Raw genomic sequence first — 56,513 nt, 5'->3', positions numbered from 1 at the left:
CGTCGTAGCCGGTGAAGCCGCCCTCGACGGTGCGCAGCGCGCCGAACTTGACGCTGGTGAGGGCCCGTTCGCGGGCGGTGGCCGGGGCCGTGCGGAGGGCCTCGTTGATCAGCAGCTCGTTGTGGCCCATGCCGTAGAAGTCGCCGGTGTCCAGCAGCGTGACGCCCGCGTCGAGGGCGGCGTGGATGGTGGCGATCGACTCGGTGCGGTCGGCCTGCCCGTAGAGGGCGGACATGCCCATGCAGCCGAGGCCGAGGGCGGACACCTGGGGGCCGGTGGTGCCGAGGGGACGGGTGGGGAGGGTGGCGGCGGAGGTCATGAGGGCTCCTTGGGGAGGGGTGGGGAGGGGGCTGCCCCCCTACGGTGACATGACTGCTGACAGATTTCAATATCTGTCAGCAGTCATCGGTTCGGAAAAGTGGGTGCCGAGCCCTCCGCGGCGGGGTACGGTCACCGCATGGCATTCCTTCCGATCTACGAGTGAGAGTGCGGCGGGCCCGACCACCCGCCCCCCACGCGACGCATGCCGAACCACTTCTCACCACGATGGAGATCCCGTGGCCAAAAGCCGTAACAACCTTCTGGGCGTAGGCGGACAGCGCAAGAAGCTGTCCCGCGCCGATCAGCAGGGCTCCGCCCCCGCCCGCGCCGCCGACCGCCGGGCCGCCGCCGACCAGAAGCAGGAGCTGCTGCGCAAGATGCGCGAGCGCGCGCAGGGCGCGTCGCCGAGTGAGCAGAGCGACCAGGGCGGCGAGCAGCAGAGCTGACCCGACCGTCGGCTACCGGTCTTCCGGACCGCGCACGGCGATATGTCGCACGGCGCACGGCAGGGCCCGGGCACCCTCATCGGGTGCCCGGGCCTTCGCCTTGGCGGCGGCAGCGGGCGGTGGGTGGGGCGGGGCCCCTCCGGGCTCACCTCCTCGAGGCCGGCGGCCTTGGGTCACGGGTCTTGGGAGCCCGTCCTTCGCCGCCGGCCTCTGCGGGGGCGACCCTGCACGGCCCCTCCTGTCCCGATGCCGGGTGCGGGCGCAGGCGCGCGGGGCTCAGTGCGTGGCGGGAGTGGGCTCCGGGTCCGCCAGGCGGCGGGCCGTGCGGTCGGCTGTCGCGCGGGCCCAGGTGCCGCTGGTGGCCGCGCCGACCAGCAGGACGATCAGGCCGCAGCCGGCGATGATCCACCAGGCCGGGCGGCTCGCGGCGACGAAGCCGACCGTGTGGGAGGCGGGCGGGACGCCGGCGGCCAGGACGGCTCCGATGACCGCGACGCCCAGCGTCTGGCCGATCTGCCGGCTCGTGGAGGCGACGGCGGCGGCGACGCCCGCCTGGGCGCGGGGCATGCCGGAGACGGCCGTATTGGTGATGGGCGCGTTCACCATGCCGAACCCGAGGCCGAACAGGACGTACCCGGTGAACAGCAGCGGTGTGGACGTCTCGGCCTCGAAGGCGGCGAACAGCACCCCGCTCGTCGTCATCGTCACGCCCGCGATCAGCAGCGGCAGGCGCGGGCCCCGGCTGCCGACCAGCCGCCCGGACAGGGGCGCGCAGACGAAGGTGAGCGCGGCCATCGGCAGCATGTAGAGCCCGGCGTCCAGGGCGGACAGCCCGCGCACGTCCTGGAGGTACAGGGTGTTGACGAACAGGAAACCGCCCAGGGCCGCGAACGCGCACACCGCGATGACCGTGGCCCCGCTGAACGGGGCGCTGCGGAAGAAGCGCAGGTCGATCAGCGGCTCGGCGCGCCTCGGCTCGTACAGCAGCAGCGCGACGAGGGCGGCCCCGGCCACGGCGGCGAGGACCGGGTCCGTCTCGATGATCGCGTACGTCAGTGACCCCAGGAGCACCATGACGAGGAGCTGGCCGACCGGGTCCACCCGGCGGGGCCTCGGGGCGCGCGACTCGGGGACGTACCGGAAGGTGAGGAACAGCGCGAGGAGCCCGATCGGCAGGTTGAGCCAGAAGATCGAGCGCCAGCCGACCGAATCGGTGAGCACGCCGCCGACCAGTGGGCCCGCCGCCATGGAGATGCCCACGACCCCGCCCCAGACGCCGATGGCGCGGGCACGCGCGCGTGGCTCGGTGAAGGTGTTGGTGATGATCGACATGGCGACCGGGTTGAGCATCGAGCCGCCCACCGCCTGGACCATGCGGAAGGCGACGAGCGCTTCGAGGTTCGGGGCGAGGGAGCAGAGCGCCGAGCCGAGGGTGAAGAGGACCAGCCCGGCCATGAAGACCTTGCGGCGGCCGATCCGGTCGGCGGTGGAGCCGGCGAGCATCAGCAGCGACGCCAGGACGAGCGTGTAGGCGTCGATGGTCCACTGCATCCCCGCGACGTCCGCGTGCAGCTCCCGGCGCATGGAGGGCAGGGCGACGTTCAGGACGGTGTTGTCGAGGCTGACGATCAGCAGGCTCATGCAGCAGATCGCGAGGACCAGCAGCCGCCGGCGTTGAGTGAGCTCGGGCATATATTCAAAGTACGCCTAACTAACGATCTGGTCGGTGTGTGGGTGACAATGGGGGGCATGACCGCGTTCAGTCCTCTTGCCATCGGGCCGCACACCGTGCGGCCGCCGGTGGTGCTCGCGCCGATGGCCGGCATCACCAACGCCCCGTTCCGCACCCTGTGCCGCGAGTTCAGCGGCGGGAAGGGGCTGTTCGTGAGCGAGATGATCACGACGCGGGCGCTGGTCGAGCGCAACGAGAAGACCATGCAGCTCATCCACTTCGACGAGACCGAGACGCCCCGGTCGATCCAGCTCTACGGGGTCGACCCGGTGACCGTCGGAAAGGCGGTCCGGATGATCGTCGACGAGGACCTGGCCGACCACATCGACCTGAACTTCGGCTGCCCGGTGCCCAAGGTGACGCGCAAGGGCGGCGGTTCCGCCCTGCCGTACAAGCGGCCGCTGCTGCGGGCGATCCTCAACGAGGCCGTCTCCAACGCCGGGGACCTGCCGGTCACGATGAAGATGCGCAAGGGCATCGACGACGACCACATCACCTTCCTGGACGCCGGGCGCATCGCGGTCGAGGAGGGCGTGACGGCGATCGCGCTGCACGGGCGCACGGCGGCCCAGCACTACGGCGGCACGGCGGACTGGGACGCCATCGCCCGGCTCAAGGAGCACGTCCCGGAGATCCCGGTGCTCGGCAACGGCGACATCTGGTCGGCGGACGACGCGCTGCGGATGATGCGCGAGACCGGCTGCGACGGCGTCGTCGTCGGGCGCGGCTGCCTGGGCCGGCCGTGGCTCTTCGGCGACCTGGTGGCGGCCTTCGAGGGGTCGGGGAAGGCGGCGACGCCCACCCTGCGGGAGGTCGCGGACGTGATGGTGCGGCACGCGAAACTGCTGGGGGAGTGGATCGGCGACGAGTCGCGGGGCGTCATCGACTTCCGTAAGCACGTGGCCTGGTACCTGAAGGGCTTCGCGGTCGGCTCGGAGATGCGGAAGCGATTGGCGGTGACGTCCTCGCTGGACGAGCTGCGCGCTCAGTTGAGCGAGCTGGACCTGGACCAGGCGTGGCCGGTGGGCGCGGACGGCCCGCGTGGGCGGACGTCCGGAAACAACCGCGTGGTGCTCCCGGACGGGTGGCTGAAGGACCCGTACGACTGCTCCGCGGTCAGCGCTGACGCGGAGCTGGACACGTCCGGCGGCTGACCGGGGGCCCATGGCAAGGGGGCTTTGCCGAGGGACGTCGTGGCTGTCCGGATGCGGTGCGGGAGCCGTCCGGATCGTGGAATTCCGGGCTTCGGCGGGGCGTGATTCTCGCCACCCCTGATAGGGGTTGCGCTCAAATGAGCGCCGAGAGGGCGGCTGCACTTCTCAAAGGGTGGCACTCAGTGCCACCCTTTTTGTGTTCAAGAGTTGAACTCACGTGCCTTCCTGGGCGCTCATATGAGCGATTACCGCCAGCTTTGAGTCAAGCGTCATTCGGAGGCTGAAGGAGCTCGGCGCGAAAACCTACCGCTCAGTCACTTTCGATCTGCTGGCGGACGGGTGGTTAAGGCCGTATGACGGGTAGGCGTACGTACCCAGAAGCCTTCGATCTGGGTATGTTCCTCGCCGTCAGGGCAGCCACCGAGTCCTCGAGGAGTCGAGACCCGTGTCGGAAAACAAAGATCAGAAGTTCGTGTACGACTTCACCGAGGGCAACAAGGACCTCAAGGACCTGCTCGGCGGTAAAGGTGCCAACCTCGCCGAGATGACCAACCTGGGTCTCCCCGTTCCCCCCGGCTTCACCATCACCACCGAGGCCTGCAAGGTCTACCTCGAGAGCGGCGACGAGCCCGTCGAGCTGCGCGACGAGGTCACCGCGCACCTGGACGCCCTCGAGAAGAAGATGGGCAAGAAGCTCGGCCAGGCCGACAACCCGCTCCTGGTCTCCGTCCGTTCCGGCGCCAAGTTCTCGATGCCCGGAATGATGGACACCGTCCTCAACATCGGACTCTCCGACAAGTCCGTCGAGGGCCTGGCCAAGCAGGCCGGGGACGAGCGGTTCGCCTGGGACTCGTACCGGCGCCTGATCCAGATGTTCGGCAAGACGGTCCTCGGCGTGGACGGCGAGCTCTTCGAGGAGGCCCTCGACGAGGCCAAGGCCACCAAGAAGGTCACCGTCGACACCGACCTCGACGCGGGCGACCTGAAGAAGCTCGTCAAGCACTTCAAGAAGATCGTCAAGGCCGAGGCCGGCCGTGACTTCCCGCAGGACCCGCGCGAGCAGATGGACCTGGCCATCAAGGCCGTCTTCGACTCCTGGAACGGCGAGCGCGCCAAGCTGTACCGCCGCCAGGAGCGCATCCCGCACGACCTGGGCACCGCCGTCAACGTCTGCTCCATGGTCTTCGGCAACCTCGGCCCCGACTCCGGCACGGGCGTCGCCTTCACCCGCGACCCGGCCAGCGGCCACCAGGGCGTGTACGGCGACTACCTCCAGAACGCGCAGGGCGAGGACGTCGTCGCCGGCATCCGCAACACCGTGCCGCTGGCCGACCTCGAGTCGATCGACAAGAAGTCGTACGACCAGCTCATGCAGATCATGGAGACGCTGGAGAACCACTACAAGGATCTCTGCGACATCGAGTTCACCATCGAGCGCGGCCAGCTCTGGATGCTCCAGACCCGCGTCGGCAAGCGCACCGCCGGTGCCGCCTTCCGGATCGCGACGCAGCTCGTCGACCAGGGCCTGATCGACGAGGCCGAGGCGCTCCAGCGCGTCAACGGCGCCCAGCTCGCGCAGCTCATGTTCCCGCGCTTCGACGAGAAGGCGGACGTCGAGCAGATCGGGCGCGGCATCGCCGCCTCGCCGGGCGCGGCGGTCGGCAAGGCCGTCTTCGACTCGTACACCGCCGTCAAGTGGTCCCGGTCCGGCGAGAAGGTCATCCTGATCCGCCGTGAGACCAACCCGGACGACCTGGACGGCATGATCGCCGCCGAGGGCATCCTGACCTCGCGCGGCGGCAAGACCTCCCACGCGGCCGTCGTCGCGCGCGGCATGGGCAAGACCTGTGTCTGCGGCGCGGAGGAGCTGGAGGTCGACACCAAGCGCCGCCGGATGACCGTGCCCGGCGGGCACGTTGTCGAGGAGGGCGACGTCGTCTCCATCGACGGCTCCACCGGCAAGGTGTACCTCGGTGAGGTACCCGTCGTACCGTCGCCGGTCGTCGAGTACTTCGAGGGCCGGATGCACGCCGGCGCCGACGACGCCGACGAGCTGGTCCAGGCGGTGCACCGGATCATGGCGTACGCGGACCGGGTTCGCCGGCTGCGCGTGCGGGCCAACGCCGACAACGCCGAGGACGCGCTGCGGGCGCGGCGCTTCGGCGCGCAGGGCATCGGCCTGTGCCGCACCGAGCACATGTTCCTCGGCGACCGCCGCCAGTACGTCGAGCGGCTGATCCTCGCGGACACGGACGCCGAGCGCGACGAGGCCCTCAAGGCGCTGCTGCCGCTCCAGAAGGACGACTTCGTCGAGCTGTTCGAGGCGATGGACGGCCTGCCGGTGACGGTGCGCCTGCTGGACCCGCCGCTGCACGAGTTCCTGCCCGACATCACCGAGCTGTCGGTGCGCGTCGCCCTCGCGGAGGCCCGCAAGGAGCCCCACGAGAACGAGCTGCGGCTCCTCCAGGCCGTGCACCGGCTGCACGAGCAGAACCCGATGCTGGGTCTGCGCGGCGTACGCCTCGGCCTGGTCATCCCCGGACTGTTCACCATGCAGGTCCGCGCCATCGCCGAGGCCGCCGCCCAGCGCATCGAGGCCAAGGGCGACCCGCGCGCCGAGATCATGATCCCGCTCGTGGGCACCGTCCAGGAGCTGGAGCTGGTCCGCGACGAGGCCGAGCAGGTCATCGCCGAGGTCCAGGCGCAGACCGGCGTCGAGCTGCGACTGGCGCTGGGCACGATGATCGAGCTGCCGCGCGCCGCCGTGACCGCCGGTCAGATCGCCGAGTGCGCCGAGTTCTTCTCCTTCGGCACCAACGACCTCACCCAGACGGTGTGGGGCTTCTCCCGCGACGACGTGGAGGCGAGCTTCTTCACCGCGTACCTGGAGAAGGGCATCTTCGGGGTGTCGCCGTTCGAGACGATCGACAAGGACGGTGTCGGCGCGCTCGTGCGGAGCGCCGTCGAGGCCGGCCGGGCCACCCGCCCGGACATCAAGCTCGGCGTGTGCGGCGAGCACGGCGGTGACCCGGAGTCGGTGCACTTCTTCCACGAGGTGGGCCTGGACTACGTCTCCTGCTCGCCGTTCCGGATTCCGGTCGCGCGCCTGGAGGCGGGCCGCGCGGCGGCGCAGTCCAGCGGGAGCGACAGCCGCTGAGCCCGGCCCCGGACCGTCCGTTCGCCCGGACGGTCCGGCGATGAGCCCCGGAGCCGCCGTTGGTCCCCGACCCTCACCGATCGGCGGCGGCTCCGGTACGCAAGAGAGACGGGGCGGACACCTTGTGCGGAGGTGTCCGCCCCGTCGCGCTGCCCGGACACGGGTACGCACACGGTTCGCGGCGGGTTGGCGCCGGCCCGATCGTGGGGCCACCCGGGCGCGGGGCTTGGCCCGGTCAGGGGGGCGTGGGCCGCTCACGGTGGCTTGGCCCGCTCGGGGCGCGTGGGCCGCTCAGGTGGCTTGGCCCGGTCAGGGCGCGTGGGCCGCTCAGGTGGCGTGGGCCGCGGCGGGGGGAAATGTAGGTTCCTGTTGCATTGCGGCCGGTTGAATTCTGGGCTGTTGAAGGCCGGACTTTTACGCCCCGGCTACGTCCGGGCAAATGGCGCCGATTCATCCCGCAAAGAACGGGCGGAGCGCGGCCACCGGATCCCCACCCGCCGACCGCGCCCCATTACCCCTGCCGGGCGGGAGAGCCGCAACCTTTCAGGTCCGCCGCCGGACGTGCGAAGCCCCCCACGGTCTTCACCACGTCACCTCGGTCCTGAAGGTTTCCTGCCCGACGGCGTACAGCTTTTCGGTTCACCCCCGGTCTCCGCGATGCGTTTCAACTGTGGCTGAAATGCCGTGGTGACGTCCTGTGATGGCGTGCATACTCATTGGCGGGGGGTGATTGCGGATGCAACAGGTGGGGGTTCAGTGCTACGTATTCATTTCACCGGGGAGGACCTCGCCGGGGTCCGGATGGCTGCCCGGCCGGATGCGTTGTGGGAAACGATTCTCAGCTTTCACAGGTTGCGGGACCGGCGCGGCGCGATGGTCTACGGAGCATGGCGCTCGGAATCCCGGACGAGGCTGAACGGCGAAACGCGACTGCTCGGCGCCCTCGTCCCGACGCGGGGCTATTTCCCCGATTTCCTCACCCCGCCCCAGGGCCTCGACGGCCTTGACGCGGGCCTCCAGGCCGTACGGGCGACCCCGCCCGCCCGGGTCCACACGGAGCTGGCCCTGCTGGCCTCCTCCCGGCCCGGCGGGGGACCGCTGCCCGGTTGGGCGCGCGACCTCGCCGAGGGGCGGGAGGAGCCGTTCGGCCGGCTCATCGGGGCGCTGCGCGGCTACCACCGGGCGGCCATCGAGCCGTACTGGTCGCACATCGAGGCCCGCGTGGAGGCCGACCGCGCCGTGCGCGGCCGGGCCCTCCTCGACGGCGGGGCCGACGAACTGCTGGCCACCCTGCCGCCGGTGCTGCGCTGGAAGGCGCCCGTGCTGGAGGCCGACTATCCCGTCGACCGCGAACTGCACCTGGACGGGCGGGGCCTGCTCCTCCAGCCCTCGTACTTCTGCCGGGGCACCCCGGTCGTCCTCCGCGACCCGGACCTGCCGCCCGTCCTCGTCTACCCCGTCACGCACACCGACGCCCCGGTGGCGGCCCCGTGCGAGACCGGGACGTCCCCGCTGGGGCGGCTCGTCGGGCACACCCGGTGCGCCGTGCTCAGGGCCATAGGCCACGGCGGTACGACGAGCGAGCTGGCCCGCCGCGCGGGCGTGTCCCTCGCCTCCGCCAGCCAGCACGCGGGCGTGCTGCGGGACGCGGGCCTGGTGTACACGCTCCGCCAGGGCAGCTCCGTGCTGCACACCCTGACGCCGCTGGGCGCCGCCCTCCTGCACGGAGGCGGCGCCCAGCCCAGGCAGCAGCAGCCACGCCCCTACGCGCGGAAGGGGCCCGTCACCTCGTAGGTGATGCCGCCCGACGAACTGCCCGTCGTGCCGCGCTGGCTGGAGAAGTACAGCCGCTTGCCGTCCGGCGAGAAGGCCGGGCCGCAGATCTCGGAGCCCGACTGGCCGTTGATCCGCAGGAAGGGTGCCACCACGTCGTCCGGCGTGATGACGCAGATCTCCATGTTGCCGCCGTCCTCCGCGATGTACAGGTCGCCGGAGGACGAGCCGGTGACGTTGTCCACGCCGGTCAGCGGGGCGGTGCCGGAGGTGACCAGGGAGTCGTCGTAGGCCAGTTCGTAGGTGTTGGACGCGAGGTTCAACTGCCACAGGCGGTTGTCGCCCTTGGTGGTGAACCAGACCGTGTCACTGGCGTAGTGGCAGCCCTCGCCGCCGTTGAACTTCTTCGCGCCGGACACCTGGTAGCGGGTGGCCGTGGGGGAGCCGTCGGGGTCGGGCACGTTCGCCCAGCCGAAGCTGCCGGACGTGGCGGTGCCGGCCGTGAGGACCTGGAGGGTGCCCGAGGACAGGTTGCCCCACGTGCTCGGGACGAAGCGGTAGAGGCAGCCGTCGGACTTGTCCTCGGTCAGGTAGATCACCTTGCGGACCGGGTCCGCGGCCGCGGCCTCGTGGTTGAAGCGGCCCATGGCGGCCCGGCGCACCGCGGCGTTGACGCCCCACGGGTCGGTCTCGTACACGTACCCCGTGTCGACCTCCTCGCAGGACAGCCAGGTGTTCCACGGCGTCTTGCCGCCCGCGCAGTTGCGGTTGGTGTTGGACAGAATCCGGTAGGCGCCGGTGATCGCGCCGGTGGAGGAGAATTTGATCGCGCTCGCGCCGCCGGTGGAGGAGATCTCCGAGTTCGAGACGTAGATCCAGCCGGTGCCGTCGGCGTAACAGGCGCCGCCGTCGGGAGCGCTGTGCCAGACGTACGAAGTCGAGCCCACCCGCTGGCCGGACCGGGCGATCACCCGGCTGGTGAAGCCGCTGGGCAACTGGATGCCGTTGGCGTCAGCCGCGCCCATCGCACCGTACGGGCCCGGGCCCGGCTGGGCGGGCGCCGCGTAGGCCGCGCCGCGCATGAGGGTGAATCCGAAGGCGGCGGCGGAGCCACCGATGACCGCACCACGCAGGAAACTGCGACGTTCCACTTGTCACTCCAGGAGTCGTGACCACACCAGCCGCTCCCGGGCGGGGCGGCGGGGTCGAGCGCTTCGGGAACCTAGAAGCCCTGGATTGACGGTGCATCAACAAGCAGTGAAGCGGAAGCATCGGGGGCCGGTCGGTGTCGGGCCATGGCTCGTTCAGCCCTCCAGCAGCTCCTTCAGTTCCGTGAGGCGCTCCTTCCAGAACACCTTGTACGCCTCGACCGCGTCCGCGTCCGGCAATTTGGTGTGGCCCAGCCCGATCTGGGTCTTCGGTCCACCCTTGGGGGTCAGGTAGAGGGCGATCCGGCCGCCGCCCTCCCAGTCCGCCGTGACGGACTTGCCCGGCCGGTGCGTGCGGAGGGTGAACGCGCCCTCCGGCAGCCAGCGCCGGCGTACGTCCGGGTCGGTGAACGCCTCGGTGACCCGCTCGGGCGGGGCGTTCACCGTCCTGCTCACGGAGACCTGCCAGTCGCCCCCGCTCGACTGGCCCACCTCGCGCAGGCCGCGCTCCTGCTCGTACCCGACCGTGATCGACTGGGCGTGCCAGCCGGGCACGCCGTGCGCCTCGACGAGGTGGCGGGCGATCTCGGTGTGCGTGCGGGTGGCGGCGCCCCACGCGTCGAGCACGGCGAACCACGCCGCCCAGTCCTTGCCGGTGGCGGCGGACAGGGCGTCGCCCGACAGTTTCTCGGTGATCCTCCGGCTCGGGGGGCTCATGGCGCCGAGGCTAGGTCGGCGCCGGGCACCCCGCAACGCAGGCGTGCCGGGTGCCCGCGGTGGCGGGCGGCGCCAAGTGGGGCGAAATTTTTTTTCGGGGGAGCGATGAGTTCCGGCGGCCCCCGTGGTCTACCCCCTCGAAAGCGACACACCCACTTCAGAGAAGAGATGACGACATGCCCCAGATGATCTTCGTGAACCTGCCGGTGAAGGACCTCCAGACGTCGAAGACCTTCTGGAGCAAGCTGGGCTACTCCTTCAACGAGCAGTTCAGCGACGACAAGACCGCCTGCCTGGTCATCAGCGAGACCATCTTCGTGATGCTGCTGACCGAGCCGCGCTTCAAGGACTTCACGAAGAAGGAGATCGCGGACGCGGCGCGGACGACGGAGGCGATCTTCGCGCTGAGCGCCGACAGCCGGGAGCGGGTCGACCAGTTGTGCGACGCCGCTCTGGCGTCCGGCGGTTCGGCCGCCAATGACCCGCAGGACTACGGCACGATGTACGGCCGTTCCTTCCAGGACCCGGACCACCACCTGTGGGAGGTCATGTGGATGGACCCGGCGGTCGTCGAGGGCCAGTCCTGATCAGGCCGCCACGCCGCCGTCCACGATCAGATCGGTCCCGACCGTCGATCCCGCGTCCGGTGAGGCCAGGTACAGCACCGCTGCGGCGACCTCCTCGGCGGAGGTCAGCCGGCCGAGCGGTGTGCTGAACCTGGCCGCGCGCTCCTCGTGGGTCTCGCCCGGCCGCAGCGACATCGGGGCGTCCGAGGCGCCGGGGCTCACCAGGTTGATCCGGATGCCGTCCCGGACGTGGTCCAGGGCGGCGGCGCGGGTCAGCACGGCGACCGCCGCCTTGCCGACCGCGTACCCGCCCATGCCGGGCAGGCGGACGTGCGCGCCCAGGGTCGAGCCGACGTTGACGATCGCCCCGCCGCCGTTCGCCCGCATGTGGGCGATCTCGGCCTGGAGGGCGTAGAGCACTCCGGTGACGTTGATGTCGAGCATGGCCTGCCAGTCCGCCGGGCCGAGGTCGGCGACCGGGCTGCCCGCGCCCCGCAGGACGGCGGCGTTGTTGACCGCCACGTCCAGGCCGCCGAAGCGGGCGACGGTCCGGTCCACCAGGGCGCGCATGTCGTCGGCGCGGCTCACGTCGGCCGTGAACGCGGCGGCCGTGCCGCCCTCCTTCTCGATCAGGGCGACGGTCTCGTCCAGGGTGGCGGCGGTGCGCCCGGCGACGGCCACGGCGGCGCCCTCGGCGGCGAGGGCGAGTGCGATGGCCCGGCCGAGTCCGGATCCGGCGCCGGTGACGAGAGCGGTGGTACCGGTGAAGCGTGCGGACATGTCGTCCCCTTCATTCTTGACTGATCGGTCCAATATCAGGGCCGAGAAGAAGGGTGCCCGTGCTCGGGCACCCCTTTTTCCGTGACCGTGCGGTCAGTCCAGCAGTGTCAGCGCCTGCTCGGCCGCGTCCCGCACCCGTGCGGGCTCGCCGGACGCCTTGCCCACGACCCGGAGCCCCTGCATGAGCACCAGCAGCATCCGCGCGAGTGCCCGTGGGTCGCGGTCCGCGGGCAGCTCGCCCTGGGCCCGCGCCCGCGCCAGCGCGGAGTGCAGCAAGGTCTCGATGTGCTCCCAGCCGATCTCCACCCGGCGGGTCGCGGCCCGGTCGTGCGGGGCCAGTTCGGCCGCCGTGTTGGTGAAGAAGCAGCCGGTCAGTCGCTCCGTGTCGGAGGACGCCTCGGCGGCGAACCGCCGCACCACCGCCCGGACGGCCGGCAGGGCCGGGCCCGGCCGGGACAGCTCGTCCATCAGGCTCGGCTCGCGGGTCTCCGCGTACCGGTCCATGGCCTTCAGGTACAGCTCGTGCTTGCTGCCGAAGGTGGCGTAGATGCTGGCGCGGCCGATGCCGAGGCGGTCCGTGAGGTCCGCCATCGACGTCGCCTCGTAGCCGCGCTCCCAGAACAGCTCAAGAGCTGCCTGGAGCGCGGCGTCCGGATCGAATTCCTTGGTCCTGGCCACGGAGGTGACTCTATGACCATCTGGAACGAACGGTCAAGAAACCGTGGCGAGTTCGCGCGCCCGGACCTCGAAGACCGTCACCGAGAACTCCTCGTCGTCCAGGCACCGCCCCGTCTCCAGGTCGAAGCGCTGCTTCAGCAGCGGCGACGCCACGAACGGCCGCCCGCCCGCCGACCCGATCAGGCCGCGCGACAGCACCTGGGCGCCCGTGAACGGGTCCCGGTTGTCGATCGCGTACCACCGTCCCGCCCGGTCGCGGAAGAGCGCGACCTGCCGCCCGTCCGGCAGCAGCGCCGCCATGCCGCGTCCCGGCGTCAGTACCGAGTCGTCGCAGATCGGCAACCACTCGTCACCGTGGGAGAGTTCGAGCATCATCGGGCGGAAGCTCCTTCCAGGGGTTCCAGCGTCAGGATCGTCAGGTCCGGCTTGATCTGGCCGCGCTCCGGCACGAACTTCACCGACGGGTCCGGTGCGTCCGGGGCGTTCACGAAGGAGACGAACCGGCGCAGCCGCTCCGGGTCGTTCAGCGTCTCGGCCCACTCGTCGCGGTACGTCGCCACGTGCGCGGCCATCAGCGACTCCAGCTCGTCGCACAGCCCGAGCTTGTCGTGCACGATCACGTCGCGCAGGTGGTCCAGGCCGCCCTCCAGCCGCTCCAGCCAGGTCGCGGTGCGCTCCAGCCGGTCGGCGGTGCGGATGTAGAACATCAGGAACCGGTCGATCAGCCGGATCAGCTCCGCGTCCGACAGGTCCTGGGCGAGCAGGTCCGCGTGGCGCGGCGTCGCGCCGCCGTTGCCGCCGACGTACAGGTTCCAGCCGTTGGCCGTGGCGATCACGCCGAAGTCCTTGGACTGGGCCTCCGCGCACTCGCGCGCGCAGCCCGAGACGGCCGACTTGAGCTTGTGCGGGGCGCGCAGGCCCCGGTAGCGCAGCTCCAGGTCGATGGCCATCTTCACCGAGTCCTGCACGCCGTACCGGCACCAGGTCTGGCCCACGCACGACTTCACCGTCCGCAGCGACTTGCCGTACGCGTGCCCCGACTCGAAGCCCGCGTCCACCAGCCGCGCCCAGATCTGCGGCAGTTGGTCCACGCGCGCGCCGAACAGGTCGATCCGCTGACCACCCGTGATCTTGGTGTAGAGGCCGAAGTCCCGGGCCACCTCACCGATCACGATCAGCTTCTCCGGGGTGATCTCCCCGCCGGGGATGCGCGGCACGATCGAGTACGAGCCGTTGCGCTGCATGTTCGCCAGGAAGTGGTCGTTGGTGTCCTGGAGCGCGGCCCGCTCGCCGTCGAGGATGTACTCGTTGGTCAGGCTCGCCAGGATCGACGCCACGGCCGGCTTGCAGATCTCGCAGCCCTCGCCGCCGCGCGCCTCCTCCCGCCCGTGCGAGTCGAGCAGCTCGGCGTACGACGTGAAGCGCATCGTGCGGACGATCTCGTACAGCTCGCTGCGGGTGTACGAGAAGCAGCCGCACATCCCGCTGTCGGCGGGCTTGGGCAGGAGCTGCTGGATCACCTTGACGCAACTGCCGCAGCCGGTGCCCGCCTTGGTGCACTTCTTGACCTCGGGCAGCGACGAACAGGCGCAGATGGCGCCCTTGGTGACGTTGTGGCAGGAGCAGATGATCGCGTCGTCGGGGAGGGCCGAGGGGCCGAGGGCGACCGGCGCGCCCGCACCGGCCGGCAGCACCAGCTGCTCGGGCGCGACGGGCGGCTTGGTGCCGGTCATCGGCCGCAGCATCCCGTACGACTCGGCGTCACCGACGAGAACGCCGCCGAGCAGGACGCCGTCCTCGTCCACGACGAGCTTCTTGTAGACGCCGGCGCGCGAGTCGGAGTAGACGACGTCCAGGCAGTTCTCGGTGGTGCCGTGCGCGTCGCCGAACGACGCCACGTCCACGCCGAGCAGCTTCAGCTTGGTGGAGGTGTCGGCGCCGGTGAAGCCGTCCGCCTCTTGCTCGGCGATCGTCGCGGCCGCCGTCAGCGCCATCTCGTAGCCGGGCGCCACCAGCCCGTACACCCGGCCGTCCGCCGCCAGGGCGCACTCGCCGATCGCGTACACGGCCGGGTCCGACGTACGGCACCGCTCGTCCACCGCGATACCGCCGCGCTCGCCCACCGTCAGGCCGCAGTCCCGCGCGAGCTGGTCCCGGGGCCGTACGCCCGCCGAGAAGACCACCATGTCGGTGGTGACCGTCGAACCGTCCGACAGGGCCATGCCCGTCACCGAGCCGTTCTCGGTGAGCACCTCCTGCGTGCCGGTGCCGGTGTGGACGATGAGGCCCATGTTCTCGATGGTGCGCAGCAGTGCCGCGCCGCCGCCCTCGTCCACCTGCACCGGCATCAGGCGCGGCGCGAACTCCACGATGTGCGTCTCCAGGCCCAGGCCCTTGAGCGCGCCGGCCGCCTCCAGGCCGAGCAGCCCGCCGCCGACCACCGCGCCGGTCTTCGCCGTCTTCGCGTACTCCTCGATGGCGAGCAGGTCCTCGATGGTGCGGTAGACGAAGCAGCCCGTCGCGTCCTTGCCGGGTACGGGAGGGACGAAGGGGTACGAGCCGGTCGCCAGCACGAGGGTGTCGTACGCGATCACGCGGCCGGCGCGCGAGGTGACCGTCTTCGCCTCCCGGTCGATCGTCTCGGCCGGGTCGTCCAGGTGGAGCTCGATGCCGTGCCGCGCCATGAAGCCGTCCTCGACCATGGACAGGTCGTCGGGCGTCCTGCCGTCGAAGTACGAGGTCAGCCGCACGCGGTCGTACGCCGCACGGGGCTCCTCGCAGAGCACGACGATCCGCGCCCGCTCCGTGACGCCCCGGTCGGCGAGGGCCTCCAGGAAGCGCTGGCCGACCATGCCGTGGCCGACGAGGACGATTGTGGGCATGTGGGCCATTTCAGGAGCCTCCGTCATGGGTGAGCAGGTGGAGCAGGGGCGCTTCCGGCAGGGCCTCGTCGCCCTCCCAGGCCCGGGCGAGCGCCCCGACCGCGCCGAGATCGCCGAGCAGTACGCCGCCGACGAGACGGTCGCCACGGACGACGACCTTGCGGTACGCGCCGCTCGTCGCGTCCGCCAGCCGCACGGTGTCGTCACCGGGCAGCGGCGTCGCCTCGCCGAACGCCGCCAGTTCGAGGGCGTCCATGCTGAGCCGGGTCAACGCGCGCGTGCCCCGGTAGGCGCCGGTGCCGTGCAGCAGGACGTCCGCGAGGGCGTCGGCCTGCTCCAGGGCGGCGCCGGCCAGCCCGTAGAGGCGGCCGTCGTGCTCGGCGCAGTCGCCGATGGCGTGGATGTACGGGTCGGAGGTGCGGAGCTGGTCGTCCACGACGATCCCGCGCCGCACGTCCAGGCCCGCCTCCAGGGCGAGGCCCACACGCGGCCGGACCCCGCACGCGATCACGACGACGTCCGCGTCCAGGACGAAGCCGTCGGCGAGTTCCACCGCCTCGACCGTGTCGTCCACGCACCGCAGACCCCGGACGCGGCACTCGGTGTGGACCTCCACGCCCAGGTCCGCCTCCAGGTGGCGGCGCAGCAGTCGCGCCGCCTCGGCGTCGAGCTGGCGCTCCATCAGGTGCTCGCCCTGCTGGGCCAGCACCACCTCCGCGCCCCGGGCCGCCAGCGCGCGGGCCGCCGACACGCCCAGCAGGCCGCCGCCGATCACCACCGCCCGCACCCCGGGCCGGGGGCCCTGCCCGGCCGATCCCGCCGGGCTCGCGTGCCCTGGCACCGCACCTCGCTGCGTTGTCGTCGGTCGGCATGGCTCCGCCATGACTCCCTCCTCCGCCTTGCGATGCACGGCACCGGACCCCGCTCCCTGATCCGGCCTGATCGACCGGGCAGGGCCCACCAGCGCGTCCAGCGCCAGGCAGTCGTCGAGCGTCCGGAACGCGTGCACCCCGGCCGGCAGCCGCCCGCCACCGAGGCCGCGCAGCGGTGGCAGCACCGGGTTCGAGCCGGTGGCCAGAACCAGCCGGTCGTATGCGAAGGCCTCGCCGTCCGCGCAGTGCACCACCCGGGCGGCGCGGTCGATGCCGGTCACCCGCACGCCGTGGCGCGTCGTGCCGTTCCGGGGCGTCGGCAGGGCGATGACCTCGGGCGCGTACCGCCCGGCGAGGATGTCCGCGAGCAGCACCCGGTTGTACGGGGCGTGCGGCTCCTCGCCGAGCAGGGTGACGGGCAGCCGCTCGGCGAGGCGTGCGCCCGCCGTGCCTCCGCCTACCACCACGATCCGTGAACTCATGCCCGTCAGCGTGCGTCGGCGGTGTTACCCGGCAGCATCCCGTTTGTTTCGCGCACGGAAAGCTGACCTCAGCGAACGCGGGTGGGGGCGGTGAGGGCTCTCCCGACACGTGCCGGCGCCGGGGCGCGGGGGCGCGGGGTGCGGGGTGCGGGGGGTGCGGGGGGTGCGGGGGCGCGTCAACCGAGGCGGGGCGGTCACCCGTGCGGGGGTGGGGCAAACCGAACCCCGGATCTCCGTGCGGGCACCATGGTCCGCCGCGCGGCCGTTCGGGAGCCTTGAGCCATGGAAGCCGTCACTCTCGTGCTCACCGAGCCGTTCCGCGCGGCCACCTGGAAGCGGGTGGCCTATCTGCTGCTGGCCCTGCCCGCCGGGTTGCTGTGCATACCGCACCTCGCGGCCGCGCGGCTGCTCGGCGTGGACCTCGGCCGCCGCCCGGCCCCGTGGCGCCTCGTCCTCCACGCGCTGCTGGCCACGCCGCTGAACCTGGCCGCCGTGGTCGTCACCGTCTACGGCTGGTCGCTGGTGCCCATGAACCTGGGCTGGCCGCTGCGCGCCGGCGACCCGGCCCAGGCGTGGGGCGGGCCGACCTTCGCCGGGGCGTGGGCGTTCCACGCCGTGGTGGGCGGGGTGGGCTTCCTGCTGCTGATGCCGTGGATAGGCCGGGGGCTCACCGGCCTCCAGGGGCGGCTCGCGGCACGGCTGCTCTAGGTTCGGGCCCATGGTGCGCCCCTTTGTGTACGCGTCCGCGTACGCGCTCGTGTACGCGATCGTCGGCTTCCCGCTCGCGGTGACCGGCTTCGTCCTCGTCCTCGCCGGACTGCTGCTGGGCGGCGTCCTGTCGGTGACCGCGCTCGGCCCGTGGGTCCTCGCCCTGACCGTGCGCGGCGCCCTCGGGCTCGGCGCGGTGCAGCGGCGTCTCGCGCGGGTGCTGCTGGACGTGTGCGTCGAGGCGCCCGCGCGGCGCGCCGGGCCGGAGCCCGGGGCCTTCGGGTGGCGGCGGGCCGTGCTGGGCGACCGGGCCGGGTGGCGGGCCGTCGGCTGCGCCCTGGCCGCGCCGCTGACGGCCGCGCTGCCGCTGGTGGCGGTCCTGGTGGGCTATGTGTACGGGGCGCTGTTCGTGCTGGGCCCGCTCGTCGGCGCGGGCGAGGCGCGGGTGGTGACCGTGCTGGGCGGGCTCGCGCTGCTGGCCCTGGCGCCCTGGCTCGTCCGGCGGTCCCTGGCGCCGCACCGGGCGCTGCTCGCCGCCCTGCTCGCCGAGGACCCGGCGGCCCGGCGCATCCGGGCGCTGGAGGAGACCCGGGCGCAGGCCGTCGAGGACGCGGCGGCCACCCTGCGGCGCATCGAGCGCGACCTGCACGACGGCACCCAGGCGCGGCTGGTGGGCCTCGGTATGCACCTCACGCTGATCCGGGAGCTGATCACCGCGGGCGCCGACGAGGAGCGGCTCCTCCGGGTCGTCGACACCGCGCGGGGCAACGCCACGCAGGCCGTCGCCGAGCTGCGTGCCGTCGTCAAGGGCATCCACCCGCCCGTGCTGGACCAGGGCCTGGACGCGGCGCTGGCCACGCTCGCCGCCGACGCGCCGCTGCCGGTCGCCGTCACGGTGGACCTGGCGCGGCGGCCGTCCCCGGCGCTGGAGTCGCTGGTGTACTTCTGCGCCGCCGAGCTCCTCGCCAACGCGGTCAAGCACAGCGGGGCGAGCGCCGTCACCGTGGACGTACGGGGCACGGGCGGGGAGCTGTCGCTGGCCGTGTCCGACGACGGCCGGGGCGGCGCGGTGCCGGGGGCGGGCAGCGGGCTGACGGGCCTGCTGGGCCGCGTGCGCACCGTCGACGGGGCGCTGACCTGCGACAGCCCGCCGGGAGGCCCTACGGTGGTGACCGTCGCCATCCCGTACTGACCGGATGTTGCTGATCGGACGCTACTGATTGGACGCTCGCGTGCGTGTCGTCATCGCCGAGGACTCCGCCATCCTGCGCGAAGGCATGGTGCAGTTGCTGGAGCTGCGAGGGGTGGAGGTGTGCGCGGCCGTCGGTGACGCCGACGCGCTGCTCGCGGCGGTGGCCGAACACCGGCCGGACGTCGCGGTCGTCGACATCCGGCTGCCGCCGACGCAGACGGACGAGGGGCTGCGCGCCGCTGTCGCCCTGCGCGGCACCGCGCCCGCGCCGGGCGTGCTGATCTTCTCCCAGTACGTGGAGACGAGGTACGCCGCCCAGCTCCTGGGGGGAGGAGGCGCGGGCGTGGGCTACCTGCTGAAGGAACGGGTCGTCGACATCGGCGAGTTCGTCTCGGCCCTGGAGCGGGTCGCGGCCGGGGGCACCGCCCTCGACCCCGAGGTCGTCGCCCAGCTCTTCGGGGCGGCGCGCCGCGCCTCGGCCCTGGACGGGCTGACGCCGCGTGAGCGGGAGGTGCTGGCGCTGATGGCGGAGGGGCGCACCAACCGGTCGATCGCTGAGCGGTTCACGGTCACGGAGCGGGCGGTCGAGAAGCACGTCGCCAACATCTTCACCAAGCTGGACCTGCCGGCGGGGGAGGGCGGCCACCGCCGGGTCCTGGCAGTGCTGCGCTACCTGGACGCACACGCGTGAACGGTCGCCGCATAGGCTCGCCGTCATGCCCGACATATCGCTGACCACCCTGGTCTTCCTCTGTGCGGCCGCTCTGGTGGCGGGCTGGATCGATGCCGTGGTGGGCGGCGGCGGGCTGCTGCTCCTGCCCGCGCTGCTGCTGGGCCTCCCGCACGTCCCGGCCGCCCACATCCTCGGCACCAACAAGGCGGTGGCCATCGTGGGGACGACGGGCGCCGCCGTGACGTACGTACGCAAGGCGCCGGTGCGGGTGAGGACAGCGGTGCGGATCGGGCTCGCGGCGCTGGCCGGGTCCATGGGCGGGGCGTTCTTCGCGGCCGGGATCAGCAGTGACGTGCTGCGGCCGGTCATCATGGTGGTGCTGCTCGGCGTGGCGGCGTTCGTGATGCTGCGGCCGTCCTTCGGCACGGCGGAGGGCAAGGGCCCGGCGACCCGGGCGCGCGTCGTCACGGCGATCGTCCTCGTCGGCGGTGGGATCGGCTTCTACGACGGGCTGTTCGGCCCCGGAACCGGCACGTTCCTCGTTCTGGCGCTGACCGCCGTGCTCCACCTGGACCTGGTGACGGCCTCCGCCACGGCCAAGATCGTGAACGTGTGCACCAACGCGGGGGCGCTCGCGATGTTCGCGTACCAGGGGACGGTGCTGTGGCAGCTCGCGGCGCTGATGGCTGTGTTCAACCTGGCGGGCGGGATGTTCGGGGCGCGGATGGCGCTGCGCAAGGGGGCGGAGTTCGTCCGGGGCGTGCTGCTGGTGGTGGTCTTCTCGCTGGTGGCGAAGCTCGCGTTCGACCAGTGGGCCTGACGGTCCCTTCACCGCACCCCGATGAGGTGGGCGTACGCGACGACGTTGCCCTGGTAGCCGGTCTTCTCGTCGAACGGCCCGCCGCAGGTGATCACCCGTAGCTCGGCGCGGTCGGCGGGCCCGTAGACCTTCCGGTCGGGGAAGTCCTCGTTCTCGTACACCTCGATGGCGTCGATCGTGAAGACGGCGGTGCGGCCGTCGCGGCGGGTGACCTCGATGCGGTGGCCCTTCTTGAGGGCGCCGAGCGCGTAGAAGACGGCGGGGCCGTCCGCGTTGTCGACGTGCCCGGCGATGATGGCGGTGCCCTTGGCGCCGGGCGGGGTGCCGTCCTTGTACCAGCCGGCGATGTTGGGGTTCCCGGCGGGCGGGACGTCCAGGCTGCGGTCCGGGGCGAGGCCCAGGCGCATCACCGGGGCGTCGACGCCGATCTCGGGGATGCGGATGCGCACCGGGGCGGACGCGGGCAGGGGGTCGGCGGCCGCGTCGGTGTGCTGGTGGGGTCCGGCGGCGAACGCCTCGGCCGCGGTGGGGACGGGCGGGGTCAGGTCGCCGGAGCCGTTCTGGATCAGCCAGAGGCCGACGCAGGCGGCGATCGCTATGCCCCAGCCCTTGCCCTTCTCCCTGCCCTTCTCCTTCCCCTCGCCTTCGCCCCTTCTCGTGGTGCCGTCGTCGGTCATGGCTGCCCTCGCGGGGGTATGGGGCTCCCCGCCCGCGCCGCGGCCTCGGGGACACACGCGGCGGGGGCGGGGAGCGGGCGGGGGACGGGGACGGACCCCGTCAACTGCCCTGCGCGCCGCTCGCCCGGCGGCGCAGGAGCCACACCCCGCCGGCGGCGGACGCGGCCAGCACTGCCGCTCCCGCCGCGATCTGGGTGGTGTCGGGGCCGACGCTGCCGCCCACCCCGGTCTTCACATGGCCGCTGGGGACGTGGCCGCCCTGGTCGTGCCTGCCCTGGTCGTGTCCGCCGGAGCTGTGCCCGCCCGAGTCGTGGCCGCCCGAGCTGTGGCCGCCGCCGTGCTTGACGACCAGGTCGCCGGTGGCCGTCTTGCCGTTGTCGCAGGCCACGGAGATGGCGTAGGTACCGGGCTTGGTGTGGGCGGGGACCCGGAACTGCCCCACCACGACCTCCTTGTGGGTGCCCGGCGACAGCTTGAACTCGCCCGCGCCGAGGGACTCCGCGTCACCGATGCCGTGGCCCTTCTTGCCGCAGGCGGTGGTGTTGACCGTGACGGTCTCGCCCGGCTCGGCGGGCGACGGGTACACCTCCAGCTTCCCGAAGTCACCGGCATGGGCGGCGTACGCGGCCGGCGAGGCGAGGGCGCCGAGCGAGACGACCGCCAGCGCGGTACCGGTCAGCAGGCGGGCAGTGGTGTGCATGGGGTCCTCCGGGCCGCCGGGGGCGGCGTGTGACAGGCGGGTGTCCTGTCTCCGAGGTAAGGCTCCGCCCGGCCCGCCCGCCTGCTGATGCACCATCAGATTGCGCCGTCCGGGTCGGCGTGCCGCCCTGGACGTCCTGTATCACCGCAGGTCAGTGCGGGTACGCTCGGCCCGCCCGGCGCGCCGCCCCGAACGGGTGACGCCCCGCCACCGGCGGCACCCGGCGCGGCTGCGTCAGGTCTCGACCAGGCGGCGCGGCCCCGGGCCGTGGGAGGCGAGCTCGTCGCCCGGGTTGGAGAGCGCGCAGCGGCTCAGCGACAGGCAGCCGCAGCCGATGCACTCCGTCAGGCTGTCGCGCAGCCGCTCCAGGGTCCTGATCCGCTTGTCCAGGTCCTCGCGCCAGCACTCGGAGATGCGCGCCCAGTCCTCGGGCGTCGGCGTGCGGTCCTCCGGCAGCAGCCCGAGCACCTCACGGATCGTGGCCAGCGGGATGCCCAGCTTCTGCGAGGTGCGGATGAAGGCGACGCGGCGGAGTGTGTCACGGCTGTAGCGGCGCTGATTGCCGGACGTACGGCGGCTCTTGATCAGCCCCTCGCGTTCGTAGAACCGCAGCGCGGAGGGGGCGACACCGCTGCGTTCGGCCAGCTCACCGATGGTTGCTTCCTTGGCGTTCCAGGCGAGTTGCGTCATGTGCGCAAGAGTAGCTTGACCTCAAGTTTGGTTGAGGTACCAAGGTCTTCCCCATGGAGATCACCAAGAGCTCGCCGCTCTCGCTCGCCGTCATCGTCGGAAGCAACCGCGAAGGCCGCTTCGGCGCCGTCATCGCCGACTGGTTCCTGGCCAACGCCGCCCAGCACACCGACTTCACCGTCGACGTCATCGACCTCGCCGACCCCGCCAACGACCTGCCCACCGCCCTCTCCTACGACCCCGCCCCCGCCGTTCGCGACAAGCTCGCCGGCCTCAGCCCCAGGCTGGCCGCTGCCGACGCCTTCGTCGTCCTCACCCCCGAGTACAACCACTCCTTCCCCGCCCCCATCAAGAACCTCATCGACTGGCACTACACCGAATGGCAGGCCAAGCCCGTCGGCTTCGTCTCCTACGGCGGCATGTCCGGCGGCCTGCGCGCCGTCGAGCAACTGCGCCAGGTCTTCGCCGAGATGCACGCCGTGACCGTCCGCGACACCGTCTCCTTCCACAACGCCCACGGCCACTTCGACGACGAGGGCCGCCACAAGGACCCCACCGCCCCCGACGCCGCCGCCAAGACGATGCTCGACCAGCTCGCCTGGTGGGGCCACGCCCTGCGGAACGCCAAGTCCCTCCACCCGTACGGCGGATGAGCCATGCTGCTGCGCCTGCTCCGCGCCCACCTGCGCCCTTACCGGCGGACGATCGCGCTGATCGTCCTGCTCCAGCTCGTCCAGTCCCTCGCCACCCTCTACCTGCCCACCCTCAACGCCGACATCGTCAACAACGGCGTGCTGCGCGGCGACACCGGCCACATCCTGTCCACCGGCGGCCTGATGCTCGCCGTCACCCTGCTCCAGGTCTTCGCCGCCGCCACCGCCGTGTACTTCAGCGCCCGCGTCGCCATGGGCATCGGCCGTGACCTGCGCGCCGCCGTCTTCCGCCGCGTACAGGACTTCTCCGTACGGGAGATGGGGCGCTTCGGCGCCGCCTCCCTGATCACCCGCACCACCAACGACGTGACCCAGGTGCAGACCCTGGCGGTGCTCGCCCTGACCATGCTGGTCGCCGCGCCGCTGATGTGCCTCGGCGGCATCGTCATGGCCGTCGGGCAGGACGTGCCGCTGGCGCTGCTGATCCTCGTGTTCGTCCCGCTCCTCGCCGGGGCCGTAGGCCTCATCATGCGCCGCCTGCCCCCGCTGTTCCGGGGGATGCAGGAGCGCGTCGACCAGGTCAACCGGATCGTGCGGGAGCAGATCACCGGCATCCGCGTCGTCCGCGCCTTCGTCCGTGACCGCCACGAGCAGTACCGGTTCGCCGGCGCCAACGCCGAGCTGCTGACCGTCGCGCTGCGCTCCGGGCGCCTGATGGCGCTGATGTTCCCGACCGTCCTGCTCGTCTGGGAGGGCGCCACCGTCGCCATCATCTGGTTCGGCGGGCTCCGGCTGGACTCCGGCTCGCTCCAGGCCGGTTCGCTGATCGCGTTCCTCAGCTACCTGATGCAGATCCTGATGGCCGTGATGATGACGATGTTCCTGATGATGCAGACGCCGCGCGCCGAGGTCAGCGCCGAACGCATCCAGGAGGTCCTCGACACCGAACCGTCCGTCGCCCCGCCCACCGCGCCCGTCCACGCCCTGCACGGCCCCGGCCACCTCGACATCCGCGCCGCCGGCTTCCGTTACCCCGGCGCCGAGGAACCCGTCCTCCGCGCCGTCGACCTCACCGCCCGCCCCGGCCGCACCACCGCCGTCATCGGCTCCACCGGCAGCGGCAAGACGACCCTGCTCAACCTGGTGCCCCGGCTGTTCGACGCGACCGGCGGCGAGGTCCGCGTCGGCGGCACCGACGTCCGCGACCTGGACCCCGGCCTGCTGGCCCGCACCGTCGGACTCGTACCGCAGAAGCCGTACCTCTTCTCCGGGACCGTCGCGACGAACCTGCGGTACGGGAACCCCGACGCCACCGACGAGGAGCTGTGGCACGCGCTGGAGGTGGCCCAGGCCGCCGACTTCGTACGCGGACTGGAGGACGGCCTGGACGCCCCGGTCTCCCAGGGCGGCACCAATCTCTCCGGCGGCCAGCGCCAGCGCCTGGCCATCGCCCGCGTCCTCGCCGCCCGGCCGGACATCTACCTGTTCGACGACTCCTTCTCCGCACTCGACTACGCCACGGACGCCCGGCTGCGCGCCGCCCTCGCCGAGGAGACCGCCGGCGCGACCGTCGTCATCGTCGCCCAGCGCGTCTCCACCATCCGCGACGCCGACCGGATCGTCGTCCTCGACCAGGGCCGGGTCGTCGGCACCGGCACCCACGAGGAACTCATGCGGGACAACCACACCTACCGGGAGATCGTCCTCTCCCAGCTCACCGAGGAGGAAGCCGCATGAGCACGCCGAGCACGCCGCAGGGCCGACGCACCCCCGAGCGCCGTGGACCCGCCGTCCAGCAAAGAGGCCCCGGCCTGGCCACCCCGTCCCTCGAACGTTCCCTGGACTTCCGCCGCTCCGCCCTCCGGCTCCTCGGCACCCTGGCCCCCGACCGCCACCGGGTCCTCGGCGTCCTCGCCGCCGCCACCGCTTCCGTCGCCCTGGCCGTCACCTCGCCCTGGATCCTCGGCCACGCCACCGACCTCGTCGTCACCGGGGCGGCGAGCCCCGCCGGCGTCGACTTCCGGGCCGTCGCCCAGGCACTCGCCCTCGCCCTCGGCGTGGTCGCGGTTGCCGCCGCCCTCACCTGGGTGCAACTGCGGCTCGCGATGACCGTCGTCCAGCGCGCCGGGCACCGGCTGCGCGAGCGGGCCCAGGCGAAACTGGCGAGGCTGCCGCTCGCGTACTTCGACAAGCAGCCGCGCGGCGAGATCCTCAGCCGCGCCACGAACGACATCGACAACATCACCCAGACCATGCAGCAGGCCTTCGGCCAGATGGTGCGGGCGCTGCTCACCATCGTGGGCGTCCTGGCGATGATGTTCTGGATATCGCCGCTGCTCGCGCTGATCGCCCTGGCGACCATCCCCGTCTCGGTGGTCGTCGCCACCCTCATCGGCAAGCGCGCCCAGCCGCAGTTCGTCGAGCAGTGGTCCGTGACCGGCAAGCTCAACGCCCACGTCGAAGAGATGTACAGCGGCCACGCCGAGGTCCTCGTCTTCGGCCGCAAGCAGCAGGCGATCGACGCCTTCGACGAGCTGGGCGAGCGGCTGTACGCGGCGGGCTTCCGCGCGCAGGTCGTCTCCGGGCTGATCCAGCCCGCGATGACCTTCGTCGGTCACCTCAACTACGTGCTGATCGCGGTGGTCGGCGGGCTGCGCGTGGCGTCCGGGACGCTGTCGATCGGCGACGTCCAGGCCTTCGTCCAGTACTCGTACGAGTTCAGCGGCCCGGTCAACCAGGTCGCGGCCATGGCCAACCTCCTCCAGTCGGGCGTGGCCTCCGCCGAGCGGGTCTTCGACCTGCTGGACGCGGAGGAGGAGACCCAGGGCACGGCCGGCCCGGTCCGGGTACGGAAGCGGGAGGGCCGGGTCTCCTTCGAGAACGTCGCCTTCCGCTACGAGCCCGCCAAGCCCCTGATCGAGGACCTGACCCTGACGGTCGAGCCCGGCCAGACGGTCGCCATCGTCGGCCCGACCGGCGCCGGCAAGACCACGCTCGTCAACCTGCTGATGCGGTTCTACGAGACGACCGGCGGCCGCATCCTGCTCGACGGCGTCGACGTGTCCACGATGTCCAGGGACGAACTGCGCTCCGGGATCGGCATGGTCCTCCAGGACACCTGGCTCTTCGGCGGCACCATCGCCGACAACATCGCGTACGGCGTGCCGGGCGAGGTGCCGCGCGAGCGGATCGTCGAGGCGGCCATGGCCACCCACGCCGACCGGTTCATCCGTACGCTCCCCGACGGCTACGACACGCTGATCGAGGACGGCGGGGAGGGACTCAGCGCCGGCGAGAAGCAACTCCTCACCATCGCCCGCGCGTTCCTCACCGAACCGTCGATCCTCGTCCTCGACGAGGCCACCAGCTCCGTCGACACCCGCACCGAGGTGCTGATCCAGCGGGCCATGTCGTCCCTCAGGGAAGGGCGGACCAGCTTCGTGATCGCGCACCGGCTCTCCACCATCCGGGACGCGGACGTCATCCTGGTGATGGAGGCGGGCCGGATCGTCGAGCAGGGCACGCACGACGAGCTGCTGGCGGCCGGAGGTGCGTACGCTCGGTTGTACGCGGCGCAGTTCGCCGCCGTGGCGTGACGACGACAGGCGGAGGAGAGACCGTGACCCTGGCCCTGACCGTACTGACCACGACCGACAGCGCCGAGAAGGCCCAGGAGCTGGCCCGTGGCGCGGTGGAGGCGCGGCTCGCCGCCTGCGCGCAGGTCGCCGGGCCGGTCACCTCCGTCTACCACTGGCAGAACGCCATCGAGACGAGCCAGGAGTGGCAGGTGTTCTTCAAGACGACGGAGGCCTGCTACGACACGCTGGCGGAGTACATCGCCGCGAAGCACGACTACGACACGCCCGAGATCCTCGCCCTGCCGGTGGTGCGGGGCAGCGCGGACTACCTGGCGTGGATGCAGCGGGAGACGGCGGCCCGATGAACGAGCCGGTCGAGGAACTGCCCTTCTTCGTGTACGGGACGCTCCGCCCGGGCGAGTACAACCACGACCGGTTCCTCCGTGGCCGTACGGCCGCCGAGGAACCCGCCCGCCTGACAGGTGCCCTGCTGTACGACGGGCCCGGGTACCCCTACCTGGTCCGGGGCGCGGGCCAGGTGGCGGGCGAACTGATCAGCGCGGCGCCCGGCCGGTACGAGGCGCTCGTCGCCGTACTGGACCGCCTGGAGCACGGGTACGAGCGGCAGGTGTGCGAGGTGGTGCGCACCCGGGACGGGGCGAGCGTCCGGGCGTGGGTGTACGTCGCCGCGTCCGCCGTGCGGCTCGGTGAGCCGATAGCCGGCGGGGACTGGCTCAGTCGCCGGCCGCTCCGGGACGCACGGCTTCCGGACGCACCGCTTCCAGGCGCACCGCGCACACCTTGAACTCGGGCATCCGGGACGTCGGGTCGAGCGCCGGGTTGGTGAGCGTGTTCGCCCGGCCCTCCCCCGCCCAGTGGAACGGCATGAACACCGTGTCCGGCCGGATGCCCGTGGTGATCCGCGCCGGTGCCACGGCCCGCCCGCGCCGCGACACCACCGCGACCGGCTCGCCCTCGGCGACGCCCAGCCGCTCGGCCAGCCGGGGGTGCAGCTCCACGAACGGCCCGGGCGCGGCGGCGTTCAGCTCCGCGACGCGCCGGGTCTGGGCGCCCGACTGGTACTGGGACACGACCCGCCCGGTCGTCAGCACCACCGGGTACTCCTCGTCCGTCTCCTCGCCCGCCGCCCGGTGCGTCACGGGCACGAACCGCGCCCGCCCGTCCGGCGTCGCGAACCGCTCCAGGAACAGCCGGGGCGTGCCGGGGTGGTCCGGCTCGGGGCACGGCCAGAACACGCCGTCCTCCTCCGCGATGCGGCGGTAGCTGATGCCCGCGTAGTCGGCGGGCCCGCCGGCCGAGGCGCGGCGCAGCTCGTCGAAGACCTCCTCCGGGTCGGTGGGGAAGCCCTTCTCCCACCCGAGCAGCCCGGCGAGCGCGTTCATCACCTCCAGGTCGCTGCGCACGCCCTCGGGCGGGTCGACGGCCCGGCGGCGCAGCAGGACGCGGCCTTCGAGGTTGGTGAGGGTGCCGGTCTCCTCCGCCCACTGGGTGACGGGCAGGACGACGTCGGCGAGCGCGGCGGTCTCGGACAGCACCACGTCCGCCACGGCCAGGAACTCCAGGGACTCGATCCGCTCCTGGATGTGCGCCGCGCGCGGCGCCGACACGACCGGGTTGGACCCCATGAGCAGCAGCGCCTTGATGTCGGTGCCCAGCGCGTCGAGCAGCTCGTACGCGCTGCGCCCCGGCGCGGGCAGCGTGTCGGGGTCCACGCCCCACACACCGGCGACGTGGGCGCGGGCGGCGGGGTCGTCGAGCTTGCGGTAGCCGGGGAGCTGGTCGGCCTTCTGGCCGTGCTCGCGTCCGCCCTGCCCGTTGCCCTGCCCGGTCAGGCAGCCGTACCCGGACAGGGGGCGGCCGGCGCGGCCGGTGGCCAGGCACAGGTTGATCCAGGCGCCGACGGTGTCGGTCCCCTTGGACTGCTGCTCGGGCCCGCGGGCGGTCAGCACCATCGACTCGGGCGCGTCGCAGAACATCGCCACGGCCTCCCGGAGCTGCGGCACCGGTACGCCGGTGATGCGCTCGACGAGCGTGGGCCAGTGGGACATCGCGGCGGCGCGGGCGTCGGCCCAGCCCGTCGTACGGCTCGCGATGAACGCCTCGTCCGTCCGCCCCTCCGCCACGACCAGGTGCAGCAGCCCGAGGGCGAGCGCCAGGTCGGTGCCGGGGCGGGGCGCGAGGTGCAGGTCGGCCTGCTCGGCGGTCCGGGTGCGGCGGGGGTCGACGACAATGAGCTTGCCGCCGTTCTCCTTCAGCTCGGTGAGGTAGCGGAGGGCCGGGGGCATCGTCTCCGCCAGGTTCGACCCGACGAGGATCACGCAGCCGGTGCGGGGGATGTCCTCCAGCGGGAAGGGCAGTCCCCGGTCGAGCCCGAAGGCCCGCTGGTGCGCGGCGGCGGCGGACGACATGCAGAACCGGCCGTTGTAGTCGATCTGCGAGGTCCCCAGGACCAGCCGGGCGAACTTGCCGAGCGTGTACGCCTTCTCGTTGGTCAGCCCGCCGCCCCCGAACACCCCGACGGCGTCGGCCCCGTGCTTCTCCCTGGTGCCGCGCAGCCCGTCGGCGACGGCACGCAGGGCCTCCTCCCAGGAGGCGGGTTCGAGCTTGCCTGTGGCGGGGCGTCGGACCAGGGGCCCGTCCAGCCGGACCCGGGAGGAGAGCACTGCGGGTGCGGTACGTCCCTTACCGCACAGGGCGCCCCGGTTCACGGGGAAGTCCGTGCGCTCCACCACCTCGACGCCGTTCCCGGCGGGCTTGAGGTTCATCCCGCACTGAAGGGCGCAGTACGGGCAGTGCGTGGGGGTGGTGGCGGTGAGCATGCCCCCGAGCATGCGACGCGCGTGTTACGCCCACCGACACGCCGCATTACATGCCCGGTACGGCCGGCTCCGTCCGTGCCCGCCTGACCGGTGAGGCGCCGGTCAGGCGTACGGGCGGTTCAGCGCGGCCGCCGGGCCCGGTCAGCGCCCCAGCGCCTCGGCCACGCCGGTCTCCTCGCGGCCCAGGAACGTCGGGTCCGGTTCCACCGCCGCGTCGAGGGCCGCCTTGCCCGCCGCGACGAGTTCCCGGACCGCGCCGTAGTACCAGACCGAGTCCCGGGGCTCGTCGACCCCGACGCCGTACGTGTCGATGCCCGCCTCCTGGCAGAGCGCGACCGCCCGGCGGATGTGGAAGCCCTGGGTCACCAGGACGGCCCGGTCGACGCCGAAGATCTTCTTGGCGCGGACGCACGAGTCCCAGGTGTCGAAGCCCGCGTAGTCGCTGACGATCCGCCCGTCCGGTACGCCCCGCTCCCGCAGGTACGCGCGCATGGCGTCCGGCTCGTCGTACTCGACGCGGCCGTTGTCCCCGGTGACGAGGAGGACCTTCACCTTGCCGTCCCGGTACAGCGCGGCGGCGGTGTCGAGCCGGTGCGCCAGGTACGGCGTCGGGCGCCCCTTCCACAGGCCGGCCCCGAAGACGACGGCCACGTCCTGCGCGGGCACGTCCGCCGTCGTGCGCAGCCGGCTGTCGGAGACGGCGTGCATCCAGGTCGCGGGCGCCAGTGCCAGGACGCACCCCAGCATGACGCCCTGTACCAGCCGCCGCTGCCCGCGCCGGCTCACCGGCCACCTCAGCCGCGACCGTATGGAGCGAACCGCCGCCGACCGAACCCCCGCCGACCGAACCCTCTGTCGGAATCCCACACCCCACCTCCGCCTCTTCCGACGCCGGAACGGCCCGCCCGGTTCACTGGGCCAGGTGTGATCTCGACGGCGGCCGCCCGCCGTACAGGAGCGTGGCGAGCCCTGCCCCCAGCAGGCCGCCGAGCAGTTGGGCGGCGATGAAGCCCGGCATCGAGGCGGGCGCGATGCCGGTGAACGAGTCGGTCAGCGAGCGCCCCACCGTCGCGGCCGGGTTCGCGAACGAACCGGACGAGGTGAACCAGATCGCGGCCGCGATGTACGCGGCGACCGCCAGCGGCGCGAGCTGGGCGCGCCCGATGCGGTCCAGGCCCTGGACGAGGAGCACCAGACCGGCGGTGGCCACGGTCTCGCCGAGCAGCAGGTGGGCGTCGGAGCGGAGCTGCGTGGACCAACTGCCGGGCGCCTGCCCGAACATGGCCCCGGCGAGCAGGGCGCCCGCGACCGCCCCGGCCAACTGGGCGGTGATGTAGAGGCCGACCTCCCGGCCGGTCAGGCCGTCCCGGCGGCTGCGTCCGGTCCACCACACGGAGAGGGTGACGACCGGGTTGAGGTGGGCGCCGGAGACCGGCGCGAACAGGGCGATGAGCAGGCCGAGCCCGATCGCCGAGGCCAGCGAGTTGGCCAGGAGCTGTACCCCGACGTCATGACTGAGACCGGTGGCCTGGATGCCCGAACCGATGATGACGGCCACCAGGGCCCCGGTACCGACGAGTTCCGCGCAGGCGCGGCGTGGCAGCTCCCTCTGCGTACCACCCATGAAACCCCCACTTCCTTTCTGCGGAAAACTGATTCCGCGTTTCGAAAAGAAGATAGCGGGTAAAAGAGATCGTTCTCTGCGGTACGCCCTGGCACGATGTCCCGCGTGACCAGATCCGGCCCCTGGGCCCGCGCGGCCGCCCGCAACAACGCCGAGTGGTGCGACGCCCTCTGCCGTGCCCACGGCCTCGGTGCCGGCACCTTCGGCGGCCGCGCCTGGACACACCCGCGCCGTACGCCGCCGTACTACCCGGACGCGGTCACCCTCGCCCCGGAAGCCTCGGCCGAGCAGGTCCTGGACGGCATCGACCGGAGCGCGCCCGGCTGCTCGGTCAAGGACAGCTTCGCCGCCCTCGACCTCACCGGACACGGCTTCGAGCCGCTCTTCGACGCCCAGTGGATCCACCGCCCCGCCGACGCGCCCGCCCCGCCACTCGCGGGCGCCGCCCCCTGGGAGCCCGTCCGGACCGCCGCCGGCCTCGCCGCCTGGGAGACCGCCTGGAGCGGCGGGGCACCCATGGACCTGTTCCGCCCCGCCCTCCTGACCGACCCGGCCACCACCGTCCTCGCGGGCCGCGCCCCGGACGGCCGCATCGTCGCCGGGGCGGTCGTCAGCCACAGCGCCGACCCCGGCGTCGTGGGCGTGTCCAACGTCTTCGGCGCCGACCCCTGGCCCGGCTGCCTCGCCGCCGTCACGCGCCTGTGGCCCGGCACCCCGGCCGTCGGCTACGAGCACGGTGACGACCTGACCGCCGCGCTCCACCACGGCTTCACGGCGACCGGCACCCTCCGCGTCTGGGTCTCCCGCGTCTGAGCCCCTCCACGTGAGCCGGTGGAAAACACCCGTCACCCCCACGCAACGACACGGCAACACCCGCCCGCCACCATCGGTGCATGACGGAGCCGGCCGATCCCCACGAGCCCCAGCCCCTCGACACCACCGCCCAGATGCTCACCCGCATCACCGCGCAGCTCGGCACCCAGCTCACCCATCTCCACCTCAACGGAACGCGCAGGCCCATGAGCACACCCCACCTGCCCACCCTCGTCGCCGTCGCCCACGGCAGCCGTGACCCCCGCGCCCTGACCACCGTGAACGCCCTGCTCGACCGAGTCCGGGAACTACGGCCGGGCCTCCCGGTACGGCTCGGTCACATCGAACTGAACGCCCCCCTGCTCACCGACACCCTGGCCGGTCTCGACGGCGGCGACGCCGTCCTCGTACCCCTCCTCCTCAGCCGCGGCTACCACGTCAAGCACGACCTGCCCGGCGCCGCCGCCACCGCACCCCACCTGCGCGTGCGCGTCGCCGCCCCGCTCGGCCCCCACCCCCTGCTCGTCGAAGCGCTCCACGACCGGCTCACCGAAGCGGGCTGGCCCACCGCGCCCGGCACCGGCCGCCGCTCCGGCATCCGCGGCACCGGCGTCGTGCTCGCCGCCGCCGGGTCCCGCGACCCCGACTCCGCCGCCGACACCCGCCGCACCGCCGCGCTGCTCAGCGAGCGCCTCGGCGGCGTACCCGTCCTCCCCGCGTACGCCTCCGCCGCCTCGCCCACCGTCCCCGAGGCCGTCCGCGCCCTCGCCGCCCGCGGCCGCCACCGGATAGCCGTCGCGTCCTACTTCACCGCCCCCGGCCTGTTCGCCACCCGCAGCGCCGCCGCCGCGCCCTGGATCGCCGCCGCGCCCCTCGGCCCGCACCCCGCCCTCGCCCGGCTCGTCCTCCACCGCTACGACCAGGCCCTCACCCGCCCCTGCGTCCCCCCTTCCTCCCAACTGGTCTCCGTCTGACCGGTTCACCGTCAGTCCCTGCGGTTACCTTCAGTGCATGAACGGCATGGACGGCATTGACGGCACGAACGGTATGAACGGCACATACGACGCGACGGCCACCGCGCGCTGGGCCGCCGAGCCCGACAAACGACCGGGCCGCACCGCGTTCCAGCGGGACCGCGCACGGGTGCTGCACTCCAGCGCGCTGCGCCGCCTGGCCGGCAAGACCCAGGTCGTCACGCCCGGCTCCCGCAGCCATGCCTGGGACCCCAGCCCCCGCACCCGGCTCACCCACTCCCTGGAGTGCGCCCAGGTCGGCCGCGAGCTGGGCGCCGCCCTCGGCTGCGACCCCGACCTCGTCGAGGCCGCCTGCCTCTCGCACGACATGGGCCACCCGCCCTTCGGGCACAACGGCGAACAGGCCCTGAACGACTTCGCCAAGGACTGCGGCGGCTTCGAGGGCAACGCCCAGTCGCTGCGCCTGCTCACCCGCATCGAACCCAAGCGGTTCATCCCCGACGAGGCGACCGGCGAGCTCGTCAGCGTCGGCCTCAACCTCACCCGCGCCGCCCTCGACGCCGCCACCAAGTACCCCTGGCCACGCGGCGCCCACCCCACCGACCCCGACTCGCCCAAGTTCGGGGTGTACGAGGACGACCTCCCCGTCTTCGCCTGGGTGCGGCAGGGCGCCCCCGGGCACCGCCAGTGCTTCGAGGCCCAGGTCATGGACTGGTCCGACGACGTGGCCTACTCGGTGCACGACTTCGAGGACGGCCTGCACGCCGGGCACATCGACCCCAACCTGCTGCTCGCCGAACCCGAGCGCGCCGACATCTGGCGCGTCGCCATCGGGCGGTACGTGCCCGCCGGCACCGACCCGCAGGAGCTCGCCGACGCCCTCGACCGGCTGATGGAGCAGGAGTGGTGGCCGCACGGCTACGACGGCACCGCCATCGCCCAGGCCCGCCTCAAGGACGCCACCAGCCAGCTCATCGGCCGCTTCTGCCTCGCCGCCGAGGCCGCCACCCGCCAGGCCCACGGCACAGGCCGCCTCACCCGGTACGCCGCCGAGCTCGTCGTACCGCGCGAGACCCGCAACGAGTGCGCGGTGCTCAAGGCCGTCGCCGACCGGTACGTCATGCAGCGCGCCGAGCAGGAGGCGCTCCGGGCCGACCAGCGCATCGTGCTCGCCGAGCTGGCCGAGGCGCTGACCGCCCGCGCGCCCGAGGGCCTGGACCCCCAGTTCCGCGCCCTGTTCGACACGGCACCCGACGACCGGGCCCGCAAGCGGGTGATCGTCGACCAGATCGCCTCGCTCACCGACGCCTCGGCCCGCACCCTGCACGCCCGCCTGACCAGCCGCCGCTGAACACCTTCCCGGTGCCGCAGGTCCTCTTCCGACATCACGCTCCGTACGGGACGCTGCTGGGGGACGGCGGCGTAGCGTGGCAATCCCGGAACCGCTCCCGGAACCACCAGGAGGCAACAAGTGGTCGACGCAGATCAGACCTTCGTCATCGTCGGCGGGGGACTGGCCGGGGCCAAGGCGGCGGAGACACTCCGCTCCGAAGGTTTCACCGGCCGCGTGATCCTCATCGGTGACGAGGTCGACCCGCCCTACGAACGCCCACCCCTGTCCAAGGGCTACCTCACCGGCAAGGAACCGCGCGAGAAGGCGTTCGTCCACGAGTCCGGCTGGTACGCGGAGAAGGACATCGAGCTGCACCTCGGCCAGCCCGTCACCGCCGTCGACCGCACCGCCCGGACGGTACGCCTCGGCGACGGCACCACCATCGGCTACGACAAACTGCTGCTGGCCACCGGCGCCGAGCCGCGCCGGCTCGACATCCCCGGCACCGACCTCGCCGGCGTCCACCACCTGCGCCGCCTCCCCAACGCCGACCTGCTCCAGGGCACCCTCGCCGCACTCGGCCGCGACAACGGCCACCTGGTGATCGCCGGAGCCGGCTGGATCGGCCTGGAGGTCGCCGCCGCCGCGCGGGGATACGGCGCCGAGGTCACCGTCGTCGAACCGGACCCCACCCCCCTGTACCGGGTCATCGGCCCCGAGCTGGGCCAGCTCTTCACCGACCTGCACGCCGAGCGCGGGGTCCGCTTCCGCTTCGGCACCCGCCTCACCGAGATCGTGGGCCAGGACGGCATGGTGCTGGCCGCCCGCACCGAGGACGGCGAGGAGCACCCCGCCCACGCCGTGCTGGTCGCGGTCGGCGCCGCCCCCTGCACCGCCCTCGCCGAGAACGCCGGGCTCGCCCTGGTCGACCGCGCCCACGGCGGCGGCATCGCCGTCGACGCCTCGCTGCGCACCTCCGACCCGGACATCTACGCCGCCGGTGACGTGGCCGCCGCCGAGCACCCCCTCCTGCACACCCGGCTGCGCGTCGAACACTGGGCCAACGCCCTCAACGGCGGCCCCGCCGCCGCCCGCGCCATGCTCGGCCAGGACGTCTCCTACGACCGCGTCCCGTACTTCTACTCCGACCAGTACGACCTCGGCATGGAGTACAGCGGCTGGGCGCCGCCCGGCTCCTACGACCAGGTCGTGCTCCGCGGCGACGTGGGCAAGCGGGAGTTCATCGCCTTCTGGCTGAAGGAGCGCCGCGTGCTCGCCGGGATGAACGTGAATGTGTGGGACGTCACACCCGGCATCCAGGACCTCGTCCGTTCCCGTACGCCCGTGGACCCCGAGGCCCTCGCCGACCCCGCGACACCGCTCGGTGATGTCCTGCCCCACCCGTAGAATTCGTGCGTGGCAGGCGGCAGGATCAACGATGACGACGTGAAGGCGGTACGGGACGCGGTCCCGATCGACGCCGTCGTGTCCGAGTACCTCCAGCTCCGCAGCGCCGGCGGCGGCAACCTCAAGGGCCTGTGCCCCTTCCACGACGAGAAGTCCCCCTCCTTCCAGGTCAGCCCCAGCAAGGGTCTCTTCCACTGCTTCGGCTGCCAGGAAGGCGGGGACACCATCGCCTTCGTGATGAAGATCGACCACCTCTCCTTCTCGGAGACGGTCGAGCGCCTCGCCGCCAAGGCGGGCATCACCCTGCGCTACGAGGAGGGCGGGTACAACCCCGGCCACCAGCGCGGCGAGCGGATCCGGCTGATCGAGGCCCACAAGGCGGCCGCCCAGTTCTACGTCGAGCAGTTGGACAGCGCCGAGGCCGAGATCGGGCGCAAGTTCCTCGCCGAGCGCGGCTTCGACCAGGCCGCCGCCCAGCACTTCGGCGTCGGCTACAGCCCGGCCGGCTGGGACCACCTCACCCGCTACCTGCGCGGCAAGGGCTTCACCGACAAGGAGCTGCTCGTCTCCGGGCTCGCCCAGGAGTCGCGCCGCAACCCCATCGACCGCTTCCGCGGCCGCCTGATGTGGCCGATCCGGGACGTCGGCGGCGACGTCGTCGGCTTCGGCGCGCGCAAGCTCCGCGACGACGACAACGGGCCCAAGTACCTCAACACGCCCGAGACGCCCATCTACAAGAAGTCCCAGGTGCTGTACGGCATCGACCTGGCCAAGAAGGACATCGCCAAGTCCAGCCGGGCCGTGGTCGTCGAGGGCTACACCGACGTCATGGCCTGCCACCTCGCCGGGGTCACCACCGCCATCGCCACCTGCGGCACCGCCTTCGGCGGCGACCACATCAAGATCCTCCGCCGGCTGCTGATGGACAACGGCTCGGCCCGCGTCATCTTCACCTTCGACGGCGACGCGGCAGGCCAGAAGGCCGCGTTGCGCGCCTTCGAGGACGACCAGAAGTTCGCCGCCGAGACGTACATCGCCATCGCCCCGGACGGCATGGACCCCTGCGAGCTGCGCCTCGCCAAGGGCGACGAGGCGGTCGCCGACCTCGTCGAGCCCCGTACCCCGCTCTTCGAGTTCGCGCTGCGGCAGATCGTCGGCCGGTACGACCTGGAGACCCCGGCCGGCCGCGCCGCCGCCCTCGACGAGGCCGCGCCGATCGTCGCCCGCATCAAGAACGTCGCCTCGCAGCACGAGGTCGCCGTCCAGCTCGCCGGGATGCTCGGCATCCTCGACACCCAGTTCGTCGTCAAGCGCGTCGCCCAGCTCGCCCGCTGGGCCCGCGACCGCGGCGGCCGGGGCCCGGCGCCGGCGCCCACCCGCCACGCGCCCGTGGTGCAGGCCCCGGCCGCGCCCTCCGGCCCCGCGCTCAACCTGCGCAGCCCCGCCCACCGCACCGAGCGGGAACTGCTCAAGCTCGCCCTCCAGTACCCGGCCCTCGTCTCGCCCGCCTTCGACGCGTACGGCATCGACGAGTTCACCGCCCCGCCCTACGCCGCCGTGCGGCAGGCCATCGCGGACGCGGGCGGCGCCGAGCAGGGCGTGGCCGACGCCACGGACTACCTCGCCCGGGTCCGGGACGCCGCCCCCAACGACACGGTGCGCGCGCTGGTCACCGAGCTGGCCGTGGAGGCCATCCACGCCCGCGTGGTCGACGAGACGTACGCGGGCACGCAGTTGGTCTCCGTCCGCCTCCGCGCGGTCGACCGCCGCGTCCGCGACGTCCAGGGCACCCTCGCCCGCCTCGGCTCCCACGGCGACCCCGACCACCTGGCCGCCGTCCAGAACGAGCTCTGGGTCCTCCAGCAGTACGCCCAGTCCCTCCGCAACCAGGGAGCGGCAGCGCTCTAGCCCCCCGGCGCCGTCGAGTCACCGATCGGTCGCGCTGCATCTCCCGGGGGCAACCCCCGGACCCCCGGGCGGGATGGTGTCGGCCCGTCGCCGATCGGTCGCGCTGCATCTCCCGGGGGGCAACCCCTGGATCCCCGGGCGGGATGGTGTCGGCCCGTCGCCGATCGGTCGCGCTGCATCTCCCGGGGGCAACCCCCGGACCCCCGGCGGGATCGTGTCCGCACGTCACCGATCGGTCGCGCTGCATCTCCCGGGGGGCAACCCCCGGACCCCCGGGCGGGATCGTGTCCGCACGTCACCGATCGGTCGCAAAAAGTGGTCGCACGCCCCTACTGGCGGTGATGTGTCGTACCCCACACTGGGGGCGGTGGGCACGGCCGCCGCCGTCCCGCTGCCGCACGCCCCCGACCCGGCAGCGATCACCATGGAGGTCGCCCTCGTGCAGCCCCGGACCCTGACCGACATCGACGCGGCCACGGCCACCGCCACCGCCGTGCCCGTACAGGGCATGCGGCCGCACCACCCGGAAGCCCTGCCCGACGCCGTGACCGATCCGGACGAACCCGAGCACGTGCCGCTTCCCAGCCGCAGCCGTGCCGCCGCCGATTCGGGCGGCGGCAGCGCCTCCTCCGACCTCTTCCGCCAGTACCTCCGCGAAATCGGCCGCATACCGCTGCTGACCGCCGCCGAGGAGGTCGAGCTGGCCCGCCGCGTCGAGGCCGGCCTGTTCGCCGAGGAGAAGCTCGCCAGCACCCCCGACCTGGACTCCCAGCTCGCCCTGGACCTCGACCGGCTGGTCGTCATGGGCCGGATGGCCAAGCGCCGCCTCATCGAGGCGAACCTGCGGCTCGTGGTCTCCGTCGCCAAGCGCTACGTCGGCCGCGGCCTGACCATGCTCGACCTCGTCCAGGAGGGCAACCTCGGCCTGATCAGGGCGGTCGAGAAGTTCGACTACGCGCGCGGCTACAAGTTCTCGACGTACGCGACCTGGTGGATCCGCCAGGCCATGTCCCGCGCCCTCGCCGACCAGGCGCGCACCATCCGCGTCCCGGTCCACGTCGTCGAGCTGATCAACCGGGTCGTACGGGTCCAGCGCCGGATGCTCCAGGAGCGCGGCTGTGAACCCACCCACGACGAGGTCGCCGCCCACCTCGACCTGGCGCCCGAGCGGGTCGGCGAGGTGCTGCGCCTCGCGCAGGAGCCGGTCTCCCTGCACGCCCCGGTGGGGGAGGAGGACGACGTCGCGCTCGGCGACCTCATAGAGGACGGCGACGCCGCGTCCCCCGTCGAGTCCGCGGCGTTCCTCCTGCTGCGCGAGCACCTGGAGGCCGTGCTGTCCACGCTCGGCGAGCGCGAACGCAAGGTCGTCCAGCTCCGCTACGGCCTGGTCGACGGCCGGCCCCGCACCCTGGAGGAGATCGGACGGATCTTCGGCGTGACGCGCGAACGCATCCGCCAGATCGAGTCCAAGACCCTCAACAAACTGCGGGACCACGCCTTCGCGGACCAACTGCGCGGCTACCTGGACTGAACCGCCCCCGTCAGTCGACCTCCGCCACCGCCTGCGCGAACTGCGCCGCGTACAGGCGGGCGTAAGCGCCCTCCGCCGCCAGCAGCTCCTCGTGCGAGCCCTGCTCGACGATCGCGCCGTTCTCCATCACCAGGATCACGTCCGCGTCGCGGATGGTCGACAGCCGGTGCGCGATGACGAAGCTCGTCCGCCCGTGGGCGAGGCGGGCCATCGCCTTCTGGATGAGCACCTCCGTACGGGTGTCGACGGAGCTGGTCGCCTCGTCCAGGACGAGGATCACCGGGTCAGACAGGAACGCCCGCGCGATGGTGATGAGCTGCTTCTCGCCCGCGCTGACGCCCGCGCCCTCGTCGTCGATGACGGTGTCGTACCCGTCCGGCAGGGTCCGGATGAACCGGTCGGCGTGCGCGGCCCGGGCCGCCGCCTCGATCTCCTCCCGCGTCACCGGGCGCGAGGCGCCGTAGGCGATGTTGTCGGCGATCGTGCCGCCGAACAGCCAGGTGTCCTGGAGCACCATGCCGATGCCGGAGCGCAGCTCGTCCCGCGTCATCCCGGTGACGTCCACCCCGTCCAGCAGGATGCGGCCGCCCGTCACCTCGTAGAACCGCATCAGCAGATTGACCAGCGTGGTCTTGCCGGCGCCCGTCGGGCCGACGATCGCGACCGTCTGGCCCGGCTCCACCGACAGGGACAGGTCCTCGATGAGCGGCCGGTCCGGCTCGTAGCGGAACGACACCTTCTCCAGCGTGACCCGCCCGGCGGGTTCCCAGACGCCGCCCGGCACCGGAGCGGTGTCCGGCTCCTGCTCCTCCGCGTCCAGCAGCTCGAAGATCCGCTCCGCCGAGGCCACCCCGGACTGCACCAGGTTCGCCATCGACGCCACCTGCGTCAGCGGCATCGAGAACTGCCGCGAGTACTGGATGAACGCCTGGACGTCGCCGATGGACAGCGTGCCGGACGCCACGCGCAGCCCGCCCACCACCGCCACCAGGACGTAGTTCAGGTTCGAGACGAAGAACATCAGCGGCTGCATGATCCCGCTGTTGAACTGCGCCCGGAACCCGGCCTCGTACAGCGCCTCGTTCTGCTCCCGGAAGTCGGCCGCCGCCTCGCCCTGCCGGCCGAAGACCTTCACCAGGGCGTGCCCGGAGTACATCTCCTCGATGTGGGCGTTGAGCCTGCCCGTCGACTTCCACTGCTGCACGAAGTGCGGCTGCGACCGCTTGCCCACCCTCGTCGCCACGAACACCGACAGCGGCACCGTCACCAGCGCGACCAGCGCCAGCAGCGGCGAGATCCAGAACATCATCACCAGCACCCCGACGATGGTCAGCGCCGAGTTGATGAGCTGGCCCATCGTCTGCTGCATGGTCTGCGAGATGTTGTCGATGTCGTTCGTCGCCCGGCTCAGCACCTCACCGCGCTTGGCCCGGTCGAAGTACGACAGCGGCAGCCGCTCAAGCTTGGCCTGCACGTCCTCCCGCAGCCGGTACACGGTCCGGTTGATCACCCGGATCGACATCCGCGTCGACACCAGCATCAGCAGCCCCGCCGCCACGTACACGACCAGGACCACCATGAGTACGCCGCCGACGGCGGCGAAGTCGATGCCCTGCCCCGGGTGGAAGTCCACCCCCGACAGCATGTCCGCGAGCCCGTCGTCCCCGTCGGCCCGCAGCCCCGCCACGGCCTGCTCCTTGGTGAGCCCGTCCGGCATGTCCCGCCCGACCACCCCGGCGAAGACCAGGTCGGTGGCCCGCCCCAGGATCATCGGCCCGACCACCGTGAGCGCCACGCTCAGCACCCCGGCCGCCAGCATCGCCCACAGGGTGGCCTTCTCCGGCCGGAGCTGCCGCAGCAGCCGCCTGCCCGACCCCTTGAAGTCCATCGACCGCTGGTCGGGGCCCGCCCCGGCCGCCGCCATCATCCGTCCTGCCGCCGGCCCCGCCATCAGGCAGCCTCCGCCTCGGTCAACTGGGAGAGCACGATCTCCCGGTACGTCTCGTTGTCCGCCATCAGCTCGTGGTGGCGGCCCGTCCCCACGACCCGGCCCTCGTCGAGGACCACGATCCGGTCGGCGTCACGGATCGTCGACACGCGCTGGGCGACGATCACCACCGTCGCCTCGGCGGTCTCCGCCGCCAGCGCCGCCCGCAGCAGCGCGTCCGTCGTGTAGTCCAGCGCCGAGAAGGAGTCGTCGAACAGGTAGATCTCCGGCCGCTGCACCAGCGTCCGCGCGATCGCCAGGCGCTGCCGCTGCCCGCCCGACACGTTCGTCCCGCCCTGCGCGATGGGCGCGTCCAGGCCGTGCTCCAGGTCCCGGACGAAGTCGGCGGCCTGCGCCACCTCCAGCGCGTGCCACAGCTCCTCGTCGGACGCGTCGGGGTTCCCGTACCGGAGGTTCGTCGCCACGGTCCCCGAGAACAGGTACGGCTTCTGCGGCACCAGCCCGACCGTCCGCGCCATCAACGCCGGGTCCAGCTCGCGCACGTCCACGCCGTCGACCAGCACCTCGCCGCCCGTGACGTCGAACAGCCGGGGCACCAGCCCCAGCAGCGTCGACTTGCCGCTGCCCGTCGACCCGATGATCGCCGTCGTCTCGCCCGGCCGGGCCACCAGATCGACCCCGCGCAGCACCGGCTCCTCGGCGCCCGGGTAGCGGAAGTCCGCGCCCCGCACCTCCAGGTGCCCGCGCCGCCGCAGTTCCCGCACCGGGGCCACCGGCGGGATCACGCTCGACTCCGTACGCAGCACTTCCTCGATGCGCTCGGCGCACACCTCGGCACGCGGCACCATCATGAACATGAACGTGGCCATCATCACGGCCATCACGATCTGCATCAGATAGGCCAGGAACGCCGTCAGCGCGCCGATCTCCATCCCGCCGCTGTCGATGCGGTGCGCACCGAACCAGACCACGGCGACGCTGGAGACGTTCACGACCGTCATCACGGTGGGGAACATCAGCGCCATCAGCTTGCCGGTCGACATCGACACGTCGGTCAGGTCGGCGTTGGCGCGCTCGAACCGCTCCCGCTCGTAGGCGTCCTTCACGAAGGCGCGGATCACCCGGTTGCCGGTGATCTGCTCGCGCAGCACCCGGTTCACCGTGTCCAGCCGCTCCTGCATCGTCCGGAACAGCGGCCGCATCTTCTTCACGATCAGTGAGACGGAGACGCCCAGCACCGGCACCACCGCCAGCAGCACCCCGGACAGTGGCACGTCCTGCCCGAGCGCCATGATGATGCCGCCCACGCACATGATCGGCGCCGACACCATCAGCGTGAACGCCATCAGCACCAGCATCTGCACCTGCTGGACGTCATTGGTCGTCCGCGTGATCAGCGACGGCGCCCCGAAGTGCCCCACCTCCCGCGCCGAGAACGACTGCACCCGGTCGAAGACCGCCGCCCGCACGTCCCGCCCGAGCGCCGCGGCGGTGCGCGCCCCGTAGTAGACCGCGCCGACGTTGCAGACGACCTGCACCACCGAGACGGCGATCATCAGTGCGCCGAACGTGAGGATGTAACCGGTGTCGCCGCGTACGACACCGTTGTCAATGATGTCCGCGTTGAGCGTGGGCAGATAGAGGGTGGCGCAGGTCTGCAAGAGCTGAAGCGCCACCAAGAGGGCTATGGGCCGCCTGTACGGCCCCAGATGGATCCGGAGAAGTTGTCTGAGCACGGTTCAACTATCGCCGGACGTGCCCCCGCTTACGACTCGGTTTCCCGGCCCTTTGCCGCACTCCGCTACGAGGAGAAGGCTCCGGGGTGCAACTGCTCGCGCGTCGCGCCGTACTGCTGACGCACCGCCTGGCCCACCGCGAGCTCCTCGCCCGGCTCGAAGACCTGCGCCGCGGCGCCCTGCCAGGCCGGCGGCGCCTGCGGCGACAGCACGCCCTGCGAGACGCCCAGCGCCCACGCCGCCTGCCGCGCCGCACCCAGCGCCGCGTAATCGGCCGGCTGGGGGACGACCACCTGTGCGCCGAAGATCGCCGGCGCGGCCGCCTGCACAGCGGGCAGCTCGGCCGCCGCCCCCAGCAGGAACACCCGCCGCACCTCCACGCCCCGGCCGCGCAGCACGTCCATCGCGTCCGCCAGCGAGCACAGCATGCCCTCGAACGCCGCCCGCGCCAGGTGCTCGGGCTTCATCGACTCGCGCCGCAGCCCGCTGAGCGTGCCGGCCGTGTGCGGGAGCTGCGGGGTGCGCTCACCCTCCAGGTACGGCAGCAGGACGAGCCCGGAGGCGCCCGGCGTCGACTTGAGCGCCAGCGCCGACAGCTCCTCCAGGCCCCCGTCCAGGCCCAGCATCTCGGCGGTCCCGCGCAGCGCCCGGACCGCGTTCGACGTGTACACGACCGGCAGGTGCATCCCCGCCGCGTCCGCGAACGCCGTGATCATCCCACGCGGATCGGCCAGCGCCTCGTGGTGCACCGCCATCACGGAACCGGACGCCCCGAGCGACACGACGGCGTCCCCGATCCCGAGCCCAAGCCCGAGCGCGGCCGCCATGGTCTCGCCCGTACCGGCCGAGATCAGCAGGCCCTCCGGCGTCATCCCGGCGGCCTCGGCGGGCCCCAGCACCTCCGGCAGCGCGGCCTGGTGCCCCAGCGCCAGCTCCACCAGATCCGGCCGGTACGCACCCGTCCCCGCCGACCAGTACCCCGTCCCCGACGCGGCCCCCCGGTCCGTCGTCCGCCGCACCGGCCGCCCCAGCAACTGCCAGACCAGCCAGTCGTGCGGCTGGAGCACCATCGCCACGCGCGCCGCAGCCTCCGGCTCCGTACGCGCGAGCCACCGCAGCTTCGACACGGCCATGGCCGACTGGGGTACGGCCCCGACGGCCTCGGCCCACGCCTGACGTCCCCCGAACGCCTCGACCAGGTCCGCGGCCGCCACCTGGGCGCGCTTGTCGTTGCCCACCAGCGCGGGCCGCACCAGCGAGCCCTGCCGGTCCAGCGGCACCAGCCCGTGCTGCTGCGCGGAGACGCCGATGGCCTGCACGCCCTCCAGCAGCCCGCCCGAGGCGGCCTCCCCGAGGGAGAGCAGCCACGCCTGCGGGTCCACCTCGGTGGCCTTCGGCTCGACGGGATGCGGCGCGTAGCCCTGCCGCAGCACCGCACCCGTTTCCGTGTCACAGACGACGATGCGCGTGAAACCCGACGAACTGTCCAACCCGGCGACTATCCCCATGGGGACAGATTCTGCCGCACGCTAGGTGTTACTGGTTCCCCACTCGTCCTCGCCGCCTCCCTGGCTGCGTTCCTTCAGCGAGCGCACCCGCTCGGCGACCGACTCGGGCATCCGGTCGCCGACCTTGTCGCTGACGGTGTGCAGCGCCTTGCCGGCCACCTCCCGCCCGGTGTGCGCGGCCGTCTCGGCGGCGTTGCGCACGGCCGGGTTCTGCGAGAACTGGCGCGCCGACTTGCGCAACTGCTCGTACTTCTCCCGCCCGGCTCGTGTGCCGAGGACGTAACCGATGGCCAGTCCAACGACGAACGTGAGCTTGTACCGCATGGCTGCCACCTTCCGTAGGCGTCGGTGCTGGCCGCCTACCCGTAAGGGCCGGAGATCACCCCGGGGAACCGATTGGCGGAGCACCCCCCTGCTTGCGCTAATGTATGTGTCGCAGCGAGCGAGCGCCGCCCGGGAGACCCCAGGTGGGTACGTTCGGTGCAACGCAGCAATCCCCTGTAGCTCAATTGGCAGAGCAGCCGGCTGTTAACCGGCAGGTTACTGGTTCGAGTCCAGTCGGGGGAGCGCGATCCCCTGTAGCTCAATTGGCAGAGCATTCGGCTGTTAACCGGAGGGTTGCTGGTTCGAGTCCAGCCGGGGGAGCGGTGCAGGAAGAGGGTCCTTCGGGGCCCTCTTCCGCATTTTCCGCCCGGATACCGCTCCGGATGGAACCGCGCGGGCCGCAGGGCAGTCCTCATGGTCGTGCGTTGCCGACCATCCGGAGCAGGAGATCGTATGAGCGGCTATGCTGCGGCAGACGGCGCGCACAAATGTGCGCGACGCGCCGTAAGGGGCGGTAGCTCAGCCGGTTAGAGCAGCGGACTCATAATCCGTCGGCCGTGGGTTCGAGTCCCACCCGCCCCACCAGGCGCTACGCGGGCAGAATCGTTTCTACCTGCGGAAACGTGAGAACGGGGGTCGCCACTCCAGGGTGGCGACCCCCGTTCATCCGTTCAGACCAAGATCCAGAGGCCCTACAGGGGCCCGGAGGACGCCGGCCGGGTCTTGAGCGCAGCAGGGAGGTCACCCTGCCGTCGGGCGGTGGGCAGCACCCTGGGCTGCCCGGCCAACAGACTGACCCAGGCCCTTCCGAGGAAGTTGACCGCATGACCACGCACGACCAGCACGGCCGACACGCCCACGACCACGACCGCCTCTTGCGCAGGGTGGGTCTGGGGGCGGCGCTCGGACTCGCCGGCCTGGCGGCATTGCTGTGGTTCGTCGCCGACGCCACCGCCGCCAAGGAGTGTTCGACACCGGCTACGGACTCGGCGACAGCATGAGCATGACCGAGGAGGGCTGCGAGGTCACCGTACGGGCCGCTGAAGGGGCACGCAGCGCCGTGCTGCCCACCCTCAGCGAACCATTGGCGACAGCAGCCCTGGTCACAGCGGTGGCGAGTGCTCTGCCTCCCACCATCTGCCTGTGGCTGGTCACCCGCCGCCCACGCTGATGCCTCGCCGGGCGGACTGGCGGGTCCGGCGAGGGGCTTGACCGACCGCGGTTCCTACGCGCGGCTCTCCCGCAGATTCAATGACGAGTTCCCCTGCTCCGAGGCCCTTGAGCCGGACGGGGTCTCGCGTCCCTGTCGTGCTCGGGCTCGCTCGTCACGCCACAGGCCCCCATATGGAAGGAGCTCCGCCAAGGGAGCCTCCGGACGTGGCCTAGCACCGCGGGCAGGTGACGCCGGCCCGACGCCAATCAAAGCCGTCCGGCCACAGCGTGGCGCGGTCGGCGACCGCGCCGCGTAGGTCCGCCCCCTCCACATGAGCTCCACTGAGATCCGCCCCGACAAGGTAAGCGTTTCGGAGATTGGCTCCCTGGAGGTTCGCATGTTTCAGCTTCGCCCGTGCGAGCCCCGCGCCGCTCAAGTCCGCGCCCTGCAATTGTGCGTTGGAGAGGTTTGCTTCTCTGAGAGACACACGGTAGTCGGGGTGGAGATGGTTCTGAACGGTCGAGTGCATGTCGCTGTTACGCAGGTCTGCGAACCGCATGTTGGTGAAAATGAGGTTTGCGTCAACCAGTTTGGCGCCCGGCATGTCCACCCATGCAAGGCTGAGCCGGCTGAGGTCCAGGTGTGGATCCGTCGGTGCGGTTCGGCGTCGAGCGATCACTGTGGCCGCAGCTTGCACATCGGGGTCGAGTTCGGGCTCAGGGATCCGATACTCGCCCGTTTCCCGGGGTGGTGAAGGGGTGGGAGCCGGCGACGCGGTGGACTCTGGCCGCCTGCCGGCACGGCGGTGCAGGTAGGCCACGAGCACCTCGATGACGGGCAGGCGGCTGTCGGGCGACTGCCTCGCGATCTGCTCCAGTCCGTAGACGCCGCCGATTCGTGTCTCGGTGCGTTCACTGCCGAGTTGATCGATGCTACGAGTGAATCGTTCGCTGGCCTGGCCTTGCCGGGTCAGCTCTCTGTTGGAGGCGGCCTGTCGCCCGTCTGCGAGGAGCTGCTGAAAGGCCAGAAATGCGCCTGCCAGTACAGCGAGCCCCGCGATTGCTTGCAACGCCGTCGTACGCAGCTCATTCTGAAGCTTCAACCGGGCATCCGTCAGTTCCCAACGGTCCCGTTCGCCAAGGCGCTCCAGGGCATGACGCGGGATCGGCGGGGCGACCCGTTTCGGGAGCACAACGACCCAGAAGACCAGGAGTACCACGAGCACGGCGATGCCCAATGCCGCGAGCACCCGGGGCGCGATGGTGAAGGCGGCGAACGAGACGCACACCACCAGCAAGATGGTCCAGATCAGCCGGTGCCACTGAAATCCGGGTCGGTCTGCCATGCGCACCCTCGGCTCAACAGTTCACGGCTTCGGCCATGGAGGCATCCAATGGATTCCGACAGCTCGGGGCCGGACGACGCTGTCCCTGGCATCGACGAGTCCGGCCTTCGTCATCCACCTCCTCAGTCATGTGCAAGGTGTCGCGGGTGGATTGCGAACGCACTTGATCCACGCACCTTCGGTGATCTTGTTGATTGCGACCGGTCCCACTCGATACCCCTATTGGCTGTCGGCGCCGGTGGCGACCTCCGGGCGGCCCTCGAGCGCCCGGCCGAGGGGAGATCCGGGCTCCTGCGATCTGAGGACGCCCCGTCCCGCGCCGAACAGAACCCTTGGCGCGGTGGCGTGCAGCATCACTTCACCTGCCGGGCGCTCCACCACTGGTTCTGGCGGGCGTCCCAGTGCAGTACGCGGGTGCTACGCGTCATGGCGTGCCACCTCCTGCGTCGTCGAGGTGGTCGGCGGGGTCAGGGGAGGGTAGAAGAAGCCGCGGCCGACTTCCGGGTCCCAGCCGCGGATCGGCCGGCCGGGCTTGAGGATCGACAGGCTGGGTACGCCGCCGCTGCCGAGCCAGAAATGGATGTCCCAGATGCGCGGGTGCTGGAGGCCGGGCGGGCAGGGGGCTGGGGTGCATTCGTCCGGCAGGATGGGCAGTTCGTTCGGTTCCGCACCGGGGAATGCTTCGCCGAACCTCGGTGGGGCGGGGATGTTCTGCCAGGTGTCGGCCGGATGGATGCTGCGTTCGTGTACGAACCAGTCGGCGCGCTCGATGCACGGCAGCGCCTGTGGCCAATCGGCGTAGCTGTAGCCGCTCGGCGCGTAGGCCCAGCCGACCAGTGTGTAGGGGAAGTCGGGCCCGTCGGGGTCGATCACGTTCTCGGCGCGTGGGTCGGGCGCGTAGAGCAGCACATCGGGCCGCCCCGGCTCGACCACCGCACCCTCCACCGGTTCGAGGGTGTCGACGATTCCGACGCCCATGTTCCGGGCGCTGGCGAAGCGGTGGTCCAGGAAGTTGTACGCCGTCTGGCTGGCGAGGCGCGGCCGTCCCAGTTCCCGTAGCTCCTCACTGTTGTTGAGAACCCGGTGTTCCTCCCCGATCAACTCCAGCACGCGCCGCTGGTCCTCCCGCAGGGCCGCCTGCCGCTGCTCGTGCGTGCACTCGGGCTGCTGCTTGTGCTGTGGTGTGGCCGTGGCGGACGGCGTCACTGCCGTTCCCAGAGCCAACTGGCAAACAGCGAGCAGGATCCAGCAGCGATGGCGGAATCTCTTCGGTGGTGCGCACATGTGTCGCAGTTTGTGCGGTGCGGCCGCGCTACGCGTGCGACAGGGCCGTCGGCTGGCCCGAACGGACCACCGAAGAGCGGGGCTCCCGCGCTCGTCCCCCACGGCGCGGCGGCGAGCGTGGCTGCGGACGGTGCTGATAGAGACCTGCGTGGCGTCGCTCGGGCGAAACCCGTCGCCCATTCCCGTAGAGGAGACATGCCATGCCTCAGGTACGCGCCGACGATGTGAATCTCTACTACGAAGCCGTAGGCGAAGGCGAACCGCTCGTCCTCGTCCACGGCTCGTGGAACGACCACAAGAGCTGGCAGCCCGCGATCGAAGCCGACCTTCGCGCGTCCTTCACCGTGATCACGTACGACCGCCGCGGCCATGGCCGGAGTGAGACGGCGCCGGGCCAGGGCACCCGAAGACAGGACGAGGACGACCTCGCGACGCTGATCGAACAGCTCGGTCCCGCCCCCGCGCACGTCGCCGGAAATTCCTTCGGCACATCGATCGTCCTCGGCCTGGCCGCACGCCGGCCCGAACTGTTCCGCAGCATCACCGTCCACGAACCCCCGCTGATCGGGGTCGTGGCCGACGACCCGGACTCCATGGCACAGCTACAGCCGACGATGACCTCGTTCGACGCGGTGATGGACCACCTTCGCAACGCCGAGAACGAGCAGGGCGCACGCCTGTTCGTGGAGGAGGTGGCCATGGGCCCCGGCATGTGGGACCAGTTGCCTGCTGCCCTGCGCGAGACGTTCGTGACCAACGCCCAGACATGGCTGGACGAACAGACAGACCCGACCTGGGCCGTACTGGACCTCGACGGGCTCTCCGCCTGCACCGTGCCGGTACTGCTGAGCCGCGGCAGCGCCAGCCCCACCTGGTTCTCGACGGTCCTGGAACGGCTGGCCATGGCCATGCCGCAAGCACAGCGCCAGACCTTCGAAGGCGCCGGCCACATCCCGCACGTCACTCACCCACAGGAATACGCCGCTGTCCTCACCAGGTTCATCCGGGCAGCGGGTCCCGACGCACCCTCGCCCGGCCAGTGAACGTCGACACCCCGGGAGTCGGCACCGCTGCCCCGGGATTCAGCTTGCGTCCGGAGGCGGGCATTGGGCACGTGGCGTGGGCTGCGTGTCCCTGGGGCGCACCGTAACGGCGATGTCGTCCCGCTCGAACGCCGCGGTGCCGATGGGGTCGCTGAAGGATCCGTCTTCCCCGCAGAGGACCTGGGCGAGCTGGCTGCCGGGGGCAGCGGTCACCTGGCCTCTCGCCAGGCCAAGGCCGGTGAGCGTGAATGCGCCATCGATCACCATCCAGCCCCGTTCGTTCGTACTGAAGTGGCCGGCGGTGTACCTCTGCCTCGGTACCGGGAGCGGGCGGCCGACGGTCGCGTCAATGCGGAAGTGTGAGGGTGCGCGGGGCGACTGCACCTCGAACGTGAAGTCCTGCACCGGTTGCGTGGGGTCGTCGAAGCTCAGATCCCATGCCAGGTCGGGCAGGAACACGGCCCCTCTTCCTTCTTCACCGCCTTCTTCACGGAGCAGACTGATCAGGTTCCGGTTGTTCGACACCAGCCAGAGCTGGTAGGTGCGCACGAACGTCTCGGTCTCACCCTGCGGTGTGTTCGCCAGCGGGACCCGGAACGCCGCGTAGACCGTCTCCTGCGTCGACGTCTGTCCGTTCGCACGCTGGACGGTCACCTCGTCACAATGGGTGGCGCCGATCGATAGCGGCACCCTCTCTTCTCCGGGGTCGGTCGGATCGGGCTCGGTCGCGAGCGTGAACTCGGCAGGGACGAGGTACCGGATGTTCTCGTCGGGGACGCCGGGGTTCGCGTTGACGGAAACGCAGCCGTCAAGCAGTGCCGAGCCCGAGGGCGGCGGCTGTGCTCCGGCGCCCGGTGCGATGAGGGCCAGCAACGCGCCCCCGACCACCATCACCGCCGTCAGCGTTCTCCCACCGTGCTCGCAGAGCATGCGCCTCTCCTCATCATCCACCGCTCACGCCTCGGCCCTCCATGGAATGGGCGCCGGACTCACCGCTGAATATCCGTGACCGGATGCACGAATCTGCGCTACGAGACCGGAAACGGCCGTCGCTTCACTCCCCTGCGCCCTCAACACCGCCCGAGAGGTCAGCCCCGGCCGCCGGAGCCTGTGGCAGGAGATGCGCATGGCCTCAGGAGCGTCGTGCTTCCGCCCTCGGGCGAAGAGGGCGGGGCCTTTCTCGTCGGTTAGGCACTCCGCCGCGTGGGAGCTCAGACGCGTGGGAGCTCAGAACCTCAACTGCCCCGGCACTCGACCTGCGTTGATGAAGTCAGGCGTCACTGGGTGGTAAGGAGGCCGGCCCGGTCCGCCAGGAGCGCGGCCTGAACCCTTCTACTGACGTCGAGCTTGCCGAGGATCGAGCTGACGTGGTCCTTCACGGTTCCCAGGCCCAGGTGGAGGCGCAGCGCGATCTCGGCGTTCGAAAGCCCGGCGCCCAGCAGTACGAGGATCTCCCGCTCTCGACCGGTGAGGCGGGAAAGCTTGCCGGCCGACGCCTCACGCGTGACGTCGGTGAGGAAGCGCACGGTCAGAGCCCTGCTGATGTCCGCCGAGAACATGGTCCAGCCGTCGGCCAAGAACCGGACCAGTGGGATGAGCTGCTCGGCCGGAGTGGTCTTGAGGACGTATCCGGACGCTCCGGCGGCGAGCGCGGCGGCCACATGCTCCTCCTCCAAGGAATGGGAGAGCACACAGACCCGCGGTGGCCGTGACATGGTCCCGATCCCGTCGGCCAAGGCGTCGGCGCCGCTGGGGCAGGCGTCGAGGAGCACGACCCGTGGCTCCTCCTGGTGGATCGCCGTCACGGCGCCGGTCACGGGGACGGCGGCGGCGACATCGAGATCGTCGGCCTGAGCGAGAACGTGCTGGACGCCGCCGCGTATCAGGGGTGCTCATGACCATCGGGTGATCGCGGGACCGCAGCCCGTGGTCCCCGGCCCCGCGTATGAGCACGAGGCATGGATGAAGATCAGAGTCATTTCCGCGATGGTGCTGGGGGCAGTCGCGTTCGGTGCGGTCCCGGCGCAGGCCGTGGATCCGCGGCAGGAGTACAACACCGCGAACTGCTACTTCGACAAGAGCAAGAGCGGCAAGGAGAAGGAAAAGTACTGCAAGGCCCTGCTGGGGAAGGACCTGACCCAGAAGGACAAGGGGTGCCTGAAGCGGGCCGGTATCGCGGGAGCTACCGCGCTCACGGTCGGTAGGATCGACAACAAGAAGGCGAAGGAAATAGTGGTAAACGCAACCGGTGCCGCGCTTGCCGCATGCTTCTCATCGAAGGTCGGGTAAAGCATGGCGCTCAAGATGGGCATCTTCGGTGCCTGGATCGCGATCCTCGTCCCGGTCAACGCTTACCTGATCGAACCCGCGTGGGGTCAGTTGGTCTTCACCGGAGTCTCGGCAGGTCTCATGACCTACGCTCAGCACAGGACGGACCCGAAGCGGGCCGGCTGAGCCGACACACTCGGTGCCGCCGACAGGGCTGAGGGCCTCCCGGCCTCGGCGTGCGCACCACAACCCCGGTACCAATCCCGGCGGCACCGGGGCTTGCGCGACCGGCCCGGCCCGGCCCTTGGTACACCGACGTCACCTTACGAGCCGAAGTCAGTGAGCTATTTCAGCGTTGGCGCTCCAGGGTGAGGACGGCAGCGGCGATTGACGACATTCGATTCGGGCTACAGCGCGCGTGGTGGAAGATCCGCCAGGACTTCAGGCGGGCCACGCCCCGTTCGACCGGTGCCCGTACTGCCGAGAGCGCGCGGTTGACGGTGCGCTGGGTTGGTGACAGGTGGCGACCGGGTGGGCGTCTGACCGGTGTGCTGACCCACGGTCCGGCGCCGATGTAGGCGCGGTCGGCAAGGATCGGGACGCCTTGGCGTTCGCAGAACCGGATGATCCGGTGGGTGCGGGCCGCGGTCAGGTCATGGGTCCGGCCTGGCAGGGCGGGCGAGATCCACAGCAGGCGTCCGGTCAGATCGGTGACCACCTGGACGTTCACGCCGTGGCGGCGGTGCTTGGCGGAGTAGTCCGCCCGGCCGTCGCCGAGGCGGTCGCAGCGGCGAGGGTGCCGTCGAGCAGGACGAAGTCCGGGTCGGCTTCACGCAGGACTTTGAGCAGGCCAGGTGCCCGCAGCGCGAGCAGGTCGACCACGCTGTGGGTGTAGGCGTGGGCGGTGCCCACCGAGATGCCGAAGCCGGCGGCGATCTGCGCGAGGGTGTCGTGCTGGCGCAGGTACACCAAGGCGACCAGCGCGCGCTGGTGCGGTGGGAGCTTGCAGCGGCGGTCACCCTCACGGGTGACGATGAGCATGGTGACTCACTCAACCAGCGCGTGCGGCAGGTCGAGTGCGGCAGGATGGGAAACCAACGAGGCTCCTGTGCCAACGGGTTGAGACTTCGAACGCCTCCCCCAACGGCACAGGAGCCTCGTGCGTTGCGGGTCCCGCCGCCGTGAGGCAAACGGCTTGTCGCACACTCTGACGCGGCGGCACTTCTTCCACCGACTGCGGAGGGTGTGTGACAGGCTCGACAGCTCATTGGATCAGGTCGGTGTGCGGATGCTCGGGAGAGGTCGGGCAGATGTAGATCTGCATGTTGTCGGTGCTGCCGACTTCGACCTTGGTCGGCTGCGAGGGGTTCTGGCCACAGCAATGACCGACGGTGTTGGCGGCGTAGGCGGCGGCCTGTTCTTCGAAAGGCGCCCAGCTGTGTCCCTCACCGCCGTCCCATTCGAAGGAGGCGATGGTCAGCAGCGGGACCATCTGTACATCACAGACAGTGCAGTATCGGGGGTTGGGATCGGTGCGGCCCCACGGAGGCCAGCCACCGACCTTCCAGCCGGGCGCGTCAGCCAGATGGATGTCATAGAAGTCCCGCGGACAGTCCGCGTAGGAGCTGTCCACCTCGGCACCGGCTGCCTGCCATCTGCTCCAGTCGTCCACCATCAGCAGCATCTGCGGGCTCAGATCGAGGCTGGCGGGGTACTCGGTGATCGCTTCCGGTGCCAGCACGCACGGTTCCGGCACATAGCCCTCATAGTTCACCTCGTACGGCTCGGGCGGTGTGGCGAGGATGTCGACGACCTCGGCGGCGGACCGCCAGAACAGCGCGGTCGACGGCTTCCAATTCGGATCGTGGTCGTAGGGACACCACAGAACCTGGAGCAGATCATCCTGTCCGGGTGGCCGCAACAGGGGTATGTCGCGCCGATACAGCTGGGCCACGGGCAGCATGGGGACCGGGCAGTCCGCGGGCAACGGAGGGCCTGCGTCGAGGCGTTCCGCGAGCCTCGCGGCGTTCCGTTCCTTGATCGCCTCCTCCTCGGGCGTTATCCCAGGACCATCGTGATCACCGTGCCACCGGGCCCGCATGCGCCTTATGAGCCGCACTTCGGCCGGCGACTGGCGGAACCCACTGTCACGGTGCAGGTGCGAGGCTTCGCAGTGCGGCCATGGCTCCTCAGCCGGCCACAGCAACGGCCCCCCGACCGAGCTCTCCCCGACCGAAGGCGAGCCGGGACGAGGGTGCAGCCGAATCGCAGGACGTGCCAACGGCGCCAGCTCGGGAAAGACCGCGGTCACGTCCACGGGCCGCGGCGGAGTAGTACGTACGAAAACCATGCCGGTGATCCTCTCACCAGCCACTGACAACCCCTGACTGCCTCAACGAGCTTCGGTGGCATCGGTGTTCAGGCTGGCCAAGCCCAACGCATGCAGCCTCGGCCACAGCGACAGCAAGCCTGCCTATGTGACAACTAGCGTGCTTCGGCTCAGCCATCACTCGATCAGTGGCCACTCTGAAAAAGCTCAGTGCCCGCGCTCGTCGTCGGCCGCCCACCGCGCCACCAGTTCGGTCCGGTTGGCACAGCCGAGTTTGCCAAGGATCTTGCGGACATGGGTCTCCACCGTGCGCTCGGAGATGAACAGGTCCGCGGCGATCTGCCGGTTCGTACGCGCCCGTATCACGAACTCCGCGATCTCGCGTTCGCGCCGTGTGAGCGGGTCCGTCTCGTCCCGCAACGCGGCGATCTCACCGAGCTGGCGCACCGCGGCGGCGGCCGGGCCGGGCTGGCCCAGTTGCTCGGCGATCGCCAGCGCCTCCCGGGCCAGTCCGGCCGCCTCCGCCAGCGCGCCCCGGTCGCGCCGCACGGCGGCGAGATCCAGGCACGTCAGCGCCACGTCCGGCCGCGCGCCCAGCACCCGATTGCGCAGCAGCGCCTCGCGCAGCAGCTCCTCGGCCTCCGCCGGGCGGCCCGCGACCGCGGCCAGACGCCCGAGGTCGCGGCTGACCGTGCCCGAGAAGTACGCCGTGGGCGTGCCGAGCGCGCCGGGGTACGGCCGGATCGGCGCGAGCTGGTCGTACACCAGCCGTGCGCCCTCCACGTCCCCGACCAGGGCGATCAGGTCGACCATGTGCAGTAGCACCGCCGGCCAGGACGGGTTCACCGTCGGAAGCGGCAGCATCGGGCGCAGCCGGGCGTAGGCCTCCCGTGCCTCGTCCAGCCGCCCCGCCAGGAACAGCGCCCGGGCCCGCACCGACAGCGGCAGCGGCCGGCGCGGCGCCCGGTCGAGGACGGGCCACATGTCCGCCGTCAGCTCCGCGGCGTCGCCGCGCACCAGGGCCAACTGGAGTCGCAGTACGTGGTTCATGGCGATCGCGGTCGCGTCCCCGCCCGCCAGGGCCAGCTCGGCGGCGTCGTCATTGTGGCGACGGGCGGCGTCGAAGCACCCCTCCAACAGGGCTCGCGCGGCGCTCACGCGCAGCAGGTGCCACCGCGCCAGCGGCAGTCCGCACCGGTCCGCCACCTCCTCGATGCCTCGGATGGCATCGTCCACCAGGTCCAGGCGGCCGAGCAGGTACCCGGCCTGTACGCGCCACTCATGGCCCATCACCGCGGAGAGGGGGTCGCCCAGCCGCTCGGCGCGGGCCACGGTCAGCTCGCCCAGGCGCAGCCGCTCGGGGGTGTCGTCCGGGTCGGCGAGGGTCATCTCGACCGCCCGGGCCGCGTCGAGTTCCGCCCGCGGGTCACCGGTGGACCTGGCCAGGGTGAGGGCGGCGCGGGCGTGTTCGGCCGCCGCGTCGAGCGCATCGAGATCGGCGGAGGCGGCGGCGAGTTGGGCGAGCAGCCGGGCACGCACCGCGTCCGGCAGGTCCTCGACCGCGAGCGCGGCCCGGCACAGCCGGGTGATGGCCTCCGACGCCTTCGGGAAGCTGACGCCCTGGAGGACAAGGGCGACGTCGGCGAGCAGCTCCGGCCGCCCGCCCTCTCGCGCCACGGCCGCCGCTTCCGCACAGTGGCGCAAGCAGGCGTCGTAGCGCCCGCAGAGGTACTCGGCGCGGGCCAGCTCGACGAGTGCGGCGGCGCGGTCCGGGTCCGCCGGGTCGAGTACGGCGGCGGCGTGCGCCAGGTGCCGGGCGGCGTCGTCGTAGGCGTGCCGCTCGCGGGCCAGTTCCGCGGCGGTCCGGGACCAGTGCGCGGCGGCGGCGCGGTGGGCGGGCTCCCGGCCGGCGCGCCGCCAGTGTGCGGCGATGCGGGCCGCCTCGGTGGGGTCGGCGGCCGCGGCCTGCTCCAGCTCCAGTGCCCGTGCGGCGGCCCGGTGCAGGGCACGGGTGGTGGCGGGGGTGGTCCGGCCGAGCACCTCGTCGCGTACGAGGTCGTGGGCGAAGCGGTAGGCGCGTCCGGTGTCCGCCGTGGTTTCGGCGGCGGTGAGGACACCGGCGTGCCAGGCCGCCGTCAGCGCCTCGGCGACGACGGTTTCGTCCCGCTCCGGCAGGACGGCGGCGAGCAGGCCGGGTTCGAGCCGCTCGCCGAGCACGGCCGCGGCCCGTACGACCTCCCGCTGCTCGGCGGTGAGCCCGGTCAGCAGCCCGCTGACGACGGTGCCGAGGTCCTCACTCGCGTGCGTGCGCAGGGCGGCGACGAGCAGCGGCAGCCCGCCCGTGCGCCGGTACGACTCCTCGGCCGCCTCCGCCGCTCCCGGCGCCTCCGAGCCCAGGCACTGGGCGACCTCCGCCTTGCTGAACGGTGCCAGGCGGAGCGTGTCGGCGCCGTAGCGGCGCAGGTCCGTAAGGGCTCCGGCGGCCTCCTCGGGCACCGGCTCCCGGACGGTGCCGAGTACGAGCAGCCCGCGGTCGTCCCCCTGCCCGGTCACCTGCCTGAGCAGATCGAGGCTGGCGGTGTCGGCCCAGTGCAGGTCCTCCAGCAGGACGAGCAGCGGGCGTTCGGCGGCCGCCGCGGCCAGCGCCTCGCTCATCCGTGCCAGTTCCAGGAACCGCGCCGCCGCCGCGTCGGCCGCGTCCGCCGGAGCCGCGGGAGCCCGCTCCGGCTGCCCCGGGGACAACCCC

The 56,513-nt window shown here is 71.7% G+C and carries 50 protein-coding genes, 3 tRNA genes and 1 pseudogene (2 of these 54 running past the window's edge); 28 read left to right on the top strand and 26 right to left on the bottom strand.

What is annotated here, in order from left to right; genetic code table 11:
• A protein-coding gene (locus AB0J57_RS19645; protein WP_366129476.1) for an aldo/keto reductase crosses the window boundary here: on the bottom strand, window positions 1-319 show its beginning. It extends 704 nt beyond the left edge of the window; only the first 319 of its 1,023 coding nucleotides appear in the window; it begins with the start codon at window positions 317-319; its stop codon lies off the left edge, out of view.
• A gap of 238 nt (window positions 320-557) precedes the next feature.
• Between AB0J57_RS19645 and AB0J57_RS19640 the strand changes: the two genes are divergently transcribed.
• Entirely contained in the window at window positions 558-767 is a 210-nt protein-coding gene (locus tag AB0J57_RS19640; RefSeq protein ID WP_366129475.1) for a DUF6243 family protein, read from the top strand.
• 276 nt (window positions 768-1,043) lie between these two features.
• On the opposite strand, the gene AB0J57_RS19635 is transcribed toward AB0J57_RS19640, so the two are convergent.
• Window positions 1,044-2,459 (bottom strand): MFS transporter, encoded by a 1,416-nt coding sequence (locus AB0J57_RS19635; protein ID WP_366129474.1) that lies wholly within the window; start codon window positions 2,457-2,459, stop codon window positions 1,044-1,046.
• Between the two features lie 57 nt (window positions 2,460-2,516).
• Between AB0J57_RS19635 and dusB the strand changes: the two genes are divergently transcribed.
• From dusB to AB0J57_RS19620, 3 genes are all read left to right on the top strand, one after another.
• Window positions 2,517-3,653 carry a tRNA dihydrouridine synthase DusB gene (dusB, locus tag AB0J57_RS19630; RefSeq protein ID WP_366129473.1) on the top strand — a complete coding sequence of 379 codons (1,137 nt, stop codon included), beginning with the start codon at window positions 2,517-2,519 and terminating at the stop codon, window positions 3,651-3,653.
• Window positions 3,654-4,098: 445 nt separating this feature from the next.
• A complete protein-coding gene (gene ppdK / locus AB0J57_RS19625; protein WP_366129472.1) occupies window positions 4,099-6,810 on the top strand; it encodes a pyruvate, phosphate dikinase in 2,712 nt (903 codons plus the stop codon).
• 756 nt (window positions 6,811-7,566) lie between these two features.
• Entirely contained in the window at window positions 7,567-8,604 is a 1,038-nt protein-coding gene (locus AB0J57_RS19620) for a winged helix-turn-helix domain-containing protein (protein ID WP_366129471.1), read from the top strand.
• Here AB0J57_RS19620 and AB0J57_RS19615 read toward each other — a convergent pair.
• Together AB0J57_RS19615 and AB0J57_RS19610 are read right to left on the bottom strand one after the other, a co-directional pair.
• On the bottom strand, window positions 8,574-9,734 hold the full coding sequence (locus AB0J57_RS19615; RefSeq protein WP_366129470.1) for an alkaline phosphatase PhoX: 1,161 nt from the start codon (window positions 9,732-9,734) through the stop codon (window positions 8,574-8,576). The genes AB0J57_RS19620 and AB0J57_RS19615 overlap by 31 nt on opposite strands.
• Window positions 9,735-9,887: 153 nt before the next feature.
• Window positions 9,888-10,448: an SRPBCC family protein gene (locus AB0J57_RS19610; RefSeq protein WP_366129469.1), complete on the bottom strand. Its 561-nt coding sequence runs from the start codon at window positions 10,446-10,448 to the stop codon at window positions 9,888-9,890.
• A gap of 176 nt (window positions 10,449-10,624) precedes the next feature.
• Here AB0J57_RS19610 and AB0J57_RS19605 point away from each other — a divergent pair, with 176 nt between their 5' ends.
• Entirely contained in the window at window positions 10,625-11,035 is a 411-nt protein-coding gene (locus AB0J57_RS19605; protein WP_366129468.1) for a VOC family protein, read from the top strand.
• Here the strand turns inward: AB0J57_RS19605 and AB0J57_RS19600 are convergent, their stop codons facing one another.
• The 5 genes from AB0J57_RS19600 to AB0J57_RS19580 form a co-directional block, all read right to left on the bottom strand.
• Complete coding sequence (locus tag AB0J57_RS19600; protein ID WP_366129467.1) at window positions 11,036-11,794, bottom strand: SDR family oxidoreductase; 759 nt, start codon at window positions 11,792-11,794, stop codon at window positions 11,036-11,038.
• 93 nt (window positions 11,795-11,887) lie between these two features.
• Window positions 11,888-12,472, bottom strand: a complete 585-nt coding sequence (locus AB0J57_RS19595) for a TetR/AcrR family transcriptional regulator (RefSeq protein ID WP_366129466.1) — start codon at window positions 12,470-12,472, stop codon at window positions 11,888-11,890.
• A gap of 33 nt (window positions 12,473-12,505) precedes the next feature.
• A complete protein-coding gene (nirD, locus tag AB0J57_RS19590; RefSeq protein ID WP_366129465.1) occupies window positions 12,506-12,847 on the bottom strand; it encodes a nitrite reductase small subunit NirD in 342 nt (113 codons plus the stop codon).
• On the bottom strand, window positions 12,844-15,354 hold the full coding sequence (gene nirB / locus AB0J57_RS19585; RefSeq protein ID WP_366129464.1) for a nitrite reductase large subunit NirB: 2,511 nt from the start codon (window positions 15,352-15,354) through the stop codon (window positions 12,844-12,846). The genes nirD and nirB overlap by 4 nt, the downstream gene beginning before the upstream one ends.
• 10 nt (window positions 15,355-15,364) lie before the next feature.
• On the bottom strand, window positions 15,365-16,708 hold the full coding sequence (locus tag AB0J57_RS19580) for an FAD-dependent oxidoreductase (protein ID WP_366129463.1): 1,344 nt from the start codon (window positions 16,706-16,708) through the stop codon (window positions 15,365-15,367).
• Between the two features lie 282 nt (window positions 16,709-16,990).
• Between AB0J57_RS19580 and AB0J57_RS19575 the strand changes: the two genes are divergently transcribed.
• From AB0J57_RS19575 to AB0J57_RS19560, 4 genes are read left to right on the top strand one after another with little or no spacing between them, the layout of a single operon-like run.
• The gene (locus AB0J57_RS19575; RefSeq protein WP_366129461.1) at window positions 16,991-17,416 is read left to right on the top strand and encodes a hypothetical protein; all 426 of its coding nucleotides are present in this window, start codon (window positions 16,991-16,993) and stop codon (window positions 17,414-17,416) included.
• Between the two features lie 10 nt (window positions 17,417-17,426).
• Window positions 17,427-18,608, top strand: coding sequence for a sensor domain-containing protein (locus tag AB0J57_RS19570; protein ID WP_366129460.1), 1,182 nt, complete (start codon window positions 17,427-17,429; stop codon window positions 18,606-18,608).
• 28 nt (window positions 18,609-18,636) lie between these two features.
• Window positions 18,637-19,299, top strand: coding sequence for a response regulator transcription factor (locus AB0J57_RS19565; RefSeq protein ID WP_366129459.1), 663 nt, complete (start codon window positions 18,637-18,639; stop codon window positions 19,297-19,299).
• Window positions 19,300-19,324: 25 nt separating this feature from the next.
• Window positions 19,325-20,101 carry a TSUP family transporter gene (locus AB0J57_RS19560; RefSeq protein ID WP_366129458.1) on the top strand — a complete coding sequence of 259 codons (777 nt, stop codon included), beginning with the start codon at window positions 19,325-19,327 and terminating at the stop codon, window positions 20,099-20,101.
• Window positions 20,102-20,109: 8 nt separating this feature from the next.
• Here the strand turns inward: AB0J57_RS19560 and AB0J57_RS19555 are convergent, their stop codons facing one another.
• The 3 genes from AB0J57_RS19555 to soxR form a co-directional block, all read right to left on the bottom strand.
• Window positions 20,110-20,778 (bottom strand): class F sortase, encoded by a 669-nt coding sequence (locus AB0J57_RS19555; protein ID WP_366129457.1) that lies wholly within the window; start codon window positions 20,776-20,778, stop codon window positions 20,110-20,112.
• A gap of 100 nt (window positions 20,779-20,878) precedes the next feature.
• Window positions 20,879-21,478 (bottom strand): hypothetical protein, encoded by a 600-nt coding sequence (locus AB0J57_RS19550; RefSeq protein ID WP_366129456.1) that lies wholly within the window; start codon window positions 21,476-21,478, stop codon window positions 20,879-20,881.
• A gap of 234 nt (window positions 21,479-21,712) precedes the next feature.
• Complete coding sequence (gene soxR, locus AB0J57_RS19545) at window positions 21,713-22,168, bottom strand: redox-sensitive transcriptional activator SoxR (RefSeq protein ID WP_366129455.1); 456 nt, start codon at window positions 22,166-22,168, stop codon at window positions 21,713-21,715.
• Between the two features lie 53 nt (window positions 22,169-22,221).
• Here soxR and AB0J57_RS19540 point away from each other — a divergent pair, with 53 nt between their 5' ends.
• The 5 genes from AB0J57_RS19540 to AB0J57_RS19520 are packed head-to-tail and all read left to right on the top strand — an operon-like array spanning window position 22,222 to window position 27,204.
• The gene (locus tag AB0J57_RS19540; protein ID WP_366129454.1) at window positions 22,222-22,821 is read left to right on the top strand and encodes an NAD(P)H-dependent oxidoreductase; all 600 of its coding nucleotides are present in this window, start codon (window positions 22,222-22,224) and stop codon (window positions 22,819-22,821) included.
• Window positions 22,822-22,824: 3 nt separating this feature from the next.
• A complete protein-coding gene (locus AB0J57_RS19535; protein ID WP_366129453.1) occupies window positions 22,825-24,558 on the top strand; it encodes an ABC transporter ATP-binding protein in 1,734 nt (577 codons plus the stop codon).
• Window positions 24,555-26,417, top strand: coding sequence for an ABC transporter ATP-binding protein (locus tag AB0J57_RS19530; RefSeq protein ID WP_366129452.1), 1,863 nt, complete (start codon window positions 24,555-24,557; stop codon window positions 26,415-26,417). The genes AB0J57_RS19535 and AB0J57_RS19530 overlap by 4 nt, the downstream gene beginning before the upstream one ends.
• A 23-nt stretch (window positions 26,418-26,440) precedes the next feature.
• Complete coding sequence (cutA, locus tag AB0J57_RS19525; RefSeq protein WP_366129451.1) at window positions 26,441-26,764, top strand: divalent-cation tolerance protein CutA; 324 nt, start codon at window positions 26,441-26,443, stop codon at window positions 26,762-26,764.
• Window positions 26,761-27,204, top strand: coding sequence for a gamma-glutamylcyclotransferase family protein (locus AB0J57_RS19520; protein WP_366129450.1), 444 nt, complete (start codon window positions 26,761-26,763; stop codon window positions 27,202-27,204). The genes cutA and AB0J57_RS19520 overlap by 4 nt, the downstream gene beginning before the upstream one ends.
• On the opposite strand, the gene AB0J57_RS19515 is transcribed toward AB0J57_RS19520, so the two are convergent.
• The 3 genes from AB0J57_RS19515 to AB0J57_RS19505 all read right to left on the bottom strand — a co-directional run bounded on the left by AB0J57_RS19515 (window position 27,134) and on the right by AB0J57_RS19505 (window position 30,863).
• The gene (locus tag AB0J57_RS19515) at window positions 27,134-29,239 is read right to left on the bottom strand and encodes a molybdopterin oxidoreductase family protein (RefSeq protein WP_366129449.1); all 2,106 of its coding nucleotides are present in this window, start codon (window positions 29,237-29,239) and stop codon (window positions 27,134-27,136) included. The genes AB0J57_RS19520 and AB0J57_RS19515 overlap by 71 nt on opposite strands.
• Before the next feature lie 141 nt (window positions 29,240-29,380).
• Window positions 29,381-30,049: an ElyC/SanA/YdcF family protein gene (locus AB0J57_RS19510; RefSeq protein WP_366129600.1), complete on the bottom strand. Its 669-nt coding sequence runs from the start codon at window positions 30,047-30,049 to the stop codon at window positions 29,381-29,383.
• Window positions 30,050-30,149: 100 nt separating this feature from the next.
• Complete coding sequence (locus AB0J57_RS19505) at window positions 30,150-30,863, bottom strand: aquaporin (RefSeq protein WP_366129448.1); 714 nt, start codon at window positions 30,861-30,863, stop codon at window positions 30,150-30,152.
• 105 nt (window positions 30,864-30,968) lie between these two features.
• On the opposite strand from AB0J57_RS19505, the gene AB0J57_RS19500 reads away from it, so the two are divergent.
• The 6 genes from AB0J57_RS19500 (at window position 30,969) to AB0J57_RS19475 (ending at window position 38,829) form a co-directional block, all read left to right on the top strand.
• The gene (locus AB0J57_RS19500) at window positions 30,969-31,676 is read left to right on the top strand and encodes a hypothetical protein (protein WP_366129447.1); all 708 of its coding nucleotides are present in this window, start codon (window positions 30,969-30,971) and stop codon (window positions 31,674-31,676) included.
• Between the two features lie 80 nt (window positions 31,677-31,756).
• Complete coding sequence (locus AB0J57_RS19495) at window positions 31,757-32,650, top strand: sirohydrochlorin chelatase (protein ID WP_366129446.1); 894 nt, start codon at window positions 31,757-31,759, stop codon at window positions 32,648-32,650.
• A 46-nt stretch (window positions 32,651-32,696) separates the two neighbouring features.
• Entirely contained in the window at window positions 32,697-34,001 is a 1,305-nt protein-coding gene (locus AB0J57_RS19490) for a deoxyguanosinetriphosphate triphosphohydrolase (RefSeq protein WP_366129599.1), read from the top strand.
• Between the two features lie 120 nt (window positions 34,002-34,121).
• Window positions 34,122-35,390 (top strand): FAD-dependent oxidoreductase, encoded by a 1,269-nt coding sequence (locus AB0J57_RS19485; RefSeq protein ID WP_366129445.1) that lies wholly within the window; start codon window positions 34,122-34,124, stop codon window positions 35,388-35,390.
• Window positions 35,391-35,399: 9 nt separating this feature from the next.
• Complete coding sequence (gene dnaG / locus AB0J57_RS19480; RefSeq protein ID WP_366129444.1) at window positions 35,400-37,298, top strand: DNA primase; 1,899 nt, start codon at window positions 35,400-35,402, stop codon at window positions 37,296-37,298.
• A 424-nt stretch (window positions 37,299-37,722) separates the two neighbouring features.
• Entirely contained in the window at window positions 37,723-38,829 is a 1,107-nt protein-coding gene (locus AB0J57_RS19475; protein ID WP_366129598.1) for an RNA polymerase sigma factor, read from the top strand.
• Between the two features lie 10 nt (window positions 38,830-38,839).
• Here the strand turns inward: AB0J57_RS19475 and AB0J57_RS19470 are convergent, their stop codons facing one another.
• From AB0J57_RS19470 to AB0J57_RS19455, 4 genes are all read right to left on the bottom strand, one after another.
• Window positions 38,840-40,780, bottom strand: a complete 1,941-nt coding sequence (locus AB0J57_RS19470) for an ABC transporter ATP-binding protein (RefSeq protein ID WP_366129443.1) — start codon at window positions 40,778-40,780, stop codon at window positions 38,840-38,842.
• Window positions 40,780-42,513, bottom strand: a complete 1,734-nt coding sequence (locus AB0J57_RS19465; protein WP_366129441.1) for an ABC transporter ATP-binding protein — start codon at window positions 42,511-42,513, stop codon at window positions 40,780-40,782. Before AB0J57_RS19465 ends, AB0J57_RS19470 begins: the two co-directional genes overlap by 1 nt.
• Before the next feature lie 65 nt (window positions 42,514-42,578).
• A complete protein-coding gene (locus AB0J57_RS19460) occupies window positions 42,579-44,021 on the bottom strand; it encodes an FGGY family carbohydrate kinase (protein ID WP_366129440.1) in 1,443 nt (480 codons plus the stop codon).
• A gap of 21 nt (window positions 44,022-44,042) precedes the next feature.
• Complete coding sequence (locus AB0J57_RS19455) at window positions 44,043-44,345, bottom strand: YtxH domain-containing protein (protein WP_366129439.1); 303 nt, start codon at window positions 44,343-44,345, stop codon at window positions 44,043-44,045.
• 170 nt (window positions 44,346-44,515) lie between these two features.
• Here AB0J57_RS19455 and AB0J57_RS19450 point away from each other — a divergent pair.
• From AB0J57_RS19450 to AB0J57_RS19430, 5 genes are all read left to right on the top strand, one after another.
• Window positions 44,516-44,588, top strand: a tRNA-Asn gene (locus AB0J57_RS19450).
• Window positions 44,589-44,593: 5 nt separating this feature from the next.
• Window positions 44,594-44,666: transfer RNA gene (locus tag AB0J57_RS19445), tRNA-Asn, on the top strand.
• A 187-nt stretch (window positions 44,667-44,853) separates the two neighbouring features.
• Window positions 44,854-44,930: transfer RNA gene (locus AB0J57_RS19440), tRNA-Ile, on the top strand.
• Between the two features lie 239 nt (window positions 44,931-45,169).
• Window positions 45,170-45,346, top strand: coding sequence for a hypothetical protein (locus AB0J57_RS19435; protein WP_366129438.1), 177 nt, complete (start codon window positions 45,170-45,172; stop codon window positions 45,344-45,346).
• Window positions 45,343-45,516, top strand: coding sequence for a hypothetical protein (locus tag AB0J57_RS19430; protein ID WP_366129437.1), 174 nt, complete (start codon window positions 45,343-45,345; stop codon window positions 45,514-45,516). The genes AB0J57_RS19435 and AB0J57_RS19430 overlap by 4 nt, the downstream gene beginning before the upstream one ends.
• 211 nt (window positions 45,517-45,727) lie before the next feature.
• On the opposite strand, the gene AB0J57_RS19425 is transcribed toward AB0J57_RS19430, so the two are convergent.
• Entirely contained in the window at window positions 45,728-46,843 is a 1,116-nt protein-coding gene (locus tag AB0J57_RS19425) for a pentapeptide repeat-containing protein (protein WP_366129436.1), read from the bottom strand.
• Between the two features lie 417 nt (window positions 46,844-47,260).
• Complete coding sequence (locus AB0J57_RS19420) at window positions 47,261-48,049, bottom strand: hypothetical protein (protein ID WP_366129435.1); 789 nt, start codon at window positions 48,047-48,049, stop codon at window positions 47,261-47,263.
• A gap of 278 nt (window positions 48,050-48,327) precedes the next feature.
• Here AB0J57_RS19420 and AB0J57_RS19415 point away from each other — a divergent pair, with 278 nt between their 5' ends.
• Entirely contained in the window at window positions 48,328-49,170 is an 843-nt protein-coding gene (locus AB0J57_RS19415; RefSeq protein ID WP_366129434.1) for an alpha/beta hydrolase, read from the top strand.
• Between the two features lie 39 nt (window positions 49,171-49,209).
• Here the strand turns inward: AB0J57_RS19415 and AB0J57_RS19410 are convergent, their stop codons facing one another.
• Together AB0J57_RS19410 and AB0J57_RS19405 are read right to left on the bottom strand one after the other, a co-directional pair.
• A complete protein-coding gene (locus tag AB0J57_RS19410; RefSeq protein WP_366129433.1) occupies window positions 49,210-50,100 on the bottom strand; it encodes a hypothetical protein in 891 nt (296 codons plus the stop codon).
• 347 nt (window positions 50,101-50,447) lie between these two features.
• Complete coding sequence (locus AB0J57_RS19405) at window positions 50,448-50,942, bottom strand: response regulator transcription factor (RefSeq protein ID WP_366129432.1); 495 nt, start codon at window positions 50,940-50,942, stop codon at window positions 50,448-50,450.
• Window positions 50,943-51,132: 190 nt separating this feature from the next.
• Here AB0J57_RS19405 and AB0J57_RS19400 point away from each other — a divergent pair, with 190 nt between their 5' ends.
• Together AB0J57_RS19400 and AB0J57_RS19395 are read left to right on the top strand one after the other, a co-directional pair.
• Complete coding sequence (locus tag AB0J57_RS19400; protein ID WP_366129431.1) at window positions 51,133-51,459, top strand: hypothetical protein; 327 nt, start codon at window positions 51,133-51,135, stop codon at window positions 51,457-51,459.
• A gap of 3 nt (window positions 51,460-51,462) precedes the next feature.
• Entirely contained in the window at window positions 51,463-51,624 is a 162-nt protein-coding gene (locus tag AB0J57_RS19395; RefSeq protein ID WP_366129430.1) for a hypothetical protein, read from the top strand.
• 163 nt (window positions 51,625-51,787) lie between these two features.
• Here the strand turns inward: AB0J57_RS19395 and AB0J57_RS19390 are convergent.
• From AB0J57_RS19390 to AB0J57_RS19380, 3 genes and pseudogenes are all read right to left on the bottom strand, one after another.
• Window positions 51,788-52,479, bottom strand: a pseudogene (locus AB0J57_RS19390) (transposase family protein).
• A gap of 223 nt (window positions 52,480-52,702) precedes the next feature.
• Window positions 52,703-53,788 carry a hypothetical protein gene (locus AB0J57_RS19385; RefSeq protein ID WP_366129429.1) on the bottom strand — a complete coding sequence of 362 codons (1,086 nt, stop codon included), beginning with the start codon at window positions 53,786-53,788 and terminating at the stop codon, window positions 52,703-52,705.
• 186 nt (window positions 53,789-53,974) lie between these two features.
• Window positions 53,975-56,513, bottom strand: partial view of an AAA family ATPase gene (locus AB0J57_RS19380; protein WP_366129428.1) — the 3' portion only. Its footprint extends 260 nt past the window's final position; the window shows 2,539 of its 2,799 coding nt (coding positions 261-2,799); its start codon lies off the right edge, out of view; it ends in the stop codon at window positions 53,975-53,977.

The sequence above is a fragment of the Streptomyces sp. NPDC049837 genome, from assembly GCF_040674455.1.
In the GTDB taxonomy this organism is placed as follows: domain Bacteria; phylum Actinomycetota; class Actinomycetes; order Streptomycetales; family Streptomycetaceae; genus Streptomyces.
The sequence above is the reverse complement of the archived record's forward strand: the minus strand, read 5'-3'. Positions and strand labels throughout refer to the sequence as shown.

Bases quoted from the DNA above. Each gene is read 5' to 3' on its own strand.
- AB0J57_RS19635 (WP_366129474.1), bottom strand. From the start codon at position 2,459: ATGCCCGAGCTCACTCAACGCCGGCGGCTGCTGGTCCTCGCGATCTGC.
- dusB (WP_366129473.1), top strand. From the start codon at position 2,517: ATGACCGCGTTCAGTCCTCTTGCCATCGGGCCGCACACCGTGCGGCCG.
- AB0J57_RS19610 (WP_366129469.1), bottom strand. From the start codon at position 10,448: ATGAGCCCCCCGAGCCGGAGGATCACCGAGAAACTGTCGGGCGACGCC.
- AB0J57_RS19605 (WP_366129468.1), top strand. From the start codon at position 10,625: ATGCCCCAGATGATCTTCGTGAACCTGCCGGTGAAGGACCTCCAGACG.
- AB0J57_RS19600 (WP_366129467.1), bottom strand. From the start codon at position 11,794: ATGTCCGCACGCTTCACCGGTACCACCGCTCTCGTCACCGGCGCCGGA.
- nirD (WP_366129465.1), bottom strand. From the start codon at position 12,847: ATGATGCTCGAACTCTCCCACGGTGACGAGTGGTTGCCGATCTGCGAC.
- nirB (WP_366129464.1), bottom strand. From the start codon at position 15,354: ATGCCCACAATCGTCCTCGTCGGCCACGGCATGGTCGGCCAGCGCTTC.
- AB0J57_RS19580 (WP_366129463.1), bottom strand. From the start codon at position 16,708: ATGAGTTCACGGATCGTGGTGGTAGGCGGAGGCACGGCGGGCGCACGC.
- AB0J57_RS19575 (WP_366129461.1), top strand. From the start codon at position 16,991: ATGGAAGCCGTCACTCTCGTGCTCACCGAGCCGTTCCGCGCGGCCACC.
- AB0J57_RS19570 (WP_366129460.1), top strand. From the start codon at position 17,427: ATGGTGCGCCCCTTTGTGTACGCGTCCGCGTACGCGCTCGTGTACGCG.
- AB0J57_RS19560 (WP_366129458.1), top strand. From the start codon at position 19,325: ATGCCCGACATATCGCTGACCACCCTGGTCTTCCTCTGTGCGGCCGCT.
- AB0J57_RS19555 (WP_366129457.1), bottom strand. From the start codon at position 20,778: ATGACCGACGACGGCACCACGAGAAGGGGCGAAGGCGAGGGGAAGGAG.
- AB0J57_RS19550 (WP_366129456.1), bottom strand. From the start codon at position 21,478: ATGCACACCACTGCCCGCCTGCTGACCGGTACCGCGCTGGCGGTCGTC.
- soxR (WP_366129455.1), bottom strand. From the start codon at position 22,168: ATGACGCAACTCGCCTGGAACGCCAAGGAAGCAACCATCGGTGAGCTG.
- AB0J57_RS19540 (WP_366129454.1), top strand. From the start codon at position 22,222: ATGGAGATCACCAAGAGCTCGCCGCTCTCGCTCGCCGTCATCGTCGGA.
- AB0J57_RS19535 (WP_366129453.1), top strand. From the start codon at position 22,825: ATGCTGCTGCGCCTGCTCCGCGCCCACCTGCGCCCTTACCGGCGGACG.
- AB0J57_RS19530 (WP_366129452.1), top strand. From the start codon at position 24,555: ATGAGCACGCCGAGCACGCCGCAGGGCCGACGCACCCCCGAGCGCCGT.
- AB0J57_RS19520 (WP_366129450.1), top strand. From the start codon at position 26,761: ATGAACGAGCCGGTCGAGGAACTGCCCTTCTTCGTGTACGGGACGCTC.
- AB0J57_RS19515 (WP_366129449.1), bottom strand. From the start codon at position 29,239: ATGCTCACCGCCACCACCCCCACGCACTGCCCGTACTGCGCCCTTCAG.
- AB0J57_RS19505 (WP_366129448.1), bottom strand. From the start codon at position 30,863: ATGGGTGGTACGCAGAGGGAGCTGCCACGCCGCGCCTGCGCGGAACTC.
- AB0J57_RS19495 (WP_366129446.1), top strand. From the start codon at position 31,757: ATGACGGAGCCGGCCGATCCCCACGAGCCCCAGCCCCTCGACACCACC.
- AB0J57_RS19490 (WP_366129599.1), top strand. From the start codon at position 32,697: ATGGACGGCATTGACGGCACGAACGGTATGAACGGCACATACGACGCG.
- AB0J57_RS19475 (WP_366129598.1), top strand. From the start codon at position 37,723: ATGGAGGTCGCCCTCGTGCAGCCCCGGACCCTGACCGACATCGACGCG.
- AB0J57_RS19470 (WP_366129443.1), bottom strand. From the start codon at position 40,780: ATGGCGGGGCCGGCGGCAGGACGGATGATGGCGGCGGCCGGGGCGGGC.
- AB0J57_RS19460 (WP_366129440.1), bottom strand. From the start codon at position 44,021: ATGGGGATAGTCGCCGGGTTGGACAGTTCGTCGGGTTTCACGCGCATC.
- AB0J57_RS19455 (WP_366129439.1), bottom strand. From the start codon at position 44,345: ATGCGGTACAAGCTCACGTTCGTCGTTGGACTGGCCATCGGTTACGTC.
- AB0J57_RS19435 (WP_366129438.1), top strand. From the start codon at position 45,170: ATGACCACGCACGACCAGCACGGCCGACACGCCCACGACCACGACCGC.
- AB0J57_RS19430 (WP_366129437.1), top strand. From the start codon at position 45,343: ATGAGCATGACCGAGGAGGGCTGCGAGGTCACCGTACGGGCCGCTGAA.
- AB0J57_RS19425 (WP_366129436.1), bottom strand. From the start codon at position 46,843: ATGGCAGACCGACCCGGATTTCAGTGGCACCGGCTGATCTGGACCATC.
- AB0J57_RS19415 (WP_366129434.1), top strand. From the start codon at position 48,328: ATGCCTCAGGTACGCGCCGACGATGTGAATCTCTACTACGAAGCCGTA.
- AB0J57_RS19410 (WP_366129433.1), bottom strand. From the start codon at position 50,100: ATGCTCTGCGAGCACGGTGGGAGAACGCTGACGGCGGTGATGGTGGTC.
- AB0J57_RS19400 (WP_366129431.1), top strand. From the start codon at position 51,133: ATGAAGATCAGAGTCATTTCCGCGATGGTGCTGGGGGCAGTCGCGTTC.
- AB0J57_RS19395 (WP_366129430.1), top strand. From the start codon at position 51,463: ATGGCGCTCAAGATGGGCATCTTCGGTGCCTGGATCGCGATCCTCGTC.
- AB0J57_RS19385 (WP_366129429.1), bottom strand. From the start codon at position 53,788: ATGGTTTTCGTACGTACTACTCCGCCGCGGCCCGTGGACGTGACCGCG.